Source organism: Corynebacterium sp. (assembly GCF_030532715.1).
Lineage (GTDB): Bacteria > Actinomycetota > Actinomycetes > Mycobacteriales > Mycobacteriaceae > Corynebacterium.
On sequence record NZ_JAUNKO010000006.1, the window covers coordinates 1 to 56,214 of the forward strand.

Annotated in this window: 56 protein-coding genes; 24 read left to right on the top strand and 32 right to left on the bottom strand. The window is 58.0% G+C overall.

The features are described from left to right. Positions 1-158: 158 nt before the first annotated feature. Positions 159-533, bottom strand: a complete 375-nt coding sequence (locus tag Q4D83_RS09790) for a GntR family transcriptional regulator (RefSeq protein WP_303175133.1) — start codon at positions 531-533, stop codon at positions 159-161. A gap of 352 nt (positions 534-885) precedes the next feature. Here Q4D83_RS09790 and Q4D83_RS09795 point away from each other — a divergent pair, with 352 nt between their 5' ends. Continuing rightward, on the top strand, positions 886-2,157 hold the full coding sequence (locus tag Q4D83_RS09795) for an NYN domain-containing protein (RefSeq protein WP_303175134.1): 1,272 nt from the start codon (positions 886-888) through the stop codon (positions 2,155-2,157). On the opposite strand, the gene Q4D83_RS09800 is transcribed toward Q4D83_RS09795, so the two are convergent. After that, positions 2,154-3,041 (bottom strand): PspA/IM30 family protein, encoded by an 888-nt coding sequence (locus Q4D83_RS09800; RefSeq protein WP_303175135.1) that lies wholly within the window; start codon positions 3,039-3,041, stop codon positions 2,154-2,156. The two genes, Q4D83_RS09795 and Q4D83_RS09800, sit on opposite strands and share 4 nt — an antisense overlap. A gap of 178 nt (positions 3,042-3,219) precedes the next feature. After that, positions 3,220-3,636 carry a thioredoxin gene (gene trxA / locus Q4D83_RS09805; protein WP_303175355.1) on the bottom strand — a complete coding sequence of 139 codons (417 nt, stop codon included), beginning with the start codon at positions 3,634-3,636 and terminating at the stop codon, positions 3,220-3,222. 118 nt (positions 3,637-3,754) lie between these two features. Here trxA and Q4D83_RS09810 point away from each other — a divergent pair, with 118 nt between their 5' ends. From Q4D83_RS09810 to Q4D83_RS09820, 3 genes are all read left to right on the top strand, one after another. Further along, positions 3,755-3,958 carry a heavy-metal-associated domain-containing protein gene (locus tag Q4D83_RS09810; RefSeq protein ID WP_303175136.1) on the top strand — a complete coding sequence of 68 codons (204 nt, stop codon included), beginning with the start codon at positions 3,755-3,757 and terminating at the stop codon, positions 3,956-3,958. A 92-nt stretch (positions 3,959-4,050) separates the two neighbouring features. Next, entirely contained in the window at positions 4,051-6,183 is a 2,133-nt protein-coding gene (locus Q4D83_RS09815) for a cation-translocating P-type ATPase (protein WP_303175356.1), read from the top strand. A 96-nt stretch (positions 6,184-6,279) separates the two neighbouring features. Further along, complete coding sequence (locus Q4D83_RS09820; protein WP_303175137.1) at positions 6,280-7,428, top strand: MFS transporter; 1,149 nt, start codon at positions 6,280-6,282, stop codon at positions 7,426-7,428. Positions 7,429-7,431: 3 nt separating this feature from the next. On the opposite strand, the gene dnaB is transcribed toward Q4D83_RS09820, so the two are convergent. Next, a complete protein-coding gene (gene dnaB, locus Q4D83_RS09825; protein WP_303175138.1) occupies positions 7,432-8,934 on the bottom strand; it encodes a replicative DNA helicase in 1,503 nt (500 codons plus the stop codon). A gap of 211 nt (positions 8,935-9,145) precedes the next feature. Between dnaB and Q4D83_RS09830 the strand changes: the two genes are divergently transcribed. Continuing rightward, on the top strand, positions 9,146-9,865 hold the full coding sequence (locus Q4D83_RS09830; RefSeq protein ID WP_303175139.1) for a DUF2202 domain-containing protein: 720 nt from the start codon (positions 9,146-9,148) through the stop codon (positions 9,863-9,865). On the opposite strand, the gene Q4D83_RS09835 is transcribed toward Q4D83_RS09830, so the two are convergent. The 9 genes from Q4D83_RS09835 to Q4D83_RS09875 all read right to left on the bottom strand — a co-directional run bounded on the left by Q4D83_RS09835 (position 9,862) and on the right by Q4D83_RS09875 (position 17,981). After that, positions 9,862-10,932 (bottom strand): cell wall metabolism sensor histidine kinase WalK, encoded by a 1,071-nt coding sequence (locus Q4D83_RS09835; protein ID WP_303175140.1) that lies wholly within the window; start codon positions 10,930-10,932, stop codon positions 9,862-9,864. The genes Q4D83_RS09830 and Q4D83_RS09835 overlap by 4 nt on opposite strands. Continuing rightward, positions 10,929-11,612, bottom strand: coding sequence for a response regulator transcription factor (locus Q4D83_RS09840; protein ID WP_303175141.1), 684 nt, complete (start codon positions 11,610-11,612; stop codon positions 10,929-10,931). Before Q4D83_RS09840 ends, Q4D83_RS09835 begins: the two co-directional genes overlap by 4 nt. A 425-nt stretch (positions 11,613-12,037) precedes the next feature. Next, on the bottom strand, positions 12,038-12,490 hold the full coding sequence (gene rplI, locus Q4D83_RS09845; RefSeq protein ID WP_303175142.1) for a 50S ribosomal protein L9: 453 nt from the start codon (positions 12,488-12,490) through the stop codon (positions 12,038-12,040). 98 nt (positions 12,491-12,588) lie between these two features. Further along, the gene (locus Q4D83_RS09850) at positions 12,589-13,164 is read right to left on the bottom strand and encodes a single-stranded DNA-binding protein (protein ID WP_303175143.1); all 576 of its coding nucleotides are present in this window, start codon (positions 13,162-13,164) and stop codon (positions 12,589-12,591) included. 109 nt (positions 13,165-13,273) lie between these two features. After that, positions 13,274-13,561, bottom strand: coding sequence for a 30S ribosomal protein S6 (rpsF, locus tag Q4D83_RS09855; protein ID WP_303175144.1), 288 nt, complete (start codon positions 13,559-13,561; stop codon positions 13,274-13,276). Between the two features lie 108 nt (positions 13,562-13,669). Continuing rightward, positions 13,670-13,864 (bottom strand): hypothetical protein, encoded by a 195-nt coding sequence (locus Q4D83_RS09860; RefSeq protein ID WP_303175145.1) that lies wholly within the window; start codon positions 13,862-13,864, stop codon positions 13,670-13,672. Next, the gene (locus Q4D83_RS09865; protein ID WP_303175146.1) at positions 13,864-15,333 is read right to left on the bottom strand and encodes a glycosyltransferase family 87 protein; all 1,470 of its coding nucleotides are present in this window, start codon (positions 15,331-15,333) and stop codon (positions 13,864-13,866) included. The genes Q4D83_RS09860 and Q4D83_RS09865 overlap by 1 nt, the downstream gene beginning before the upstream one ends. 71 nt (positions 15,334-15,404) lie before the next feature. After that, entirely contained in the window at positions 15,405-17,480 is a 2,076-nt protein-coding gene (locus Q4D83_RS09870; RefSeq protein ID WP_303175357.1) for a transglycosylase domain-containing protein, read from the bottom strand. A gap of 138 nt (positions 17,481-17,618) precedes the next feature. Beyond that, a complete protein-coding gene (locus Q4D83_RS09875; RefSeq protein ID WP_303175147.1) occupies positions 17,619-17,981 on the bottom strand; it encodes a DUF5318 family protein in 363 nt (120 codons plus the stop codon). A 290-nt stretch (positions 17,982-18,271) separates the two neighbouring features. On the opposite strand from Q4D83_RS09875, the gene Q4D83_RS09880 reads away from it, so the two are divergent. The 4 genes from Q4D83_RS09880 to Q4D83_RS09895 are packed head-to-tail and all read left to right on the top strand — an operon-like array spanning position 18,272 to position 20,909. Continuing rightward, positions 18,272-18,736, top strand: coding sequence for a MarR family winged helix-turn-helix transcriptional regulator (locus Q4D83_RS09880; protein WP_303175148.1), 465 nt, complete (start codon positions 18,272-18,274; stop codon positions 18,734-18,736). A gap of 26 nt (positions 18,737-18,762) precedes the next feature. After that, positions 18,763-19,722: a universal stress protein gene (locus Q4D83_RS09885; RefSeq protein WP_303175149.1), complete on the top strand. Its 960-nt coding sequence runs from the start codon at positions 18,763-18,765 to the stop codon at positions 19,720-19,722. A gap of 11 nt (positions 19,723-19,733) precedes the next feature. After that, positions 19,734-20,381: an SDR family oxidoreductase gene (locus Q4D83_RS09890; protein WP_303175150.1), complete on the top strand. Its 648-nt coding sequence runs from the start codon at positions 19,734-19,736 to the stop codon at positions 20,379-20,381. 9 nt (positions 20,382-20,390) lie between these two features. Continuing rightward, entirely contained in the window at positions 20,391-20,909 is a 519-nt protein-coding gene (locus Q4D83_RS09895) for a hypothetical protein (protein ID WP_303175151.1), read from the top strand. On the opposite strand, the gene Q4D83_RS09900 is transcribed toward Q4D83_RS09895, so the two are convergent. From Q4D83_RS09900 to Q4D83_RS09910, 3 genes are read right to left on the bottom strand one after another with little or no spacing between them, the layout of a single operon-like run. Further along, the gene (locus tag Q4D83_RS09900; protein ID WP_303175152.1) at positions 20,906-21,943 is read right to left on the bottom strand and encodes a sialidase family protein; all 1,038 of its coding nucleotides are present in this window, start codon (positions 21,941-21,943) and stop codon (positions 20,906-20,908) included. The two genes, Q4D83_RS09895 and Q4D83_RS09900, sit on opposite strands and share 4 nt — an antisense overlap. Then, positions 21,924-22,265: an antibiotic biosynthesis monooxygenase gene (locus Q4D83_RS09905; RefSeq protein ID WP_303175153.1), complete on the bottom strand. Its 342-nt coding sequence runs from the start codon at positions 22,263-22,265 to the stop codon at positions 21,924-21,926. Before Q4D83_RS09905 ends, Q4D83_RS09900 begins: the two co-directional genes overlap by 20 nt. 16 nt (positions 22,266-22,281) lie before the next feature. After that, on the bottom strand, positions 22,282-23,169 hold the full coding sequence (locus tag Q4D83_RS09910; RefSeq protein ID WP_303175154.1) for a rhodanese-related sulfurtransferase: 888 nt from the start codon (positions 23,167-23,169) through the stop codon (positions 22,282-22,284). Positions 23,170-23,292: 123 nt separating this feature from the next. Here Q4D83_RS09910 and Q4D83_RS09915 point away from each other — a divergent pair, with 123 nt between their 5' ends. Then, a complete protein-coding gene (locus tag Q4D83_RS09915; protein ID WP_303175155.1) occupies positions 23,293-24,045 on the top strand; it encodes a siderophore-interacting protein in 753 nt (250 codons plus the stop codon). A gap of 27 nt (positions 24,046-24,072) precedes the next feature. Here the strand turns inward: Q4D83_RS09915 and Q4D83_RS09920 are convergent, their stop codons facing one another. The 4 genes from Q4D83_RS09920 to Q4D83_RS09935 form a co-directional block, all read right to left on the bottom strand. Next, the gene (locus Q4D83_RS09920; protein ID WP_303175156.1) at positions 24,073-27,621 is read right to left on the bottom strand and encodes an ATP-binding protein; all 3,549 of its coding nucleotides are present in this window, start codon (positions 27,619-27,621) and stop codon (positions 24,073-24,075) included. Further along, positions 27,614-28,255 (bottom strand): DUF4194 domain-containing protein, encoded by a 642-nt coding sequence (locus tag Q4D83_RS09925; protein ID WP_303175157.1) that lies wholly within the window; start codon positions 28,253-28,255, stop codon positions 27,614-27,616. Before Q4D83_RS09925 ends, Q4D83_RS09920 begins: the two co-directional genes overlap by 8 nt. Further along, complete coding sequence (locus Q4D83_RS09930) at positions 28,252-29,784, bottom strand: DUF3375 domain-containing protein (protein ID WP_303175158.1); 1,533 nt, start codon at positions 29,782-29,784, stop codon at positions 28,252-28,254. The genes Q4D83_RS09925 and Q4D83_RS09930 overlap by 4 nt, the downstream gene beginning before the upstream one ends. A gap of 435 nt (positions 29,785-30,219) precedes the next feature. After that, positions 30,220-31,716 (bottom strand): DUF1846 domain-containing protein, encoded by a 1,497-nt coding sequence (locus Q4D83_RS09935; protein WP_303175159.1) that lies wholly within the window; start codon positions 31,714-31,716, stop codon positions 30,220-30,222. Positions 31,717-31,859: 143 nt separating this feature from the next. On the opposite strand from Q4D83_RS09935, the gene Q4D83_RS09940 reads away from it, so the two are divergent. Beyond that, positions 31,860-32,675 (top strand): Fpg/Nei family DNA glycosylase, encoded by an 816-nt coding sequence (locus tag Q4D83_RS09940; protein WP_303175358.1) that lies wholly within the window; start codon positions 31,860-31,862, stop codon positions 32,673-32,675. Positions 32,676-32,725: 50 nt separating this feature from the next. On the opposite strand, the gene Q4D83_RS09945 is transcribed toward Q4D83_RS09940, so the two are convergent. From Q4D83_RS09945 to Q4D83_RS09975, 7 genes are all read right to left on the bottom strand, one after another. After that, positions 32,726-33,316, bottom strand: a complete 591-nt coding sequence (locus Q4D83_RS09945; RefSeq protein WP_303175160.1) for a VanZ family protein — start codon at positions 33,314-33,316, stop codon at positions 32,726-32,728. Between the two features lie 40 nt (positions 33,317-33,356). Beyond that, positions 33,357-33,776 (bottom strand): DUF2752 domain-containing protein, encoded by a 420-nt coding sequence (locus Q4D83_RS09950; RefSeq protein ID WP_303175161.1) that lies wholly within the window; start codon positions 33,774-33,776, stop codon positions 33,357-33,359. 26 nt (positions 33,777-33,802) lie between these two features. Beyond that, positions 33,803-34,114 carry a CD225/dispanin family protein gene (locus Q4D83_RS09955; RefSeq protein WP_303175162.1) on the bottom strand — a complete coding sequence of 104 codons (312 nt, stop codon included), beginning with the start codon at positions 34,112-34,114 and terminating at the stop codon, positions 33,803-33,805. 268 nt (positions 34,115-34,382) lie between these two features. Further along, a complete protein-coding gene (locus tag Q4D83_RS09960) occupies positions 34,383-34,568 on the bottom strand; it encodes a hypothetical protein (RefSeq protein ID WP_303175163.1) in 186 nt (61 codons plus the stop codon). A 376-nt stretch (positions 34,569-34,944) separates the two neighbouring features. Further along, positions 34,945-35,301 (bottom strand): CD225/dispanin family protein, encoded by a 357-nt coding sequence (locus tag Q4D83_RS09965; RefSeq protein ID WP_303175164.1) that lies wholly within the window; start codon positions 35,299-35,301, stop codon positions 34,945-34,947. A gap of 225 nt (positions 35,302-35,526) precedes the next feature. After that, positions 35,527-38,382 (bottom strand): leucine--tRNA ligase, encoded by a 2,856-nt coding sequence (gene leuS, locus Q4D83_RS09970; protein ID WP_303175165.1) that lies wholly within the window; start codon positions 38,380-38,382, stop codon positions 35,527-35,529. 37 nt (positions 38,383-38,419) lie between these two features. After that, a complete protein-coding gene (locus Q4D83_RS09975; protein ID WP_303175166.1) occupies positions 38,420-39,670 on the bottom strand; it encodes a dicarboxylate/amino acid:cation symporter in 1,251 nt (416 codons plus the stop codon). Positions 39,671-39,834: 164 nt separating this feature from the next. Between Q4D83_RS09975 and Q4D83_RS09980 the strand changes: the two genes are divergently transcribed. Next, positions 39,835-40,371, top strand: a complete 537-nt coding sequence (locus Q4D83_RS09980) for an SdpI family protein (protein WP_303175167.1) — start codon at positions 39,835-39,837, stop codon at positions 40,369-40,371. 3 nt (positions 40,372-40,374) lie between these two features. Beyond that, positions 40,375-40,854 (top strand): NUDIX domain-containing protein, encoded by a 480-nt coding sequence (locus Q4D83_RS09985; RefSeq protein ID WP_303175168.1) that lies wholly within the window; start codon positions 40,375-40,377, stop codon positions 40,852-40,854. Positions 40,855-40,858: 4 nt separating this feature from the next. Here the strand turns inward: Q4D83_RS09985 and Q4D83_RS09990 are convergent, their stop codons facing one another. Continuing rightward, complete coding sequence (locus Q4D83_RS09990; RefSeq protein ID WP_303175169.1) at positions 40,859-41,452, bottom strand: abortive phage infection protein; 594 nt, start codon at positions 41,450-41,452, stop codon at positions 40,859-40,861. Between the two features lie 173 nt (positions 41,453-41,625). Between Q4D83_RS09990 and Q4D83_RS09995 the strand changes: the two genes are divergently transcribed. From Q4D83_RS09995 to Q4D83_RS10045, 11 genes are all read left to right on the top strand, one after another. Beyond that, positions 41,626-42,366, top strand: coding sequence for a hypothetical protein (locus tag Q4D83_RS09995; RefSeq protein WP_303175170.1), 741 nt, complete (start codon positions 41,626-41,628; stop codon positions 42,364-42,366). 919 nt (positions 42,367-43,285) lie between these two features. Next, complete coding sequence (trpB, locus tag Q4D83_RS10000) at positions 43,286-44,614, top strand: tryptophan synthase subunit beta (protein ID WP_303175171.1); 1,329 nt, start codon at positions 43,286-43,288, stop codon at positions 44,612-44,614. Next, the gene (locus tag Q4D83_RS10005) at positions 44,611-46,098 is read left to right on the top strand and encodes an anthranilate synthase component 1 (protein ID WP_303175172.1); all 1,488 of its coding nucleotides are present in this window, start codon (positions 44,611-44,613) and stop codon (positions 46,096-46,098) included. The genes trpB (Q4D83_RS10000) and Q4D83_RS10005 overlap by 4 nt, the downstream gene beginning before the upstream one ends. Then, the gene (locus tag Q4D83_RS10010) at positions 46,095-46,664 is read left to right on the top strand and encodes a gamma-glutamyl-gamma-aminobutyrate hydrolase family protein (RefSeq protein ID WP_303175173.1); all 570 of its coding nucleotides are present in this window, start codon (positions 46,095-46,097) and stop codon (positions 46,662-46,664) included. Before Q4D83_RS10005 ends, Q4D83_RS10010 begins: the two co-directional genes overlap by 4 nt. Then, on the top strand, positions 46,655-47,677 hold the full coding sequence (gene trpD / locus Q4D83_RS10015; protein ID WP_303175174.1) for an anthranilate phosphoribosyltransferase: 1,023 nt from the start codon (positions 46,655-46,657) through the stop codon (positions 47,675-47,677). The genes Q4D83_RS10010 and trpD overlap by 10 nt, the downstream gene beginning before the upstream one ends. Next, positions 47,670-49,052 (top strand): bifunctional indole-3-glycerol-phosphate synthase TrpC/phosphoribosylanthranilate isomerase TrpF, encoded by a 1,383-nt coding sequence (trpCF, locus tag Q4D83_RS10020; protein ID WP_303175175.1) that lies wholly within the window; start codon positions 47,670-47,672, stop codon positions 49,050-49,052. Before trpD ends, trpCF begins: the two co-directional genes overlap by 8 nt. Before the next feature lie 5 nt (positions 49,053-49,057). Then, the gene (gene trpB / locus Q4D83_RS10025; RefSeq protein WP_303175176.1) at positions 49,058-50,263 is read left to right on the top strand and encodes a tryptophan synthase subunit beta; all 1,206 of its coding nucleotides are present in this window, start codon (positions 49,058-49,060) and stop codon (positions 50,261-50,263) included. Between the two features lie 17 nt (positions 50,264-50,280). Beyond that, positions 50,281-51,060: a tryptophan synthase subunit alpha gene (trpA, locus tag Q4D83_RS10030; RefSeq protein WP_368502217.1), complete on the top strand. Its 780-nt coding sequence runs from the start codon at positions 50,281-50,283 to the stop codon at positions 51,058-51,060. A 355-nt stretch (positions 51,061-51,415) separates the two neighbouring features. After that, on the top strand, positions 51,416-51,781 hold the full coding sequence (locus Q4D83_RS10035; protein ID WP_368502213.1) for a Rieske (2Fe-2S) protein: 366 nt from the start codon (positions 51,416-51,418) through the stop codon (positions 51,779-51,781). A gap of 93 nt (positions 51,782-51,874) precedes the next feature. Then, positions 51,875-52,822, top strand: coding sequence for a bile acid:sodium symporter family protein (locus Q4D83_RS10040; protein ID WP_303175179.1), 948 nt, complete (start codon positions 51,875-51,877; stop codon positions 52,820-52,822). Positions 52,823-52,945: 123 nt separating this feature from the next. Continuing rightward, a complete protein-coding gene (locus Q4D83_RS10045) occupies positions 52,946-53,149 on the top strand; it encodes a hypothetical protein (RefSeq protein WP_303175180.1) in 204 nt (67 codons plus the stop codon). Here the strand turns inward: Q4D83_RS10045 and Q4D83_RS10050 are convergent. Genes Q4D83_RS10050 through Q4D83_RS10065 form a run of 4 tightly spaced genes read right to left on the bottom strand, consistent with a single transcriptional unit; the run spans position 53,146 to position 56,202 of the window. Continuing rightward, positions 53,146-53,460, bottom strand: coding sequence for a branched-chain amino acid transporter permease (locus Q4D83_RS10050; RefSeq protein WP_303175359.1), 315 nt, complete (start codon positions 53,458-53,460; stop codon positions 53,146-53,148). The genes Q4D83_RS10045 and Q4D83_RS10050 overlap by 4 nt on opposite strands. Then, positions 53,460-54,122: an AzlC family ABC transporter permease gene (locus Q4D83_RS10055; protein WP_303175360.1), complete on the bottom strand. Its 663-nt coding sequence runs from the start codon at positions 54,120-54,122 to the stop codon at positions 53,460-53,462. Before Q4D83_RS10055 ends, Q4D83_RS10050 begins: the two co-directional genes overlap by 1 nt. Positions 54,123-54,127: 5 nt before the next feature. Then, on the bottom strand, positions 54,128-54,733 hold the full coding sequence (locus Q4D83_RS10060) for a YqgE/AlgH family protein (protein ID WP_303175181.1): 606 nt from the start codon (positions 54,731-54,733) through the stop codon (positions 54,128-54,130). A 47-nt stretch (positions 54,734-54,780) separates the two neighbouring features. Next, on the bottom strand, positions 54,781-56,202 hold the full coding sequence (locus tag Q4D83_RS10065; RefSeq protein ID WP_303175182.1) for a CCA tRNA nucleotidyltransferase: 1,422 nt from the start codon (positions 56,200-56,202) through the stop codon (positions 54,781-54,783). Positions 56,203-56,214: the final 12 nt, after the last annotated feature.

The window sequence follows — 56,214 nt, forward strand, 5'->3', positions numbered from 1 at the left end:
CAACAACAAAACAAAAACGACACACTATCGAGTTCTCAAACAACACAGCCAAACCACAACAACAACCAGAACCAAACTCCAGCCCCTGCCACAGCGACCCGACTAAATCTACACACCCCACCACAAACCAACAAACCAGCTGGTCAGAGTGCATATTTCTAGTGGTACATTCCGCGGCTTTCCGCCACCCGTTCGACAAGAGAATGTAATTCAGCTCGACTCATGTCCAACTTGACGGCTTCGTCGATAAGCGGGGCGAGGTAGAGCGCGGCAAACTCTTCGCGTCGCCGAACCACAATGCGTTCTTTCGCCCCCTGCGCCACAAACATGCCCACCCCTCGCCGCTTTTCCAGCACGGCGGATGCAACGAGCAGCCCCAACCCTCGGCGCGCGGTGGCGGGGTTGATGTTATGAAAATTCGCTAACTCGTTTGTTGACGGCGCGCGTTCCCCCTCTCGGAGAGATTCCTCGGCGATTGCATCCTCAATCAGGGTGGCGATCTGCCGAAACAGCGGTGCAGTCGCTTCACTCACGGTCCACCTCCGGTGTTGCGTTTTCGATCGTGCCCATTGCGCGCCTCCGCAGCTAGGTTCGTCGGTTCATTACTTAGGTAGCTAACCGGATCATCGTGCCGCACGCAACCTAATACATCGTGCACAACTATGCGGTGTGCGAGCTTTTAGGCGACGAGCTCGGAGGGTAATACCAGCTGCGAAGCAAATTTTCTCAACCCCACTACACATTCCCCTTACCCCAGCACACAACCCATTTCCAAAATCGAGAATGCCCCACGATCAGTGACCTTACTTCGACGCGACCCCCCACGGTAGGGCAGACTGGTACCCAAACTGACTTAAATTCGCTAATGAACGGAAATTAGGAGCCATGCTTGAGCGCACAACTGTCTTTGTCGATACCTCTTACTTACTGGCCAGCTTTTATAACTCGTGGGAAACGGGAGCTCGCGCCCAATTAGAAATCGATCTTCCGGAAGTAGTCAACGTTCTGGGCTCCATGATCCAGGAACAATTAGGGCAGCCGATTCACCGGCAACTCTGGTACGACGGCATCCCCGAATCTGGGCCACACCGTTACCAACGGGCACTACGCACCTGCGACGGCGTGCAGCTGCGCGCGGGTCAACTCATCGAATGGGGTGAGCGCCGCACTCAAAAGGCTGTGGATACCCGCCTCGTTGCGGACATGGTTTTGACGGGCGTGCGCGCAACCTGCTCGGACATCGTACTCGTCTCGGGTGATGCGGACATGATCCCCGGCGTGCAAGAGGCTACGGCGGCGGGTATTCGCGTGCACTTGTATGGATTCGGCTGGGATTCCATGTCGTCCGCGCTGCGCCACGCCTGTGATTCCACCACAATCCTAGACCCGCGGGAGGATTTCGCAGACTGTATGCAATTGCAGGTGCTGGAGGGCCCACTCCCACCGACGATCCGGCCAAAACCTGTAGGTGATGCGGAACCGATCGAAGACGTCGGTCTCACGCAAGTACCACAGGTAGTGGTAGCGGAACGGCAGCGATTCGTGGTCAGCTCCACAACGACTACCAGTACTGACTACCAACCGATCCCGCATGAAGCAGTATCGGTGGAAACGGAAGAGGAAGACGAGCTTTCTGCAGTCGAGGCGGGTCTGCACGACGCGATACAGCGCACGCTGCCCGAGGAGGGTGAGGACGCGGCGTCGAGAAGTAATGAAGAGAGCGGGCAAACGCCCACGTCAAGGGAGTTTAACGAGGCACCCGTGGAGGCCGCGAAGCCCTCGCCGGCGTCCGTCCCGAAGACCACGTCGCGGCCGAATCCATCGATGATGGCGCCGCGGCGAAAGCTACGCTCCCGATACGTTCCGCTGCCGAACGAGGTATGGGCCTCCGCTGGAGTTCAAACTCCGTTCGACGTCGGCCAACAGTACGCGTCCTGGTGGTACGAAAACGCCGCGTCCAACGAACAACGCGACAATGCACACCTGCTTTCGGGCGGCGGCCTACCCCCAGAAATTGACCGTCCGCTGCTGCAATTCGCATGCGAAACCCTGCACGAATACACGCTTTCTGAGAGTCAGCGGGTCAGCCTCCGGGATGGGTTCCATTCCGGCATCCGCGGAGTGCTCATCAACCTCACTTCGCGGAAAAATCCCTAACGCGTCGGGGGCTCAGCGTCACCGTCTTGGCTGGTTCCCTCCACCCCAAGATCGCGCTTCACCTCGGTGTACACCGGCGTCGGGTTCGGCTGAGCGGCACCATCCGCAGGCGCGGCACCGTCAGGCTCACCTTCGTCAAGTTCTGCCTCGTCGATCTGGCGTTCGCCCTTGCCGGCGGTCAACTGGCCCGCGTTGTCGCTGGCGAGCTGGGCGCGAATTTCCTCCAACCGAGCGCTCGCACGCATGTCAGAATATCCGGATTCGATTTCTTCCATACGATCGGCCGAAGAAGACTCCGCGAGTTCCTGCGCACCCAACGCGGTGGCGTACCTGCGTTCGATTTTTTCGCGCACGGCGTCAAGCGTCGGCACGTTAGCGTCGGGATCGCGGCCCAACACTTCATCCATGCTACCCATTGCCTGCACACTGGCCTGCTGCATCGCAGCTTGGTCGGCCTGCGCACGCAGCTGGTCCAGCTGCGCCATTTGTTCGCGCAGCCGCAGCTCGGATTCCTTCGCCATTTGCTGCGCTTTTTCGGCGGCCGCAACGGCTTGTCCGTGCATGGCCTTTGCGTCCTCAAGCTGCTGCTCAACGGTTACCAGCTGCGCGGCGTAGGCCTCCGCAACCTGGTTGTCTCCCGCCGAAATGGCGCTCCGTGCTTGGCCCTCCAGCTTCTGCTGCTGTTCTTGCAGCCGGTGAAGTTTTAGTTCCCACTGTCTACGATCGCCAAGCAGGACGGCAGCGTGATCCATGATGGACTTGTGCTGCCGCTTCGCCTCGTCCGCCGCTTGTTGTAGCTGTACTTTCGGGTCGGCGTTTTCATCGATAGCGCGATCTAAAGACGCGGTGAGATATTTCCAACCCTTGCTCAACGGATTTGGCATGTGACCTAAACCACCTTTCGTGGGGGAATGCGTAGGGTGTTGAATCCGTCACCATCCTACGCAGGATCCGCCACGCAGCAACGGGTTCGCGATCACATTTGAATAGAAGGTTGCCAAAACGCAACAAACCCCACCTCAATACGTGGGGTTTGTGTTGCAGGTAACGATTCCGCCGACACTACTGTTGGTTCTGTTGCTGCTGCTGATGTTCGGCAAGCTGACGGCGCACATCTACCATGTCCAAGGCCGCTACCTGCGACACAAGGTCTTCAAGCGCGGGCGCCGGTAGGGCACCAGCCTCGCGGTACACCATGATCCCGTCGCGGAAGATCATCAGCGTGGGGATGGACTGGATTTGCAGCGCAGCGGCGATGCCTTGGTTTGCTTCCGTATCCAGCTTGGCAAACACCTTATCGGGGTGCGCCTCGGATACCTTTTCAAAGATCGGGCCGAACTGCCGGCACGGGCCGCACCAAGACGCCCAGCAATCCAGCAAGACAATGCCTTCCTGGGATACAACTTCTTCGAAAGTCTCTTCGGTAATGTCAATAGTGGCCATAACGGCTGTTCTCCTTTGCGTGTTACGCGAGCCGATGGTTCGCCACCAGCGTGATCTCGCCGTATAAAGAATACGGATGTTCCCGCAAGATTTCTTGCGGCTCATTGTTTTCCCATATTCCTCCCACTTGACTGTTATTGAAGGATTGATTCCCATGGCTGAACAGCACTACAAAGTTTCCGGCATGACCTGCGAACACTGCGCCAAGGCGGTAAACGACGAGATCAGCGAAATTCCCGGCGTGAGCAGTGTCACAGTCGACGTGGCGGCGGGTACGGTAACCATCACAGGTGAGGGCGTGAGCGAAAGTGCCGTGCGCGAGGCCGTCGAGGAAGCCGGCTACCAAGTTGTAAACTAAGCCTTAGCTGCCATTTTAGGCCCGTATGGAAGGAGGCAGGCGTGAACATTTCCGCCCCCGAAGTTCAGCATGTAGATATTGGGGTTACGGGAATGACCTGCACTTCCTGTTCCTCACGGGTGGAGCGAAAGCTCAATAAGCTCGCTGGAGTATCCGCCACGGTCAATTTCGCCACCGAGACCGCTTCCGTGACGTTTGACCCTGCGGCGGTCTCCACGGCGGACCTTATGTCCACGATTAAAAAAACGGGTTACGGCGCGTATATTGCCGCTGAACCCGCACGCGAGGACGCGCCACCGGAGCCCACGGCGTCGGAAAACACTCGGGATGCGGAACTTGCGGAGTTAAAGCATCGCGTAATCGTTTCCGCCTTGTTGGGTATTCCGGTGATGGTGTTGTCCATGGTTCCGGCATTGCAATTCGACTTTTGGCAGTGGGCGGCCCTGACCCTCAGTGCGCCGGTGTACGTGTGGGGAGGTTGGCCGTTTCACCGCGCGGCGTGGACAAACCTGCGGCACGGCGCGTTCACCATGGACACGTTGATTTCATTGGGAACGTCGGCGGCGTTTGCGTGGTCGTTGTTGGCGCTGTTTGTGGGCGGGGCAGGGGAGAAGGGCATGGTCATGCACTTCAGTTTGACTGCCCACGCAGGTGGCGGTTTGCACGAGATTTACTTGGATACCGCGACCATGGTGATCGTGTTTCTGCTACTTGGCCGCTGGTTTGAGGCCCGCGCGAAGGGGCAGTCTTCAGAAGCATTGCGCGCATTGCTCGACCTCGGCGCGAAAGACGTGTCCGTACTTATCGACGACCGCGAAACCCGGCGTCCGATTTCCGCCCTCGCTGTCGGTGACCTCTTTGTGGTGCGGCCCGGCGAGAAGATCGCCACAGATGGGGAAGTGGTTGCCGGGGTGTCCGCGGTGGATGAATCAATGCTTACCGGGGAGTCTGTCCCGGTGGAGGTGGGCGTGGGGTCCCACGTCACCGGGGCCACGCTCAATACTTCAGGTCGCCTCGTGGTGCGCGCGGATCGCGTCGGCGCGGATACCAAGCTCGCACAGATCACGAAATTGGTTACCAACGCGCAGGCCAGTAAGGCCCCTGTGCAGCGACTCGTCGACCGTATCGCCCAAGTATTCGTTCCTGTTGTCATCGCCACGGCGCTGCTCACGCTGGCAGGACACCTGCTGCTTGGCAGCCCCACCAGCGACGCTTTCGCCGCCGCTGTAGCGGTGCTCATCATCGCCTGCCCGTGCGCCTTGGGGTTAGCCACGCCAACCGCGTTGTTGGTTGGTTCTGGCCGTGGCGCCCAATTGGGCTTACTCATCAAGGGCCCCGAAATCCTGGAATCCACGCGCCGCGTGGACACGATCGTCCTTGATAAAACCGGTACGGTGACCACCGGCATCATGACCGTTACTGACGTGCGCCCTACCGCAGGATTCAGCGCCCAGGAGGTGCTTGATCTTGCGGCGAGCGTGGAGGCCGCCAGCGAGCACCCCATTGCGCGGGCAATCGCTGCCGCGGGTACGCCGCGCCCAGTGACGGAGTTCCGTAATGAGCCCGGAATCGGCGTACACGGGGTCGTCGATACGCACAATGTTTCGGTAGGGCGTTCGCCCGAACGTATCGACGCTGCCACCACCGTCGCAGTGAGCGTCGACGGCGAACTCGCGGGTCTTATCGCGGTGCGCGACACCGTGAAAGACACCTCTGCGGAAGCAATCGCGGAGTTTAAATCCTTAGGCCTGACGCCTGTCCTGCTGACCGGGGATAGTGAGCACGTCGCGCGCGCCATCGGCGATGAGGTGGGAATAGAACGAGTTGTCGCCGGCGTGCTGCCCGAAGGCAAGGTCGAGGAAGTCCGTAGCTTGCAGGCGCAGGGCAAGCGCGTAGCCATGGTTGGCGACGGAGTCAATGACGCCGCAGCTCTCGCCCAAGCTGACCTTGGCCTCGCCATGGGCGCTGGTGCAGACGTAGCAATCGAGGCCAGCGACATCACCCTCATGCGGGAGGACCTGCAAGCCGCGAGCAAAGCAATCCGTTTGTCCCGCGCCACACTGCGCACCATTCAAGGCAACCTGTTTTGGGCGTTCGCCTACAATGTGGTGCTCATCCCCGTGGCGGCGCTCGGGCTGCTCAACCCGATGCTTGCCGGCGCGGCGATGGCCGCCTCATCCGTGTTTGTGGTGACAAACTCGCTGCGCCTTCGTCGCTTTTCCTAACGAGCCCCTATCTAGGGGGCTGCGCCCCAACCGCGTTACGCTAGCCGTTATCCTTACCTCACTTCAATCCTTTTCATCCCACGGAGGTGTATGTTCGTGGCAACTTGGCTCCGCGTCGCGCTCGGCTTATTCGCAATCGCATTCGGAGCCAATGTTTTTGCTCCGCTGCTGCCTGTGTACCAACGTTTGGAGGGTTTCAACGCCACACAGGTCACCTTAATTTTCTCCATCTATGCTGCCGGGCTCGTGCCCGCGCTCCTCATCGGTGGCCCGCTTTCCGATCGTCTAGGTCGGCGGGCACTCATCCGCCCGGCGTTGGTGTGCTCGGCGCTGGGTTCGATTGTGCTTATTGGTGGGGGAGTAGGCCCGCAGTGGTTGCTCACCGTAGGGCGCTGTATCGCCGGCATCGCCGTAGGGCTGGTGATGGCTGCTGGCGCCGCGTGGTTAAAGCAAGTTTCTACAGATTCCCCACAGGCCGGCGCCCGCCGCGCCACCGTCGCCCTTTCCGCTGGTTTTGGCGGTGGCCCACTCGTCGGGGGCGCAATTGCGGAATGGGTTCCGCATCCGGATATTTGGCCGTTCTTGGTGCACCTGATTCTGTTAGCACTGGTCACACCGTTAACGTGGAACGCCGAGGCACCGTCGGTAGTGGTCACCCAACAGCGAAAACTGCTCCCCAGAACGGCGTTATCCGCACGTTTTATTTGGGCGGTTGCGGCTTGGGCACCGTGGGTGTTTGGCACCGCCACAATATCGTTTGCCACGTTAACGTCCCTCGTCGCCTCACACACACCCGCCCCCATTGCATACACCGGTTTCATTGGGGCGCTCACAATGCTCACCGGGGTTGCGGTGCAGCCATTTGCCGTCCGGCTCGGCAACGGCTACGTCCCGCCCGCCATCGCTGGCTTAAGTGCCGCCACCGCTGGGCTGCTCCTCGGGGCCGGCGTATCGACGTCCCACAGTCCCTGGCTGCTGCTCCCCACCGCAATGCTGCTCGGGGCGAGCTACGGGACCATGATGGTGTCGGGGCTGCGGGAAGTTGAGCAGATCGCCCCGCCGGAAGAACTGGGTGCACTAATCGCCATTTTCTATTCGCTGACCTACGTCGGTTTTTTCGCGCCATTGGTGATGTCAATCATCGGCCCGGCGTTCGGCTACGCCACCTGCCTGATCGCTGGAGCAGCGATCACAGCGCTTTCCATCGTTCCCGTCACGCGGGTGCTGCGCCGCACCGCACCCTAGCGGTTAGCCGCGGGCGATGTCGACAAAGCGAGAATAGTGCAACTGGTGGGCCACCGGAATGGTACCAATTGGCCCGCCACGGTGCTTCGCCACAATGATGTCGGCTTCGCCGAGGCGTTCGCTGTCTTGGTCTTGGGAGTCGGGCCGATAAAGCAACATCACGATATCGGCGTCCTGCTCGAGGGAGCCGGATTCGCGTAGGTCTGCAACCTGGGGTTTTTTATCAGTCCTAGATTCCGGGCCGCGGTTCAGCTGCGAGATCGCCACCAGCGGAACGTCAAGTTCTTTTGCTAGGAGCTTCAGTTGTCGCGAAAACTCGGAGACTTCCTGTTGGCGTGATTCCACCCGCTTGCCGGAACTCATCAGTTGCAGGTAGTCCACCACGATCATGGACAAATCGTGCTGCTGCTTCAACCGCCTAGCCTTCGAACGGATCTCCATCATGGTGAGATTAGGCGAATCGTCAATGTACAAGGGAGCGTCTTCGATCTCGCCGGCCTTGTTCGCGAGGATCGCCCAATCCTCGTCAGTCATCCGCCCGCCGCGCATATCCGAGAGTTTCACCGAGGATTCGGCAGAGAGCAGGCGGAACATAATCTCCACCTTTGACATTTCCAGCGAGAAAATCACCGAGGTCTTGCGTTGCTTAATCGAGCACGCGCGCATGAAATCCAAGGCAATGGTGGACTTACCCACGCCAGGGCGAGCAGCCACGATAATCATCTGCCCACCGTGGAAACCATTTGTCAAATGATCAAGATCCGCAAACCCTGTGGGGATACCCGTAGCCAGGCCACCGTCCGCCGCGATTTGATCCAGCTCATCCATGGTCGGCTGCAAAATGTCGGCGAGCACAGCATAATCTTCAGAAACATTCTTCTGGGCAATCGCAAATACTTCCTGCTGCGCCCGATCCACCACGACCTCAACCTCGGCCCCCTCGGTGCCCTCATATCCGAGCTGAACGATGCGTGTCCCGGCGTCGACAAGCCGCCGAAGCACGGCCTTTTCCGCGACGATTTCCGCGTAATAGCGTGCGTTGGCTGCCGTGGGCACAATATGCACCAACGTATGCAAATACGGCGCCCCGCCTACGCGCTCCAACTCGTTATAGCGATCCAGCCGCCCCGCCACCAACACCGGGTCAACTTCCTTATTATCGCTAAACAAATCCAGCATCGCCTTGTAAATCAGCTGATGCGCCGGGCGATAAAAATCCTCCGGGTTGAGCTCCTCGATGATGTCCGTAATCGCTGCGGAACTCATCAGCATGGCCCCAAGCACACCCTGCTCCGCCTCATTATCGTGCGGCGGCTGCCGACCAAAATCCCGGCTCTGCGAATCCGCCACGCCGCCCGCCTCATAAACCTGCGCCCGGGAGCCACTCACGTCACGTGCGAATGTGGGCACCGACAACGACAAGCTCGCCGACTCTTCGTACGGATAGCTCGCCGGCGGGGGAGCGAGGTAAGCGTCGTCGAAGCTGGAGTTCCGGGAATCGCTCATTGACCAGCTCCTTCGTAGGATCGTTGCGGCTCACTCCATGTGGTGAAACACCACCGATAACCATACGTTCTCTACGAAGCGTGATCAACGAGAGGATCTGCTCGGCCCGGGTTCAGGCAGCAAGAGCTTCACACAATCTTCACATTAGCCATCGTTGATGCTTCACATTCGGGGTGTTGAGTAGTAAGTACACCAAGAAGGGAGCTTCAAGTTGAAGAATTTACGTACTCGAGCAGCGTTGATTGCTGCAGGTGCTGTTGCTGTTGGCGCATTGTCATTCCCCGTGCTTGCGGCCGCTGTGAACACCTCGGAAACATCCACGACCACTTCCTCTCCGAGTAACGACGCCGCGGTCGACCATTGCCACGAAAAGCGCCGCGACCCGAAACTCGACTTGCTTTCCGATGAGAGCCTCGCCCCGTTGGATGAACAAATTCGTATGAGCCGGGATCTCTATCATGCGATCGAGGATCAGTACGAGGATGCACCGGGTTTCGAACACAAAGGTAAGGACGACCCTGACAGGGGTGAGGGCGGCCCTGACAAGGGCGAGGAAGGCCCCAACAAAGATGAACGTAGTGAAGGCGACCGTGAAGGCCGTTTGACACCGGGCATCTACGCGAACGAGGATGTCCAAAATCGCTACGATGAACTGCTGAAACGAGCGCAGTCTTCCCTGGATGAGGCGTACAAGGTTGCCATCGAGGTTGAGGAATACAACATTAAGGCCATCGATCAGGCCTTGGCGTCCACGCGTGTTGCAGAGGCAAAGGAGGCGCTGCAGCATATTCGTGACCACGCAGAAGGCCACCTCGACCGATTTACCCGGGCCGCTAACGGTGAGGCCGTTACAAATGAAGGCCCCCGCAATGGTCGCGGCGAGCGTGCCAAAGAATGTGAAGATGCCCCCACTGAACAACAGAGCAGCTAGGTATTCCGAACGGGGAGTTCCAGGGTGAAGGTCGCACCGTTGCCCGGGCCCTCCGATGTTGCACTGAGCTCGCCGTTCATGCCGCGCATGAGTTGACGGGCGATGGTGAGTCCCACTCCGGATCCTTCGGAGTGGGTTGTTCCGTTACTGCGATAAAAGCGTTCAAAGATACGGGGAAGTTCTTCGGACGCGATGCCAATTCCAGTGTCGTGGATGTGGATGCGCGCTACATTGCCCGCAAATTCGCCGGCAACCGTGATTGTGCCACCGGGCGGGGTGGCGCGGAGCGCGTTGCCAATGACGTTAGTGAGTACTTGAGTGACGCGATCGGGGTCGGCGACGACAGTGGGGAATGTTCCGCGTCGTTCCAGAGTGATACCGGCGTCTTCGGCTTGCACGGCGAAACGAGCGAGCAGGGTAGTGGTCAGGGGATCGAGGGGTACTGTTTCGAGGTTGATGTTGATGCGCCCCTCTTGGGCGCGGGATAGTGCGGTGAGGTCGTCGCTCAGTCTGCGAAGACGGCGCACTTCAGCGCTGATAAGGCTCAAGTGTTCTGGGTCGGCGGCCACCACACCGTCGATCATTCCCTCGACGTTGCCGTCGATAATAGTGAGGGGGGTGCGCAATTCGTGGGCTACTTCGCCGATCAGGCGCATGCGAGTGGCTTCCACTTCGGCGAGAGCCTCTCCAAGCGCATTGATGTCTTGGGCTAGGATTGCCAGCTCGGGCTCGTTCGGAACATCGACGCGGTAACCGTAATCCCCGGCTGCCATGGCGCCGGCCGCCGCGCTGACGGTTTGGAGGGGCCGGAGGAGTTGCCGGGCGAGGATAATGCCAAGGAAGGCCGCGAGGACCACACCGATTGCGGTGCCCATGAACAGCGTGTCCGTGACAGCTCCAATGAAGTGTTCCCGGACCGCGTGCACCTCGGGTTGTTCGGAGCGTCCAGGCGGAATCCGCCGGTCGAAGTCGGCGGGGGCAAAGGAGAAAACCACGCTAAAAGTGACTAACGCCCCAAATGCCACGACGACAAGGTGGGAGATAATGAGCCGCATTGAAAGTTTCATCGGGAATCGCCGCCGATGTATTTGTAGCCAACGCCACGTACGGTAGCGATGATGCGGGGGTTGGCCGCGTCGTCGCCAAGCATTTGGCGGATCGTGCGGATGTGCACATCGACTACGCGTTCGTCGCCGAAAAAGTCGAAGCCCCACACAGATTCCAGCAATTGTGCGCGGGAAAACACGCGACCGGGGGAGCCAACCAGGGCGGACAGCAGGTCGAAATCGAGGGCGCTGAGTTTGACCGGTTTGCCTTCGCAGAATACTTCGCGGCGGATCGTGTCCACGCGGACGAGTTCCGCATCGTCTCGCAGAGGAACTGGTGGTCGATTGCGACGCAGGACCGCCTTCACGCGGGCGATAACCTCGCGAGGACTGAAGGGCTTCGTAATATAGTCGTCCGCGCCGACCCCCAGCCCCACAAGCACGTCTGTCTCATCCGCGCGAGCTGTGACCAAAATTACGTAGGCTGACGACGCCGCGCGAATCCTCCGCAGCACTTCCAAGCCATCGACGTCCGGCAGGCCGATGTCAAGCAACACAAGCTCCGGTGAGAATTCCGTCACTTTTTCGAGCGCTTGTTCACCGGTGGCGGCTTGCTGTACTTGAAAGTTTTCTTGCTGTAGGTAGGCGATGAGCACGTCGCGGATGCCTGGCTCATCATCAACAACCAAAATGCGGTCCATACGAAACCATTAAACAGCACTCGTACGACGCGAGATTACATCAGATCCGCATCTGTCGGATAACACTTTGCGAACATTTTATCCACAGTGTTTCAGAGTTATCCACAGGCTTTGCACAAACATTCACATGCGCTGGCCAGCCTGTGGATAACTATGTGGATAGGGTGTGAAAAACAGTCTGAAACCGACCCCCAAAAACCCGCGCTGACCTGCTGTTTTCACACCTTTATCACTGTTATCCACAGTCACATGTGAAACATGTGTGAAAAACGTCCAGTTCACGCGATTTTCGTGCCCCCGGGACCCCGGAAATCACATGCGGCCCCAACCACAATCCCCATTGCTGTTCGGGGTGTGTGGACTGGGGCCGCACGTGTGCTGTTGTCGTTGGGCTAACCGTTGTTAGCCGCCGTCGTTACGCGTTGTTACGCGGCGACGACCTCAAAGTTCACCGTGGCTGCGATATTGTCATGCAGTTGAACGTTGACTTGGTACTTGCCGGTGCTCTTCACGTGAGCTTTTGGCAACTCAATGGAACGCTTGTCCAGGGCGGGACCGCCGGCCTTCTTCACGGCTGCTGCGACGTCGTCAGCTTTGACGGAGCCAAACAGCTTGCCGCTATCGGCAGAGCGCACCGCAATGGTGACGCCTTCCAGGGCCTCGAGTTGTGCCTTTACTTCACGAGCGTGGTCAAGGTCGCGGATTTCGCGGGCTTTTTGTGCGCGCGTGATCGCCTCGATCTGCTTTTCCGCGCCGCGGGTTGCCACAATGGCGAGGCCGCGGGGAAGCAGATAGTTACGTCCATAGCCGGCCTTGACCTCGACGATGTCGCCGGGGACACCGAGATTGTCAACGGCGGCGGTGAGGATCAGCTTCATGATCCCTGCCTTTCGTTGTACATACCGCGCTGCTTGGCATCCAAGTGCGCGGGGAAACTAACAGTTGATCTGGGGTGAGGAACGCGCCTCACACCGAATTAGAATGGGGGTTCGTCGTTCGCAGGACCGTATCCACCAGCTGCAGGTGCAGAGTTCCACGGATCATTGTCAGCAGGCGCAGCGTTGCCGCCACCACCAAAACCGCCGAAGCCGCCTTGGTGTTGCTGCGGTGCAGGCTGCTGCTGGGCAGCCGGGGCACCGCCTTGCTGGCCGCCTTGATTGCCGCCGTAGCCACCCTGGCTGCCGCGAGACACGCGGTTAACCTGGGCGGTGGCAAAGCTCAAGGAGGGACCAACCTCATCAACTTCGATCTCGAAGACGCTGCGGCGCTCACCCTCGCGGGTTTCAAATGAGCGCTGCCGCAACCTGCCGTAAACGATCACGCGCGTTCCCTTAGTCAGGGTTTCTGCGACGTTTTCGGCTGCTTGCCGCCACACATTGCAGGTCAGGTACATGGCCTCGCCGTCTTCCCACTGACTTGTTTGCCGGTTGAAACGGCGTGGGGTAGAAGCGATTCGGAAGTTCGCCACAGCCGCCCCGTTGGGGGTGAAGCGAAGTTCTGGGTCAGCAACGAGGTTGCCAACAACCGTGATTTGGGTGTCTCCCTGTGCCATGATGTGATGCTGCCTTTCTGTGCGACGTTGTTCAGCTCAAGCTTTGTGGATGCAGTGTTTTCACAAGGCAAAAGCGATACTAGTACTACTGTTGCCGCTGTGTCGCTGATTAGCGGTCGCTGCGCAGCACCTTGGTGCGAAGAACGTCGTCGCTCAGGTTGAGCAGACGGTCAAGTTCGAGCACGGTGGCGGACTCGCACTTGAGATCGACGACGGCGTAAATGCCTTCGTCTTTCTTCTGAATGGGATAGCTCAGCGTGCGCTTCCCCCAGATATCAACTTTTTCCACGGTGCCGTTCTCCTTGCGGACAACGTCGAGGAACTTGTCTAGGGACGGGGCTACAGTGCGTTCATCCTGAGCGGGGTCAAGGATGATCATAATTTCGTATTGACGCACGGACCTCATCACCTCCTATGGTCTCAAAATGTTGTGTTCGGCCACGCCCCGATGGCGTGGCAGGAGGGTCGTTGCGTCAGCAACCCCTCAAAGGTACCCCACAACCGCTTAAGACAAAAATATTGTTGCCCAAAACACCGCGATGGTCACGGGGATCACGGTGATCAACACAATCGCCGCCACGAACAGCCCCCAAATCTGCGCCGGGCGCTTTTTGTACATGAAGCTGGCAAAGGATCCCCCGAAACACAAAAATCCTAGAAAAACGCTCGCCATCGTGATGATCATGGCCGTGTTGGACATTAGTTGCTGCTCCTAGGTGTAAACGGTCCCGCGAGCGGGTCTTGGCCCCCATGGGCTTCCAGCACTGGGTCCGCGCTCCGGTGCCACAATTGTCGCAGCACCAGTACCGTCAACGTCAGGAGTAAACCGCCGCGGATGAGAATCACGGCGTCGAGAAGCTCGTGGTTAATGCCTTTATCTTCAAGGCCCAGCATATGCCACATCAGAATTGGCCACACAGCAGCCTCCGCGCACATCCAGCACCACACGAGACGCCACCGCGGTATCGCCAACACCACCAGCGGCACCAACCACAGGGAGTATTGGGGGCTCCACACCTTGTTGGTCATCAGGAACGCCACCACGATCAGCATGGCCAGCTCCGCAACGCGCGGCTGCTTCGGGCTTTTCAATCCCACATACAGCACAAGCACGCAGCAGAACACGAACAAGGCGAGACTCACGGCGTTGAGAATCGCAGAGCTGCCGGGGGCATCGAAACCCTGCCAGCCGGTGATGCGGGATACCACGGCGTACACCGTGGTGCCTTCCCAGCTGCGGCGTTGATTGAGGCGGAAAAACTCCGCCCAGCCTGCCGGCGCCAGCACTATGAGCGGCACATTCACCACCAGCCACGCAAGCGTTGCCGCGGCGAGCATCCGCAGCCATGCCCCCAGCCTGCGGTAGCGCAGTGCTAGCGCAAGGTAGGCGCCGAGCAGGAACACCGGCCAAAGTTTAAAGGCACACCCGAGGCCGATCCACACGCCGGCGCGCCACAGTTTGCCTCGTTTTACCGCCAGCATCGCTGCCACGGCGAGCGCAATGGAGGGGGTGTCAAAGTTCGTAAAAGCGTGCACGGACACCAGTGGGGACGCTGCCATGAGAACGGTGTCCCACACGCGGTTCCCGGTAAGTTCGCGCACCATCACTACCGCGGCGATCCAAAAGGTGGTGAGCGCCAACGCAGTGATGATGAAGTACAGGCCGGCTTCGGGCAGAGTATGCCCCGAGGCGATGCGGTCCAGCAGCGGGTAGCTATAGCGAGTAAGTGTCGCGTTGACCCATTGGAACAGGCCCGCCAAGACGGGGTATTCCATGAAGCGCACGATGCCGTCTTCCACCCAGGAGTAGAAATAGGGGATTGCGCCCTGGTCGAGGCCTTCCGCCCCGTACAGCGGCACAATGTCGTTATAACAAGCGGAAAGGTATTGTCGGCGCCCTGACCAGTCCAGCTGCACGCCCCACTCCACGCGCTGCCCCACCATGCAATTGGCTTTAGTGAAAAACCCGGTGCCTAGGAAAAGCAGCGCGGTAATGATCAGCGAGCGTTGCGGCGTGAGCACGCGGGCGCGGCCGACGGCAGCAAAGCGCCCCATCGGCCCGCCGAGGAATTCCACGAAACTTTGCGCAGCTGGTTCAGTGTGGCCGGGCTGCACGCGGTGGTCATCACGCTCCAAGATGGAGATCTGCGTGTTCTTGGAAGTTTTCATGGAACTCCGTTAACGGCGAACACCCGGGGCGAAGCAGAACCCCGGGTGGTTGGGTGCGGGAAGGGAGGGGGCTATTGCTGCGGCCCGAAGATGTTCGGCACGCGGATCCCCGGGGCGATTTCAACCGGCTCCGGCGCGTCTGGGGCTTGCGGAAGCTCCGGCAGCTCTGGCATGGGCACGAGTTGGTCGCTGGTTTCGGGAACCTGATTGGCACTGGTCGCCGGCGCATTGTTGCTGTTTTGACTTTGCGTCGGGGCTACGACCTGCGGGTTCGGACTGTAGCCGAGGTCGCCGGAGGGCGCATTGAAGCTCTCATAGTCCTTGCCGGACAACGCGGTGTCCATTGTGGATTTCCAGATTTGGGCGGGCAAACCGGAACCATAAATGGAAGCTCCCCAGGCGTTGGTGAGCGGTGAGTTGTCTTCGGTGCCGACCCAGACGGCCGTCGCCAATTGCGGGGTGGCGCCAATCATCCAGGCGTCCTTATTTTGGCCCGTGTCGCCCAGCTGCGTGGTACCCGTCTTCGCGGCAGACTGACGCCCGCCCGCAAGCACGTTACCGTTGGAGTACGCGGCGATCGGCAGCATGGCGGCCATCACGTTGTTGGCAACATTGGCAGACACGCGACGCTCCCCGTCAGAATCACTGTGCTCATAAAGCACCTCGCCACCGGCGGTTTCAACCTTCTGCACAAAGTGCTCCTTGTGCCACACGCCTTCATTAGCCAGGGTCGCCAAACCAGCCGCCATGTCTGTGGGGCGCGATTGGTACTGGCCGAGAATGATGCCCTCATACGGGGCGTCCCCACCCTCGGACAATGTTTCCGGAATGCCCGGCAGCGACTTAGCCACGCCCAGCGCGTGCGCCATGTCCGCCACATCCTGCGGGCCGTTTTCCAAATCCTGCTGCAGGCGGATAAAGCTGGTGTTGTGGCTACGCTTCAGCGCTTCCTGAATTGCACAGGTGCCACAGCCCACGCCCTCAACATTGGTCACAGTAATGTTGCCGGTTTGCACAGGTGCGGAACTATACAGCTTGGACAGCGGAATGCCCTGCTGGAGTGCCGCCGCCAAACCGAACACCTTAAATGTGGAGCCGGTCTGCAAGGCCGCGTTCGCGAAATCCCAACCGTTGGCGTCCTCGCCGCCATAATAGGCGCGCACCGCACCACTATTCGGTTCGATGGCCACGACCGCAGAGCGCAGCTTATCCGGCTCGCCCTGCAAGATGCTGTGCACCGCATCTACCGCGCCTTCCTGCGCGGTCGCATCGATGGTGGTGATCACCCGAAGGCCTCGGGTTTGCACGTCCGTCTCCGAGATTCCTAGAGATGCGAGTTCCGAGATCACCTGGTTTTTGATCAACCCGTTCGGGCCGGCCGCTTCGGTGTAAGCGCTGTTTTGTGCAGGGTCAACAACTTCGGGGAACACCTGTTCATTACGTTCCTGTTGCGTGATGGCGCCGGTTTGCACCATGCCGTCCAGAACGTAGTTCCAGCGCTCCTCGGCGTCCTCGCGGTTCATCCACGGATCCAATTGACTTGGCCGCTGAATTGCGCCCGCCAAGAAAGCGGCTTCCGAGACGGTAATTTCGCCGAGCGGCTTTCCGTAATAAGCTTGCGCCGCCGCAGAAACACCATATGAATTGCGCCCAAAGTAAATGGTGTTTAGATACGCCGCGAGGACCTCGTCTTTGGACCACTCATTGGCCATCTTGGACGAATAGACAAGCTCCTTAAACTTGCGCATCATCGTGCGGTCATTACCAACAACAGCGTTTTTCACATACTGCTGCGTAATGGTTGAACCGCCGCCAGCACTGTCATTACCGGTGAGCTGGCCGACCACGGCGCGGCCGAAACCAGAGATAGAAAAGCCGGCATTGCTATAGAATTCACGGTCCTCAGCGGCGAGCACCGCGTCTCGAAGATGCTTCGGAATGTCGTTAAACTCCACCTGCTGGCGGTTACCCTCTGGGGGTACCACACGAGCTAACTCGGTGCTCCCGTCCGAGGCGTAAATATACGAAATCTGCTTATTTACCAGCTCATCGGGCTTGGGCACTTTCGCCGTCACATAAGCGACCATAAACGCGACGACGGGGCCCAAGATGGCCACCAACGTCACTACCAGGAACGAAATACCAATATTTCGGCCGAGGCGGGACTTTTTCGCCTGCGTCCTGGTCCTTCTCTTTTGCTGTTTTTGTTCGTTCACCTAGGGTTCCACTCCATTGTTTGCTTCTGTTTGCCCGCATGTCCCTTCCAGTGGAACACACTCACGGTTTCATGCTGCCGAGGCCATTGTGGCTCGAACGAGATGATTCCATCTACATTCCGGACAGACTTCCACGGTATGCACTGTGATGTCGTGCCCAGCCTCTGTAAATGCAGCAATCTCCTCTTCGCTCCGGGCAGTACCTGATGCTTTCCCAAGGGTATCCGCAAATACCCACAGCACCACCCGCAGTTCGTCAGCAGCACAGACAGGACAAGCGTGGCCCGCTGGGCGACCGTGAAAGCGGGCTGCCGTAACCAATAGGAAACTCGCATCACATACAGCGTCCTTTGGTACCGCACCCGAACGCCATTGCTCCAGCAGGCGACGCCGCGCCCACTGATGACTTACTTCGTTACGATATACGACCACCCCGCCAGTCTAACGCCCAAAGCAAGCATCTCTACTGATTCTTTTGGTGTCTGCACACCCTTGTGTGCGGGAACGGACACCTTTGTGTTGGCGACACCCCAGAACACACTTCTCCGCACCAGCGACACGTTCGCTATTGTATTTGAAGCACATCGGCTGCAGCTGGAAAATTTTTTGGTCTCGCAAAATTGCAAGCTTGTAGCCATGACCTCGACTTTTTCTCAACACAAAGTTCGGAAAAGCATTGAGTTTAACGTAATTGTTGCGCGCTAAGGAGTACTATATAAGCCATGTCGAATGCTTCGCCTGAGGAAATTGCCGCTCTTATCCGCCCATCCCTGACACAGTTATATGTGACATACTTCCGCCGCGCCGATCAATCTGATCTCACCGGCCCACAGCTCACAATCATGACGCGCCTCGCCGAAAACGGCCCTTCCCGCATTAATGAGGTGGCGCGCCGCGAAGGTATCCGGATGCCTACGGCTTCCAACGCCCTCCATCAACTCGAACAGCGCGGAATGATCGAACGATTGCGCGATACGGCAGATCGCCGCGGAGTGAGAGTGAGACTCACGGCCCTAGGCCGCACCGAGTTAGAACGTGTTGGTGCGGAACGTACGCGCTATCTCGCCGAGATGCTCAGTACACTGGAGCCGGAACAACTGGAAACCATCAGCGCCTTGGCGCCGCTCATTCAGCAACTGGCAGTGAATTACGCTTCTGCAACGTTTAAGGACGAGCCCAAGGACTAACATCAGCTCGGAGGTTTGGCTGATCGATGCCCAAGAAGGACTCAACGACCACCCCTGACGATGCTGGCGCACCTGAGCCATTAAAGGTTCTCATTGCGTGGCGTGACGGGGATTCCGGCACCGAGGCCATTTCGTTTGCTGCTTGGTTGGCGCGCACCACGCCGATTCGGGTTCGCGCGGTCACAGTGTTTACGCGCCCGTGGCCGACCACATCGCTGAATAAGCTTGGCAAAAAGTACCGCAAGTGGTTGAAAAAGGAGTCCGCCCGCTACGCTGCGGCGATTAAGAAGGAGTTGGCGGCTGCGGGTTTGCCCAAGGAGTTTTGGGACGACGAGGTTTCCGTGTTTTTGGATGGTACTTCGGAGACCGCATTGCTCACTCAGGCTGCCACGGCATTTGACGCGCATTTGGTGGTGCTTGGTTCACAGGGGGGTGCGCCGAAGGGTCGTTTTCGCGCGGGTTCTACGGCGGACGCTATGTTGCATTCTTCACCGCGTCCGTTGGGGTTAATGCCGCGTTCGGTGAAGCTTTCCAAGCGCGGGGTGACGCGTATTACCTGCGCATTCGTGGATACTGACGACGCCTCGGACTTGATCAATAGCGCCGCGGACCTCGCGCACCTGTGGCACATTCCGCTTCGTGTGATCACGTTCGCCCCTGAGGAACTAACCGAGGACCTTGGCCCGAATTTTGATTTGGAAAGCGAGCTGACTCATGAGTGGCGGGAGCATTCCTTGGCGTTTCTCGACCGTGTGCACGACGCCGTCTTGGAGCGCCACCCGCAGCTTTCCGTAACCACGGAGATTGGCTCTGGCAAGGGGTGGTCTGAGGCGATGAACTCCCTGAAATGGAAAAAGGGCGACTTATTGTATGTGGGTTCGACCCCGCTGGGGCATTTTGAGCGGGTGTTTATCGGCTCCACCACTACGGAGATTTTGCACCATACACCAGTTCCCATGCTGATTAAACCGGCGGCATCACGGTAACCTCGGCAGGCATGAGATATGCGTTTGTTTCTGGGGCCAGCGGCGGCGTCGGCCTAGAGGTTGCCCGCCAGTTGCGTGACGCCGGTTGGCAGGTGACCGCCCATTACCGCACCCAGCCCGGCGAGCTTGATGGGGTGACCTGGTGGCAGGCGGATTTGTGCGCTGATTACACCACTCCGGCGTGCACACATCTCGACGCCCTCGTGCACTGCGCAGGGGTGGCTACCCTTGGCCGAGTCGCAGATGCCCCACCGGAGGATTGGTTGACGGCGATGGCGGTCAATCTGCATGCCCCAGTTGCACTCACAAATCGACTGTTGCCGGCGTTGCGCTCCGCGGCTGGGCATGTGGTGTATTTGAATTCCGGCGCCGGTCTCCGCGCCAACCCCAATTGGGGGGCCTATGCCGCAAGTAAATTCGCCGCACGCGCTTGGTGTGACGCGTTGCGTGCGGAAGAACCGTCAATCCGCGTCACCAGCATTCACCCAGGCCGCATTGATACCCCGATGCAACATCGCGTGGTTGAGCAGGAACAAGGCGAATACGATGCGTCTGCATACTTGCGGCCGAGCACAGTTGCGGCGGCGGTGGTGCACGCCCTGACTACCCCCGATGACTGTGAGCCTACCGAGGTGATTCTTCGCCCGCGAACCCATTAAAGTCAAAGTATGCACGACCCCCAAGAGCATTTCCCCAACCATCCAGAAAACGATCTTCCGGGTGCCTTCGAGATTTCGGAGGAACTCCGTCGTGCCATCGAAGATCCCACGGGGAGAGAGCCGGGGGAGGAGCCACCGCCCAATTCAGCAGACCCAGACGACCCGTTGGTGCGGTTGGAACGCAATGTTGATTCCACCCGCCAGGCAATCAGCTTCGCGGTTGCTGTGCCGGCGTTGACGTTTCTCACTGCGTTTATCATTGCGATTATTTCCCGCACCACCGGCGGCCCGCTATGCGACGCTGGCATTTCCGATTGGATCTGCAGCCGCCAATATGAAATCCTATTCCCGCTGGTCCCAGGGGCTATCGCACTGCTTGGAACCATCCTTGCCGCCTGGATTACCTACGCAAAGTGGCGTTCCTACCAGCGTTGGCGGCCATGGCTAGCAATCATTTGGTTCCTCATGCCGTTCACGCTGGGTTGGATGACTGGCTTTGGCACCATGTTGATCATTGGCCAGCGTTAGCTGGGCACGCTGAACAGCGCATAGCGCAGGCTACCTGCGGATTCGTACACGATGTGCAGGTGTTCGCCGTGCCACAACGCGTCCGCATACCCGAATGGCTCATCCGGCCCGAGTTCCGCAAACTCCTGCCAGCCGCCTCGCCGGTGGACAGCTATGCGCCCGCCGATGCGCCCCTGCGCCGCATAAACCAGCAGCAATCCGCAGGGTGCGTGCACGAGCGTGGCGTTGCAAGCTGCCGCCGCGGGTATCGACGCCCACCGCACCGGCTCCCAGCTTCGCCCAAGGTCACGCGAGGTACTCCACCAGCGCCCGAGGCGACCACTGCGGTACGCGGTCGTTGAACGCGCCGACATAACCAATGATTCACCAACTGTTTCGATCGCAGATTCGTCGCAATCGCTTCCGCATGGTTGGCCAGGACACCAGCTGCGCCCACGGTCGGTGCTGCGCCAGGTTACGTGCCGCGTGGAACCGTCTGCACAGCGCGCCACCGCAGGTTGCAACCACACGTCGTCGACGACAATCCCATGGCCACTGGTGGCAAACACCCCCGCATACTCAACCGCCACGTCCCCGGTAATGGTGGAAAACTCCCAGGTTGCGCCGAAGTCATCGGAAACGCCAAGCTCAACATGGAGGGTGTCACGGGCAGCATCGTCGCGCCACGGCACTGACCCAAAGAAACCAACGTCGGCACTCCGAGCATGGAACAGCACCACGCGCTCGCCGTCGGAAACGAAGGAGGGGTCGGAGAAACCGGTTTGGGGTTCGAGCACCCCGCGCCGCAACACTTCCGGTTCTCCGTCGCGGAGCAGGAGCAGCGAATTCGGGTTCGGCAGGTCCGCGGCCATTGCGCCGCCGATGCGCTCCCAATCGGTATGTACGGGTGTAGTGCGCGCATCGCACGCTACGAGGATCCGCCCACCCACCTGCGTAATCGCTGGGGCGCGCACCTCCACAACGCCCGGCACGAGCGTATCGACGTCGCGGGGGTCAAGCAACAGGCGATCCGCCTCAAGGCGCAACGTCAGCATCCTGCGGTGCGGATCCGAGGACCACCTCAAACTCCAGCAATTCGGCCTTTTGTGCCACCGGCTTCTTTTCGCCCCCATGTGCGGGGGAGTTTTCCTTGGAAGCCTTGCGTGCATCCCCATCGCGCCACGCAACATAGGACGCTTCGTCTGCCCATTGGGTCACCACAAAGTAGCGGCTCTCGCCAGCGATTGGGCGCAGTAATTGGAAGCCTTCGAAACCGGGAGCGTCGTCCACCACGTGTTTACGGGCGGCGAATCGTTGTTCAAGTTCCTCTCCGTGGCCTTCGGGAACGGTCAGGGCGTTGATTTTCACAATACTCATGCGACTTAGCCTACCCTTAAGCCTTCTGTGTGTCGGCGTTGTCGCCGCAGTGGGAATACTCGGGGCTTGCCGCACATGCCTCACACAACAACACTTGCTCCCTGCACGCTCCATTGTCGCAGTTGACAAACGTGTTGGTGGGGGCGTTGCAATGCACGCAGTGTCCTAATTGCGCGGCGTCGTCACCGAATTCCACATGCATACGGCGATCAAACACGTACAAGGAGCCCTCCCACAGCCCGTCGTTGCCGAATTGTTCACCGTAGCGCACAATGCCACCGTCGATTTGGTACACCTCGGTGAAGCCGCGGTTTACCATAAGCGCGGATAGCACCTCGCAGCGAATACCTCCGGTGCAATAGGTGACCACCGGTTTATCTTTCAGGTGATCATATTTCCCGGAATCCAGCTCGGGGATGAAGTCGTGGGTGGTGCGCACATCGGGCACGATCGCGCCTTTGAACTTGCCAATCTGCGCCTCCATGGCATTACGGCCGTCAAAAAACACCACCTCATCACCGCGTTCCGCCACGAGCTCGTTGACCTCAGCGGGGGAGAGGTGTGTGCCACCGCCAATCACCCCGTCCACGTCAACTTTCAGTTCGCCGGGTGCGCCGAAGGACACGACCTCATCACGCACCTTTACCGAAAGTTTCGGAAAGTCCTCGGCGCCGCCTTCCGACCATTTGAATTCAATGCCTTTGAAATATTCCTTGGTTTTCCGTACGTAGCGTTTGCACGCGCGGATTTCCCCGCCCACGGTGCCGTTGATGCCGTGTTCGGAAACGAGGATCCGGCCCCGCAGCCCGAGGGATTCACACAGGTCCCGCTGCCACAGCATCACCGCCTTCGGGTCCGCGATGGGCTGGAACTTGTAGTACAGGAGGATCTTGCTCTGGGCCATGCATTGAGTGTAAATCCCAGCACACACCCGTCGGATAAATTAGGGTACCCTTTCTTTATGGCGTTGAGAAACTCATTATATAAAGCCAGTGTCAAAGGATTGGCCCGCGCGGCATCACGAACCATGGATTTACCTCACCGCGAACCCCGCAAGGAGCTGTGCCGAGCGCGCGTGGTCCGCGTAGTTGACCTCGCCCCTCAGCTGCGCCGGATTACCTTACGCGACGCTCTTTTTCACGATATTGAGCTAACAGGCGCCGATGAATATGTGGGGTTGATTATGCCAAAGCCGGGGCAGGCGTTAACGATGCCTGACCCGAGCATATTGAACATTCGCGCCGCGGTGAAACACCTACCCGTGAGCTTGCGCTGGTACACCATCCGCGAATTGCGTAACGACGCCGCGGAAATCGACCTAGACATTGTCACCCACGGAACCTCGGGGCCAGGCTCCACGTGGGCCATTCTTGCGCAGGAAGGCAACGAGGTGGGCGTGCGCTTTATGAGCTCGTGCCATTACCAGCACACCGGCCAGCAGTTCTACCTGGCAGATCCGACCGCAGCACCTGCCTTGCGCAGTATTGTGGCAACACTGCCCGAGGAGGAAAAAGCCCGAACCCACGTGTTACTCAACGGCGCGGCGGACGAATTGGAGCCGCATTTCCCAACCGCCGGGCTAGCTTCCGTAACGCGGAATCGAGACGTCACGGACTTCGTCCAAGATTTGCCATTCGATCCCTCCGAATTGAACTATGCGTGGCTGTGTGGGGAATCGTCCCTAGTAACGAGCATGCGCCGCGCTCTAGTATCCCAACAGGTTCCAAAAAAGCGGATCCTGTTTTCTGGATACTGGAAGCGCGGCGCAGCCCGTACCTAGCTCGACCTAGAACCTTGTCCTAGTACCTTATGTTTCCTCTTCCGAGTCTGTAGCAGTTATGTTGTCCTCTACATCTTGTTCAGAGTCTACACGGTGATTGCTGGAATGTCTTGCCTCATCTGCTGGCGCATCCTCAGCCGCGGCGGGTTCAGCAGCATTTGAAGCCGTTTCCTTCTCGGTCACGTTCTCGGCTTCCTTGTCAACCACCTTGTCGGCCTTCTCGTCGATTTCCTTGGGCACGCTCGCTGGCGCATCTTGGATGAGGAATTGACTGGTCATCGACTTTTTACGGTCCGCGCAAGTCACCACAGTGACGCCGCCGATGTAATCCTGCACCGTTTGCAGCATCTTCTCTGGGGTGGCCAACACCATATGGAAGCCGAATTTGGTGAACACGTCCATCGCCCGGCGGGTAAAGCGGGCGTCGGCGCGGTCAAACGCCTCATCGAGGATCACGGTGCCATAGCGGGAGCAATCCCCAACTACGCATGTGCGGGCCCGGGCTTCGCTCAATCCCGCACCAGTGAGCTGGTAGCGCAACGCCGCCGCGAGACAGAAGAACACCAGTTTCTGCGCCTGCCCACCGGAAAGCCCCTCCGCAGAATCGTATACCGCGCCGCGGGAACCATCCAGGTTGAGCTCTACCCCGAGGAAGGTGACGTGCTTGCGGGTATCTAGACGCAGGCGGTAGATGCGTTCCGGAGATTCATCGGAAATCTTGAGCAGCTCGATGACTTCCTTGAGTTTGAGGAATCGTTCCTCGCTGTCAAGGGCGTCTTCGTCATTGAGCACACCATCAACCACTTCGCGCAGCTTGGCCACGAAGTCACGAGCCTCGGCGGGCAAAGCCTCCCGCGCCTCAATCTGCAAGTGCGCACCGGGTTCAAACTCGGTGGTGGAAAGCGACTCATTGATCAATTCCATAGCGTCGCGAATTTCCCGCGGGGCGCTCTGGATTTGGTACAGCAACTTGTTGAGGTTCTGTTTCGTCTGCTCACGCAGCATTTCGCGGAACCGAGCCTCAAAGTTAGGCAGGTCGTCTTCCTCAAGGCGAGCAAGTAGTGCCGCGAAGTCACCGCGATAGGCCTGTTCGGCCACAAGGTCCCCGGAGCGCTCGGGCCAGCGGCTAAGGAACCCCAGCATGGCTTCCATGGCGAGGCGTTCCTGCCGCTGAATTTCCCGGTTGCATTTGGTGATCTGCTGGTTGAGTTCCTTGCTCACGCGGTCCTTCACCTGCAGGATATTGTCCGAGCGGATAGAGCGCGTGTAATTGAGGAAGCGGCCGTTAAGACGCTCTTTTACCTCGTCGGTAAGCTCGCCGAAATCATCAGCCTTGTCTTTAAGCTCACGGCACAGGTTTTCGGATTGCCTGAGTTCTTGGAGGAAACCGCCGCGTTGGCTGGTCAGTTCCTCTGCCAAGCGCATGGCCTCCCGCAATTGGTCCTCCACCCCGGTGAAGCGCTGCTTAAGCTCCTTAAGTTCCACCTCGGCGTCGACAAGTTCATCAATGCGGTCCTGGCAGCGGCTCACTTCGCGCTTGCAGGCCTCAATATCGATGGCGGAGAAATCGGTGACGCCGATGATTTCTCGGCCGGCGCGCAAGGATTCGTAATCCCGGTTCGTATTTTCCTCGAACACAGCGGCGTCTTCATCCGCCTTGGCTAGGCGCTGCTGGGCAGCGGCAATCGCAGAGGTCAGCGCGTCAATCTTGTCATCGTTGCTGCTGCTAAGAACCCAATGCGTGCGATCCGTAAGCAGTTGTCGGTCGTCTTTTTCGTGCTGGCGGGCGCTGTGCTTGACCTGTCCACTGCGGGTCACGGCGCGGCGCTGGCGGCGGAAATCCTCCAGCGAATCCACACAGGTGTAATCAAACTTCAGTGCGAGCTGTTGTTGGATCCAGGTGTGGAACCTCCCCGGCTCCACCTGAATCTTCGTAGCCAGCGTGCCCGCGCGGAAGACCGCTTGGTTGCGGGGGTCATCCGCACCCGTCGACCGCACGTAGCTGAGCTTGGCGCCGAGGTTCGTCTTCTCCACTGCCTCCGTAAAGTCCGCGTAATGTTCTTCCGGGACAAGCATGGTGCGGGCAAAGTCGTACATGACGCGTTCCGCAACCGCCTGCCACCGGTGCTCGTCTGGGTCCACCTGGATCAATTCGCCAATAAACGGCAGATCATTGTGCTGCAAGTCAAGCGCCGTACACAGCTCTTCCCGGGCGGTGAGTAGGGAACTGTCCATGGCAGAGTGGTACGTGCGCACCGCGGACAGCTCCCCGCGGAGCATTTCCAACCTGTCCTGGATCACGCGGTGCGCGCCATACAATTCTTGACGCCGCGCGCTGTACTTCTGGGCCGCCTGCTCCAACTCCTCGCACAACTCCTGCACCTGCAGGCGCATATCGATAAACCCTTCGCGGGTTTCCGGGACGGTGGCGTCCAGCACCTCCGCGTTAGCCTCAAACTCGTCGCGCTCCTTCTGGGTGGCTACCAGCCGAATTCGGGCGCGCTCATGGTCGTGGCGGGCATTGACAAGGCCCAAACCCTCGCGCCCCTGGATCAGGTCTCGCACCTGGTCGCGCTCGTGCTGGTAGTGCTCCACCTGCTGCTTCGCCGCGGTGAGCTCCTCTTCCACACTGGTCACGCAGGCGCGCACCTCAAGGGTCTTCTTTTCCGCCTCGGTGAGCCGGTGGCCCGTAATAAAGCGTTCCAGATGGTCCCGGTCCGCAGTAGCCAGCTCTAGTTCTTTACGAGTGTTGGTAATGCCCTCATTGGCCTTGCGGATAGGCGTCAGCGCCTGGATTTGCAGCCTCGCGTTCTGCACCGCCTGGTAGGCGGCGTTAAGCTCCGTAAACCCATCAACAGCGGCGGCAGCGGTTTGCAGGGTCGGAGGTTCCGGCAGCATGAAATCCCGCATCAGCGCGTTCAGGTCGCCCAACGATTTCGCGGACTGCGTGCGGTGAAGCAGCGTCAACGCACCCTGGTCGGCGATGCCCAACTCCTTGCGCAGAGCATTCATAAACGGCGCGTGGTTGCGCTGTACCACGAGCAGCTCGGGCCACGTGTGTTTCGCCTGGCGCAAGTTCAGCTCATCGCGCGCAAGATCCTCGCACTCCGCGAGGTCGGCCGCGCGAGGGAACAGCAAAAACAGGTTCACAATGTCGCTGGGGTGATGGCACTGCGCACTCAAAAACATCAAGCGCATCGCGGTGACCACGTTGCCCTTGTCGTCATCGTAGGTCAGCGCCACACCCGACCACTGCGGACCGGTACGCAAATACGACTGGGTAAGCTCGTCAAACTCGCTGGAATGCTCTCGACGCCACGCGCCACGGCAATACGTAATCAGGTTACGGCCCGAGCGGGTTCCGGAATCCTGGGCAGCCGCATTAAAGCGCACGGTGACAGGCGGGACAAGGACAACGGACACGGCGTCGATAAGCGTGGACTTACCGGAACCCGAGGCACCAGTAATCAGGTGCCCAGCACGAGCAATGTCAACGGTGTGCAGGCCGTGGAAGGTCCCCCAGTTATAGAGCTGGATTTGGGATAGTCGGAATTGTCCGTTGACATCACTATTCATCGTCGTCCTCAGAGGTTTCTTTCAGGGTCGCGCGGTGTTCGCCGATTAACCGCTCATAACTAGCCGAAAGTGCCGAAATTTCTTCGCCTTTGAAAATCAACCGCAACACCGGCGAAATTTCAAAGCGCCCCGCAGTCGAAGCCGGGCGAATAATTGCGTTCTCCGCAAGCTTCGTCCACGCCGCATCGAACTTCTCCCGCAGCGCGCTCTCCTCGGTGCCAGAAACCTCCTGGTACGGAAGCATTGCCTCAAAAACTTCCTCCTCGCCGACCACGGCACGCTCGCTGGGGCTCGTCATCACCAACGCATACCGCAAATGCAGCAGGATCGCACTTTCCAACAAGGTCAACGGGGTGCGCCGCATCAACGTGGTCTTGCCGGCGACGTCAACATCCCACGTTTTCGCATACGCCACACCTGCGGAATCATCCACATGCAGGGACAGGAACAGGTTATCTAATTGTTGGGCGAGCAACTCGCGGTTTGCGGAAATAATCCGAAACAGCTCCGGTGTTTGCTCCGCCGACACATACGGGCCCTGCAGCAACGCCGCAAACGCTTGCCGCTGCATGGCACTCAGCGTGCCGGTATCGCCTTCACGCAGGGTCGTTGCTCGTTCTTTACGTTCCGTCATGGATGCTCCTTTGTGACGGTGCGGCCGTTCCATGGCACCAATCGATCCAAACTCAAACTAGAGTTACCAAAATCAGGCGACGTGGTGAACTCGTAGCGCGGCAACCGGGCAACCTTTCGGTTCCCGAACGACGTTGTCCACACAACCTCTTCTGTACCCTCTCCGCGTTCAGCATATTGCAGCGCCAGCTTCAACATTCCCACTACGCTGGCAAGCCCCTGTGTGGGTGGGCGCAGCTCAAAAATCTCCGCGATACTGGCGCGCGGGCAATCCAACAACACCAGCTTCAACGAAGCCTCCAGATCACCCCAGTCAATTTCCGACTCACGAACGCGTTGGAACAGCTCCAACAAATCCGTTTCGCGCTGCTCGGCGACCTCCATGCGACCCTCAATGCGGTAGTCCGTGGGATCATCAAGCACCCAAACGCCGACGGAGGAAAACTCGCGCGTGGTCAACTCAATATCCACATCCACCGGCAGCTCCCAATCCAAGCCGCGACTCAGCTTGCGCACCTTGGCTTGTGCGCTGGCAATCGCCGTAGCCAACGCCTGCTGTGACTCCGCGTCACGGGATTGGACGAAACGACGCAGCGAACGCGACAAACCGTTGATGGCTACATACACGTCACCGGACTCGTCTTCTAGATTGCGGATTAGCCAGCGCAGCTGGGAACGCTGGTCAGCGGAGAGGCCAGCGACGAATGGGCGCTCCAAAATAACGTCCATAGTCGTTTCCAACAGGGCGGCAGTCTCCCTATCGAACAAAAGCTCATAAAACCCGCGGAAGGAGCGCCCCGCCTCCGAATTTTGAATGAGGTCCACACCGCGGAAAATATTCTCCAGTACAGCACCCGCAGAGATCTCTTTCAGCAAGATCTGCTCGCGCAACTGTTGATCTAACTGTTCGGTTTCACTTAGTACTCGAGCGAAGTCTCCGGGGATCTCGGCCGCCAATTGCAAAATGTTCTCTGCGCGCTCGCGGGCCTGCTCCTCCGAGATAACGTCCACGCCACGCTCACGGATAATCTCTTTGCGGCGCTCCAAAGCTTCTATTTGGTCGTCTATACCTGCCAAAACGCGCGCCTCGTCGGCGTCGGTGTCGGACGCGAGGCTTTCCAATTGCTCAATGACTGTACTGAGCCGAGAACGAGTGGCAAAGCGCGAGGGTTCTTTGACTTGGGAAAGGTAATTCATTGCCCGATGCGCATCCGAAGAGAGTTGATACAACTCATCTACAGAATCACGGGGGCTGTGTCGATTCAGGTATCCCGCGCGAACCCACTCATTGACGTATTCCGCGGTGGTTCGAGGTAATGAAAAACCCGCCTCCCGCATTTCCACCAAAAGTGGATCCAGTTCATCTATCAGTTCGATACCAGTAATGCTGCGGCGGTCCCCAGCGTAAACCGCCCCGAGAACAGCTGCAATAACCGGCGCCAAGGGCGAACGCAGGAATGACCACGAAGCTTTTTCCGTGGCAGCAGCCTGCAATGCAAGCGCTTCAGCTACCGGATCGCGCACGACCATGACACCCTCCTTTCGACGTCATTTCTCCCGCTACTCTGACAGTTTTTTCAGTGCTCACACAGAAGAACCCCTTTCAAGGTAACAACGACCACAAATAGTGGGGGTAGCGCGTTTCAAACTTGGCAGGCCAGGGCACAAAATATGATGTACCCCCAGGGGCAAATGGCCACCCATGAAGTATCAGACCTGTACATGGCGCGGAAACAACCATAGTCAATGAAGTTACAAAACTAATTCCGCACAATCGATAGCAAGTATCTTCGATAAGAAAAATAGCAGAGGGAAGCAAATGCCCTCGTGCAGCGCATTTTTGCTGCTCCTAGACCCCCGAATCCCCTTCAGGAGCAGCCAAACTATAAAAAATTCTTTGTTTCTTTTTCAAAGAAACCTAAGAATATCTCAGTAATTTAGCTGCCCCTTTTGACAATGCCTGGATTAACGCTTGCGGTACAACGATTTCCGCTGGTACACCGGCTCCGAGGTGACCAACACACCAAGGTTGCGGAAGATCCCCTCATCCACAGGCCCCAGGATCGTCGTGGTGTGGGCATCGCACCCCCGCAGGCTCTGCAACTCCGCCAATGCCTTGCGCGCGTTTGTATCGGTGGCGGCGGATACCGACAACGCAATCAACACTTCGTCGGTGTGCAAACGGGGATTCCGAGAACCCAAATGTTGGGTTTTCAGCGTTTGAATCGGCTCGATCGCTTCCGGAGAAAGCAACTCTACGGAACGGTCGATACCCGCAAGATGCTTCAACGCGTTGAGCACCACGGCAGCCGAGCACCCCAGCAGGGGAGACGTTTTACCGGTGATAATCGCGCCGTCGGCAAGCTGCATCGCGGCGGCAGGGGCGCTCGTTTCCTCCGCCAACGCCAAAGCTTGCGCTACGACGCTACGATCCTGGGTATCAATCCCCGCCTTACTCATCACCATGGCAACACGATCCGATTGCGTAGTGTCTTCCGCATCGGAGCGGCGCTGGTCCACCAACGCCTTGTAGTAGCGGCGAATAATCTCCTGCTGCGCAGCCTGGCGGCAGACGGCGTCATCAGAAATGCAATAACCAGCCATATTCACGCCCATATCCGTGGGCGACTCGTACGGCGACTCCCCGGAAATCTCAATTAACAGCGCCTTGAGCAGGGGAAACACCTCGACGTCGCGGTTATAGCTGGTGACCTGCTTGCCGTAGGTAGTCAGGTGGAACGGGTCAATGAGATTGATATCATCCAAGTCCACCGTCGCCGCCTCATACGCCAGGTTTACTGGGTGCTCGATGGGCAGATTCCAAATGGGGAAGGTTTCAAACTTCGCGTAACCAGCAGCTACACCCCGCTGATGCTCGTGGTACACCTGCGACAAACAGGTGGCCAGCTTTCCGGAACCTGGGCCGGGCGCCGTCACCACCACGAGATCACGCGTGGTTTCCACGTAGTCGTTTTTGCCGAACCCCTCCTCAGACACGATGCGCCGAATGTCCGTGGGGTACCCGGCGATCACGCGGTGGCAGGCAACCTTCAACCCGAGGCGCTGCAGGCGATCCTTAAACTCGTGGGCGGGTTGGTTGTCTTTCTCCAGCTGGGTGATTACCACGTGTTCCACAAGAAACCCGCCTTCACGGAACGCGTCCACCAACCGCAGCACGTCTTCCTCGTACGTAATCCCCAAATCCGCCCGGACCTTTTTCCGCTGGAGGTCTTTGGCGTTCATGCAGACAATGATTTCCAGATCGTCCTTAATGCGTTCCAGCATGGCGATCTTGTTATCTGGCGTGAACCCGGGGAGCACCCGCGAGGCGTGCATGTCGTCGAAGAGCTTGCCGCCCATTTCCAAATAGAGTTTCCCACCGATGGCTCTGCGCCGCTCGTTGATGTGTTGGGATTGCATCTCGATATAGCGTTCGCGATCGAACCCGATTGCTTGCGGCATGTGTGTGGCCTTCCGTATATATGGCGGTTCCTTAACCGTGGATATCTTAGCCCTAGTCGTGCGCAACTTAATGGACGCGCTGGTCACGCCGACATGTAATTCATTTTTCCCAGCCTCTTCCGCAGCGTTAGTATGTGAGTACTATGCCCGAAGGCCACGTCATACACCGACTCGCCGCGGATATCGAATCCGCTTTCGCGGGTAAGAAAGTCCAGGTAAGCTCCCCGCAGGGACGGTTTGCGCACGCCGCCGCCAAACTCAACGGTTCCCAAGTGACAAGCGCCGAGGCTTGGGGCAAACACCTGTTTGTACATTTCGACGCCCCGCACACCGAACATATCGTGCACATCCATTTAGGGTTAATTGGAACCCTTCGTTTCACCCCGACCGCCGCGCCTACGGGCCAAGTTCGACTCCGCATCTGCACCGATTCCGTCGCAGCTGACCTGCGCGGACCCCAATGGTGCAGGCTCCTCACTCCAGCAGAGGTAGACGCCGCAATTGCCAAGCTTGGCGCTGATCCACTGCGTATCGACGCCGATCCTTCCGCAACCTGGCACACCGTGCAACGTTCCACGCGTTCCATTGCATCACTGCTGATGGACCAAAAACTCTTCGCCGGGGTGGGCAATATCTACCGTGCCGAAACACTGTTCCGATTAGGCATCAACCCGTTTGTTCCAGGGCGAGCATTGGATCGCGCCGAGTTTGACGCCGTGTGGGAAGACCTTGTGGAGCTCATGGCAGACGGGGTGCGCACGGGGCGCATCGATACGGTGCGACCAGAGCACACGCCAGAACGGATGGGACGTCCGCCGCGAAAAGACGATCACGGGGGAGAAGTGTATGTGTACCGCAGGGAAGGCCAGCCCTGTTGGCAGTGCGGAACCGAAATAGCGCACAAAGTACTGGAGGGACGGAATTTATTCTGGTGCCCGACGTGCCAAATGGAAGCATGACACCCGCATTTACATAACGAGCAACTAATTGAGGGCGTTTTGCGCCCTTGCTATTGCCAGAACGTACCCGAAGTAGCAGCTATAGATTTTCGGCCGGTATCGGCCGAATTAGGCAGCACTTGAAGCAATATTGGGACAACATCAAGCTTGATGAACAACAACGCGGTCAGCGCCATGCAGCCATAGATTGCCACTTGCTGTAAGTATCGGGACGCCCGGCGCACCAAAATCACCGCGAGTTGCGCGCCCATTGCGGCGCCAGCGGTATTGGCGATGAGGTCTCCGGTATCCGAATACCCGATCTGAAACAGGTATTGCAGTGCCTCCACCGACAGGCTAAACCCGAAGCCCATGAGCGCAACGTCCCTGACGATATGCTGCCGGAAGTACATCAACGCCAAAAGTAATCCGAACGGGAAAAATAAACTTAAGTTGCCAACGAGGTTTACCGTGGGGGCAAACCACGTGGTAGCGGTGACAAAATCCGCAAACGGAATGAGATGAAGCGAACGATTCTCGTGAGCCCCCGTGCGCCACAAACCGCCAATAGTGAACCAAGTCTTCCCCAAAGTGAGAAATAAAATGGCGATCACATACAAGGTCAACGCGGTGCGCAATAACCTTAAATTTCTTCGGGGCATATCGGCAATGCTAATCCGCCGAGGAAAGGAAGCCCAAAATCTAAACTTGAAGTGAGGCGAATGGCTCCCACGGCAACAGTCGCAACACGAACCACACGACGATCACTATCCCCACCGTGATCGACGAATAACGCCAATCGTTCCATTTAGGAATTCTTTTTCCCAAGGAAGCTGCAAACCACGCAATCCAACTCCATGCGAGAAGCACGACCGCCACCACGCCTACGGCGTTGTAATGCAATGCCGCCGGAATGTTGAGATGACACAGCGAATAGATCATGCGGGCCGCACCGCAACCAGGGCAATTGATCCCAAACAGCGCCTTAGTAGGGCACAAGGGCGTCGGGCCGCCAGGCGTAGTGGGATCCGCCAAGGTAAGCAAAAAGCACCCGCACATCGCGCCCGCCGCAACCGCTAGCGGAGCCGCCGGCGATGCATGGGTACAAGTGTGAGTGCTCATATTGCTTAGCTTATCGCTTGCCTTAATTACTCGGCGCCCATCGAGTCAACAGCGCCGGAACCTGCAAACACGAAGATGCTCAGGATCCAGTACAGCACCATAAATACGATGCCGGCAACAGCAGAAATGATGGCGAATTTCTTCGCATTCTCAGAGGACTGAGCAGCCTCAGAATACTGGCCAGCTTCCCACAACTTATCCACCTGAAGTGCCAAGTAGATGCTGTAAGCACCGATCGGAAGACAACACAGTACTGTCGAGAGAATGGCCGGGATTAGATAATTGTTCGGCTTTTGACCGGCGCCTTGGCCAGCGTCCGAAGCAAACGGGTTCGTCATATGAACTCCCTGATCGTATCGAATGTTTTACACAAAAACGATTCGACCATATCAACCCTGCTTCAAACTATTCAAGTGAAGCGACACCCAAACCGTCATCTTATCCCCCCTCATTAGGGGAGAAGTAGCAATCCTGACGCTCGCAATTCAGTTTCAATGCTGCAACAAGAGTGTGATTCTTATAAATTGCTAAGCCGTCGGAAGGGTCTCACCATCGACATCCCTCAACCAGCCACAAGCCGAATCTGATAACCACGACCACCAAAACTCAATCATCGGAACGCCCAGCCCCAAAAACCCACCGCTCCATATCGCGCCACGCATTCCGTTTCCGCATGGCAAACCAGGAAAGCGCAAGCGCCGCCGCCACCTGACCCCACTGGGCTACGCAGAGACGCACAGACGGCTCCGCCGCCATGACCGCGTCACCCCAGCGGGAAAACCGGTTCAGCAACGTGCACCTTGCACCGCAATTTTAGACAGAACTTTAACAGCTAAACCTGCAGGCCAGCGCGATGACCCGGATTCCAAGTATTGGACACAATCGGATGTGTGTGCGGAAACTCCGTCAACAACGCGAGGGCGCACACCGTGCATCCAAGGCAACGGAAAACAATCCTTAAGGGCTCTAAAGAATTTAATCTGATTGTTACAAACGCGCAATCACTACGTTTTGTCAAATGTGACCCATTGCATAATGGGGGTATTTTTACCCCCGCTAGCAAGTGTCGAAGCACATTCATGCCCCCACCCACCGATAGCGAACAACGGTAAACGGACCACACAGTTTCACCCGCATGGCCCGTCTTGACGTCGCTCGAAAGCGAAAACTAGTAGCTCGACATGGAACTCTGCTCAGACAAAGCAATCGCGAAAATTACGACGAAGTACAAAATCATCCCGACGACCGTGACGACTGCGCTGGCAATAGCAAACTTCTTTGCCTTCCCGGCCGCATCCTGAGCTTCAGCCACTGCACCCATTTGCCAGTGCTTATCCACCTGGAGCGAGTAATAAATACCAACTGCACCCAATGGCAAGCAGCAAAGAAGGGTCGAGAGAATGGTCCACAACAACTGGTTATCGGGCTTCATCATTCCACCCGCTCCCGGCATACCTGCTCCATAGCCTTGGTTAAATGACGGTTGCTGTGGGTTTTGCCCATAGGGGTTATACGGATCGGTCATACTTAAAAGCGTACTGCTTTTCGCTGTATTTTCTAACCCGGTTTTATGGGGGCGGTTCGATTACGCTAAAAATTTGCCGTCTTCGAGGGGTTTCACAACGTTAGCTTGCAGTCAATCCAATCGCGGACAGCATACGATACGTGGTGCGCTCGCACCGGGCACCTACCCCTAGGGCCTACCGTGCGGCTTTCCCCTGCGCACGGGGCGCACGGTAGGTCTCTGGAACTATTTCACTACGAGGTTGACCATCCGGCCAGGCACTACGATGTGCTTCACCACATTATTCCCGGCAACGTAGCTTGCTACATTTTCGTCCGCGAGCGCAGCCGCAACGATGTCTTCCTTGGGGGCATCCACCGCGACATTGATGCGGCCACGGACTTTACCGTTGACCTGTACGGGAAGCTCGATGGTGTCATCAACCAGCCAACGATCTTCGTATTCTGGGAACGGCTCGTACGCCAAGGAGGTGACGCCTCCGAGGCGAGACCAGAGTTCCTCGGCGATATGGGGGGCCACGGGTGCGACCATAAGTACGAGCGGCGTTACGGCTTGGCGGGGCGCGCCCTTCGGATACGTTTTGGTCAGATAGTTCACATATTCGATAAGTTTCGCCACGACGGTATTCATCCGCAGGTGCTCGTAGTCTTCACGAGCGCCAGCGATAGTACGGTGCAGGGCTTTGTTGTCGGCGTCGGACAGTTGGGCGTCGACAACCGCGAGTTCGCCGGTGTTTTCGTCGACAACCAAGCGCCACAGGCGCTGAAGGAAACGCTGCGCACCCACCACGTCTTTGGTTGCCCAGGGGCGCGAGGTATCCAGCGGCCCCATGGACATTTCGTACACGCGCAGGGTATCGGCGCCGTAATTGTCGCAAATCTCGTCGGGGGAGACGGAGTTTTTCAGCGACTTGCCCATCTTCCCATATTCTTGCGTGACTTCCTCGCCGTTGTAGAAAAATGTTCCGTCACGCTCTTCAACCTCGGCCGCGGGGACATAAACGCCGCGCGCATCGCGGTAGGCGAAGGCCTGAATGTAGCCCTGGTTAAACAGCCGACGATACGGTTCGAACGAGCTAACGTACCCAAGGTCGTAAAGGACTTTGTGCCAGAACCGGGAGTACAGCAGGTGCAGGACCGCGTGTTCGACGCCGCCGACATACAGGTCCACGCCGCCACAATCGCCGTCGAATTGAGGGCCGGTCCAATAACGCTCGTTTTCGATGTCGCAGAACTTGTCCTGGTTCGTCGGATCGATGTACCGCAGCTGATACCAAGAAGAGCCCGCCCACTGCGGCATCACGTTGGTGTCGCGACGATACTTGCGCACGCCGTCACCAAGATCAAGTTCCACCTCCACCCATTCTTGGGCTTTGGCCAGCGGGGGTTGCGGCTCAGAGTCTGCGTCTTCTGGGTCGAAGGAGACCGGTTTGTAGTCCTCCACCTCAGGTAGCTCAATGGGAAGCATCGATGCAGGTAGCGCGTGCGCGATACCGTCTTTGTCATAGACGATGGGGAAAGGTTCGCCCCAGTAGCGCTGCCGGGCAAAGAGCCAGTCACGAAGTTTGTATTGGATTTTTTCGCGGCCAACGTCATGCTGCGCCAGCCACGCGATGGTGGTGGCAATAGCGTCTTCTTTGTTCATGCCATTGATGTCAAGGCCAAAATCGTTTACGGAATTCACGCTGACGCCGGGATCAACATACGGGGCTTCTTCGATGTTGCCGCCAGCGACGACCTCCACAATCGGGAGCCCGAACACGGTTGCGAATTCGTAGTCGCGTTCGTCGTGGCCGGGCACAGCCATAATGGCACCGGTGCCGTAACCGGTGAGTACATAGTCCGCAATAAACACCGGAATTTGAGCGCCGTTGACGGGGTTGACGGCATACGCGCCGAGGAACACACCCGTCTTGTCCTTGTTTTCCTGCCGCTCAAGATCCGACTTTGCGGCGATGCTGGCGCGATAAAACGCCACCGCTTCCGCTGGGGTTTGCGCTCCGAAGGTCCATCGTTTGTCCACACCGTCGTATGCGCCGGTACCGCCAGCCACGAGGACGTCGACAAGCTCATGCTCGGGGGCGAGCACCATGTAGGTAGCGCCGAACAAGGTGTCGGGTCGAGTGGTGAAAACAGTGATCGGATGGCCCTGGCAGCGGAACTCCACTTCGGCACCGCGCGAACGCCCAATCCAGTTGCGTTGCATGGAGCGAACCTTGTCGGGCCAATCCAGAAACTCAAGGTCATCAATTAACCGGTCGGCGTAGGCGGTGATGCGCATCATCCACTGCGATAGCTTCTTGCGGAACACCGGGTAATCGCCGCGCTCGGACCTACCGTCGGCGGTAACTTCCTCGTTGGCCAGCACCGTTCCCAACCCAGGGCACCAGTTCACAGTTGAGTTTGAGCGATACACCAAACGGTACGCGTCGATCACGTGTGCGCGCTGCACCTTGTCAAGCGCGTTGAAATTTGCCGTTCCGTATGCTTGCGCTAGGTCCTCAGGCACTGCGCGCTCGCCGGACTCCAGCAATGGAATGAGCTCAGCAATCGGGCGGGCTTTGGCGAGCTCCGAATCAAACCAGGAATTGAAAATCTGCAGGAAAATCCACTGCGTCCACCGGTAGTATTCGGTGTCAGTGGTAGCGATGGCGCGGCGCTTGTCGTGCCCCAGCCCCAAACGGTTGAGCTGGCGTTCCATATTGTCAATGGATTCCTGCGTTTTGATGCGCGGATGCGTGCCAGTCTGAATAGCATACTGCTCGGCGGGCAAACCAAACGCATCGTAGCCCAGAGTGTGCAGGACGTTTTTGCCCAGCATGCGGTGAAAGCGGGCGAATGTATCTGTGGCTATGTACCCCAGCGGATGGCCCACATGGAGCCCCGCCCCCGATGGAAACGGAAACATGTCCTGAACGAAAAGCTTGTCCTGCGGGAGCGATTGCTCCGTTGCCAGCGCACCGACGGGGTTCGGGGCATTGAAGGTGCCGTTGTCCCGCCAGTACTGCTGCCAGCGCTGTTCCAGAGCGCCGGCAAGCTGAGGCGAATATCGATGCGCAGGTGACTCACTCGCTTTGTTCATGCAAAACAGTGTAATCCGTCAGCGTCACGCCTTTTGATTAGGCACCTTCGGACACACGAACGTCTTGCTCAATGATCTCCAGGCCGTCGGTGTTGTCTTCGAGTGCGGCGCGATCAATGTGGCCTTTTGCCAGCTTATTAATCACCAACGAGATGGCGCCGTCGCCGGTAACGTTGCAGGCGGTGCCGAAGGAATCGATGGCAATGTAGGCGGCGATCATCAACGCCACCTGATTTTCATCAAAGCCAAGCATGGAGGTAAGTAAGCCTACTGCCGCCATGATTGCGCCGCCGGGCACACCGGGTGCTGCGATCATTGTGACGCCCAACATGAGGATGAATCCAATGGCCTGCGGCGCGGTAACTTCGATGCCCGCCATGTACACCACGGCGAAAGCAAACAAACCGATTTTCAGCATCGAACCGGCAAGGTGGATGGTGGCGCACAACGGCACCGCAAAACCTGCGACGCCGGGTGCTACGCCGTTCTTTTTCACACATTCATAGGTGACGGGGATGGTCGCCGCGGAGGAGGAGGTGCCCAGGGCTGTAGCGTAGGCGGGCAACATCCGCAGGAAACAAAGAATAGGGTTGCGTCCAGCAACAGTCCCTGCGATGAGAAACTGCACGAGCAGCAACAGCACCGTAAGCACGACGGCGAGCAACAACACCTTGAGGAATTGCTCGAGGACGATCATCAGGTTGCCGTTCATGCCCATGGACAGGAACACACCGAAGATAAACACGGGCAGCAGCGGGATAACAAACTTGGCGATCACCCGCATGATCACACGCTCAAGGTCACGGAGCGCGCTGTACAGGGTGTCGCTTTTCACTGCGGTCATGCCCACGCCGATGCAGAATGCTAAGAGCAGCGCGGTGAGCACGCCCATCGGCGGCGGCATTTCGATGCTGAAGTAGGCGGACAGTGCGCCTTCATCGATGTCCACCTTTTCCATGACCCGTTCACCCTCGAGCATGCTGGGGTAGAAGGCAACGGATGCGCCGTAGGCGATCAGGCCGGCGAAAATTGTGGAGGCGTAGGCGATAGCCGTAGTGATGGCCAACCATTTCCCTGCGCCCTTGCCGATACCCGCGATCGCGGGCGTGATCAGGGAGAAGATCAGCACGGGGATAAAGAACTTCAGGAAGTTGCCAAACAGCCCGTTGAAGGTAACAAACACCCGCGCAAGCTGCTCGGGGAAGAACCAACTGCACACGATGCCGAGCACGATGGCAACGACGATGCGGAATAGCAGAGACCGCACAATAGTATTTAGGGTTTCCATGAATTCTCCATAGCCTCACTGTTTCTTACGGCGAACAAGGTTCTGTTACCGGATGACGATACTTCATCCGTGTTTGACACAAATTGATTGAGGTGGATTTCACGCCAGCAGCACCGCCGCAGCGGATGTCCGGTTCCGCCACGCAACGAACTACACTGACTGACATGATCGTGTTCGCTGTATTGCTGCTGGTGCTTGCCGTTTTTACTACCTTGGTTGGGGTGTTAGCGTGGCGAATGAAGCTGCCGGGCAACGGTGTTGTTGGCATTCGCGTGCCCGAGGTGCGGAAATCGCAGGAATTGTGGGATACCGCGCACCGCATTGCGGGCCCGTTGTGGACCCTCGCTGGCGGCAGCTTAGCGCTGGGCGGCATAGTAGCGTTCACAGCCGCCGGCTGGATGTGGCTCGTAGTGGGACTTGCCATTGTGGGCTGGTTGGCGTTTTTGGGTATCGGCGCGGGCATGGCGGCGCATACGGTGGCGCTGTTAGATGCTCGGGCTTCCAAACAGGCGGAGCAGGGGTGTTGTTCTTCCCAATCCTCGCCGAAAACGGACACAGTTGCTGATCCCGCCGCGGATTGTGGCGTGAGCGGAGGGTGTGGTGCGTGTTCGCTGAACGGGGCGTGCGAGGGTGGCGCGGCGGCGTTATCGAAAGTAGATGTGGAGGCGGCACGCCGAGCAGCGGCGGCGTCCGATTCGTAGCACATGCCTACACCAGAGTTTATTGTGCGGCTGCGCGAACATATCGGCCACGCGGAGTTGTGGTTGCCAGGTGTGTCCGGCGTGGTGATCCGCGGGGAGCACGTGTTATTGGTGCAGCGCCGCGATAACCTCGAGTGGACCCCGATTACGGGGATTTGCGAACCCGGCGAACAGCCGGATACCGCCATCCGCCGCGAGTGTCGCGAGGAAACCGGGGTGACGGTGCGCGTGACTCGCCTGCTGTGGGTACGCGCCGTCGGCCCAATCACGCACGCGAATGGCGACCGTGCGTCCTACATGGACACCGCATTTCTATGCGAACCCATAAGTGGCACAGCTCACGTCGCTGACGATGAAAGCGCGGACGTCCGCTGGTTTCCGCTCGACGACCTACCCACCATGCAGCACCGCTTCCGCGAGCTGATAAACCACGCGCGTATCGACGCCCCGGCGGGCTGGGGTGTCCACACAACCCACAACTAGCGCCCTACAGCAACGCCTCGAGATAGGGTTTCAGCACACGCCAAACGCGTAATTCTTCCGCGTAGCGCACCAATTGATTGAGGTCTTTATCGGGGCGCTGCACGTATACTTCCAGTGATTCGATGAGGCTGTGATACTCCAAATGCCCGCGGCTACGCACGACGTCGCAAATTGAACGCTCCACATCGTATGCCGGAACGAGATTGCCTTCGGGGGTACGTACAGTGATGCGCCCTAGTTCAAACGCCGTTTTCTTTACGGAAAATACCTCAATGCCGTCGCCCCGTAAATTCGTGGCATTATAACCGGTGGGTACGGTGACATTGATGCGTTCCGGTTCGCGTTCCCGAATCCCATGAAGATAGAGGGCAGTGCGGTGCGAGAATACTAGGCGTTCCACCCGACGATGCAACACCCATAGGTCGTCGATCCAAATTCCGGGTTCGGCATAGACACCGTGCGCCACCCGTTCCAAACCTTGATTGCGAACAAAACTAAGGAACGTTGGTGCGGAAACTCCGGTGGCCAGGGCGTCTCGCGTGCAGATTATTCCAGCGTTTGACTTCATTAGTTTGGACAGAATTTCTGCCGAAGACATACACCATACCTCATGACTGTCGATTTTGCGCCCAAATTATCAAAGACTACAACACAAGTTTCCACAAATTACATACCCCTCCTTGCCCCCAGCGCCTTACAATAACTCTATAAACTGTGTACGGTGTCCCTATAACACTCATAGTTTTTAGCAAAGGGAGTTGCGTCGTGCAGGTGACACAACCACAATACGACTCCGAACCAGTAATCAGTGCCGCACTCGATGACCTCGACCATTATTCGACTCAGTTTCTCATCGAAAAGATAAAGAATCGATCAAGTACTTCACCGCTCACGGGAAATGAAGTAGAAATCCTCACGCATATTGGGGCGCTCGCACAAGCAGGTGAGGAACTCCATCCTACACTGGCCGGATTACTTACACTAGGCATGAATCCGCAACGATTTTATCCCCAATTATCTGCGACAATCGTAGTATTACCCACAAAAAAGTTCGGGGATCGCGGCCCGGACGGCAAGCGCTTTCTGGCCAGCCGCCGCCTCAACGGCACCATCCAGCACATCACCGAGGCGGCACCCCGAGAACTCGACCAGTTTTTACCCGCCTCCGAGCACCACAAAAATTATGAGGGCAAACGCCGCACCATGCTTCTCGACGTCGCTCGCTCGCTCATCTTCAACGCCCTCACGGAACGCGATTACGCGCCTCATTCCCTTGGCGGTTCGCTCCAAGTGGAACTGTATCCCGATCGCTTGGTGTTGCATTACCCCGGAAAATTTAGCTACAAAGCCGAGAAGCCGAACCCGACCATTGAAGCCCTGATGGCTGCCATGGATCTCACCAACTACAAACGAAACCTAGGCGAACTCATCCATCAATTACGTACCGTGGGCATCCCGGCCCCGACAATCGAGCAGGAGCGCCAACGGGTAAGAATCACCCTCATTCGCTAACTCACTGCCCCCGCAAAACCCTAACCACAATGCGAACAGTTTTGTTGAAATATTGTTTGGGAGAATGTACGCGCTTGGCGATTGACTACATTTGCAGCTTGCTTAATCGAACCGTTCGCATTTGTTGAATATTTGAAATACAGAGACCGTTTCACTACCTATTATATCGCCGGGCTTCACACGTTCAGCCCCGCAACTTGCTTCCCTACATATCGAATCCGTTCCTTAAGTTCCCGCTACACGGCCGTTTGCCGCCAGCGAAAGAACCCGGCTTGACGTGCAGCTCATCACACGGCCATTGACCGCGCAGCGGTGGGGTAGGGGATTTCATTGACGCCGGGGAACTGTTTGTATTTTGTTCGCGATGCGCATAATTTCAAGTAAGCAAGCAATTTTGCTCTATCGCTTTTCGCCGACGATGAGTTCATTGAAATAATGTGTTGGGCGCCAATCAATTTTCCACCTTCGATTTTCGGTGAAGTGACGGAATTGTGCATCGTCGCGGTTGGGCTAAAGTCTTGCATATGCGCTCGCTCTTCGCTAAGTGAGTTGAACGCCGAGGAGAGACGCTGCTGGCAATGTTTCACGTGAAACATTGGCCTACGGCACGCTCTGCAAGAGCTGTGAAACGCTGCATGGTTTCACGTGAAACATAGAGTTTTTGTTGGCGGGAGCGTGCACGAAGTTCTGGGCAACGGTTAAGTTGCTAACCACGAGGGAGGCGGCTAGGATATTCGGCATGTCGAATTCATATAACCTTCACCAGGCATCGTGGTGGTGGCGCGCTAACTAGCGGGCCACCGGTTTATCGACACATGTAAGGCTCGCAAGCTTCACTTCGAAGCGCGGGCCTTTTGTTTTACGCTCAGGGGCTGCTGCCGAGAAGTGAAGAAGATTCACTGTGAAAGGCATTCATGCAATGAACACTCCTGAAATCCAATTTCGAGACACCCTCCTCAACGCCTACTTTGGCGAGTTCGGCGGCCAGTACGTCCCCGAAATGCTCTATCCGGTCCTCGACGAACTGGAGCGGGCATATGTGGACGCCCTCGAAGACCCCACCTTCGCTGAGGAACTACGCTCCCTGTATGTCAATTACTTAGGCCGCCCCACTCCGATCACTGAGTGCAGCAACCTGCCGCTCGCCGGACGCGGCAAAGGGAAAGCAAGGATCTTTTTAAAGCGGGAAGACCTTGTGCACGGAGGTGCACACAAGGGCAATCAAGTAATCGCCCAAGCGCTGCTGGCAAAGCGGCTTGGCAAAAACCGGCTTATCGCTGAGACAGGCGCTGGCCAACACGGCACAGCAACAGCGATGGTGGCGGCATTGTTTGGCATGCGATGCACCATCTATATGGGCGCTCGGGACATTGCCCGCCAGCAACCGAACGTGTACCGCATGCGGCTCATGGGTGCGGAGGTTGTCTCAGTGGAAGAGGGAGCTGGCAACGGCCTCGAAAACGCCATTGACGTCGCACTCATGGACTGGGTGAAGTCATACAAAGACACGCACTATCTGTTAGGTACCGCCGCGGGCCCGCACCCGTTCCCCACACTGGTTAAAGAATTCCAGGCGATCATTTCACGTGAATCCAGAGAGCAAATGCTCGAGCGCACCGGCGCTCTACCGGATGTGGTGGTTGCGGCCGTTGGCGGCGGCTCTAACGCAATCGGCGCATTCGCCGACTACTTGACAGATAAGGAGGGTAACGAGCAGGTTCGATTGATTGGTGTGGAGCCCGCCGGGGAGGGTTTGGATTCCGGTAAGCATGGCGCCCCGCTGTGCCGCGGCCGCGTCGGCGTGCTCCATGGTTCCCGCTCCTACGTCATGCTGGGGGAGGACGATAGCGTACTGCATTCGCATTCAGTCTCAGCAGGCTTGGATTACCCTGGCGTGGGTCCTGAGCATGCGCATTTGCTGGAGTCTGGCCGCGCGGAATACGTGGGCATTACCGATGCTGAGGCGCTCCAGGCGTTCCGCATGCTCTCCCGCTACGAGGGGATTATTCCCGCCTTGGAATCCAGTCACGCGTTGGCGTACGCGTTGAAACTGGCGGAGCACGCGGAGGAAACCGGCGAAGAGATCAACATCCTGGTGAACCTTTCTGGCCGTGGCGACAAGGACGTCAACTATGTCCGGGAGTTGCTTGGTGATCTCGCCGGCGAAGACCCCACGGAAAAGCCCGTCGTTGAGCTGCACGCGGCCGAGGTTATCGCGGCGTTGTCCGCGGAAGTGGAGAGCGAATGATACCTACACTTCTTTCCCGTTCGGTGCGCTACCATGAGGACGCATCGGTGCTGTTCCAGCACCTGGACGAAGGTGGCGACGCGGTACTTCTGGAAAGTGCGGATATCGCCTCCAAACAGGGGTTGATGTCCATCGCCGTATTACAAGCGAGTGCGCGTGTCACGTGCAACGGCCATCAGGTAACTATCGCGCCGCTGACCCCATCCGGGGAGCGGATTGCGGAACGCATTCACGAGCAACTTGGCGCCGAATTGAATTTTCCGCCGTCGCAGGAAGTTGACGAACGTAAGCGCCTCACCGCCTTGAGCAGCATTGAGGTGTTGCGACGCCTTCAAATGGACCCCGGCTATGAGCTGGAGGGGTGGCCGTTTCTGGCTGGGGGTTTCGCGTTTGACTACCTCGACACGTTTGAGGAGCTGCCGTCGGTTGCGGATTCAGTGAACACCTACCCGGACTACGAGTTTTTGGTTGCTCAGGTGCTGCTCTCGATTGATCATCAAGCGCAGACAGCACAACTCCAGGCGTTATCCCTCGACGAAGAGGAGGATTTGTCCGAGCTACTGGACACCCTCGCCGCGCGTATCGACGCCGCGCCCGCCGCGACGTCGATAAGTAAACGCGGGACGGGGAAACTGGTAGCAACGGCGGACGTTCCGGACGCAGAGTTCCGCGACCACGTGCGCACGCTTCAGGAGCACATCTACCAAGGGGACGTGTACCAGGTGGTGCCGGCGCGAACCTTTACCATCGCCTGCCCGGATGCCTTCGCCGCATACCGCGTGCTACGTGAAACCAACCCCAGCCCCTACATGTTTTACGTGCGCACCGGAAACTACGAACTGTTCGGCGCTTCACCTGAATCATCGCTGAAATTCACGGCAAGCTCCAGGCAGGTAGAGGTGTATCCCATCGCCGGTACGCAGCCACGCGGCGCAACCCACGAGCTTGATATCCGCAACGAATTGGAACTCCGTACCGATGCTAAGGAGATCTCGGAACACACCATGCTGGTGGATCTGGCGCGTAACGATCTCGCCCGCGTCGCTGTCCCCGGCACGCGGGAGGTGGCGGCGCTGATGCAGGTGGATCGTTATTCGCGGGTCATGCACCTCGTGAGTCGCGTCACCGCAACGTTGGATCCAGAATTGGATGCGTTGGATGCGTACCGGGCGTGCATGAACATGGGCACGCTGACGGGGGCGCCGAAGCTGCGTGCCACAGAGTTGTTGCGCGGCATCGAGAAGCACCGGCGGGGTTCTTACGGCGGGGCTGTAGGGTACTTGCGGGGCGGGGGAGACATGGACACCTGCATTATTATCCGCTCTGCATTCGTTACCAATGGTTTTGCCGCAGTGCAGGCTGGGGCAGGCGTTGTACAGAATTCAGATCCACAAGGTGAAGCTGATGAAAGTCTGCACAAGGCGTACGCGGTGCTCCATGCAATCGCCGCAGCCGCAGGAGCGGACGTGGAGGTTAAGCGATGAAGATCGTTCTCATTGATAACCGGGATTCTTTCGTATACAACCTCGTGGACGCCTTCGCCGGGCACGATTGCACCGTAGTGCGCAACACCGTGTCGGTGGCGGAAGTGGAGGCAATGGAACCGGACGTGATTTGTTTGTCGCCTGGGCCGGGACATCCACGGGAGGCGGGAAACCTGATGGCGATAGTGGAGGCGGCGTATGGCCGAATTCCGTTATTGGGGATTTGTTTGGGGTTCCAGGCTATCCTCGAGCATCTGGGGGAGCACGTGGTACCGTGCGGGCCAATGCATGGTGTAGCAGATTCCCTAAAATTGACACCGGAAGGCTATGAGTTCTTCGGCGGGGAAACGAAAGTGGCGCGCTATCATTCACTTGGTTCCGTCACAGTGACAAAAAAACTGCAGCTATTGGGTACTTGTTCGTCGGATATCGGAGACGTGATTATGGCCGCATATTCGCCTGAAGATCGGGTGATGGGTTTTCAATTCCACCCAGAATCTATTCTCAGCCCGACTGGGCCGCACATTTTGGAAGACGCGCTTCGGCGCCTAGGAGCATGCTCATGAATCAACCGTTAGACCTCTTACGCACCTACATGGATAACCCCGCCCCGACTATCGAACAGGCGCGGGAAGTCTTTACGCCGCTGACGATCGGGGCTTACGACGACGTCCATATCGCCGCCCTGCTGGCAACGATCCGCACCCGCGGGGAAACCGTAGCCGATATCGCTGGTGCCGCACAGGCATTCTTGAAGGCGGCGCGACCCTTCCCCATCACTGGGGAAGGGGTACTAGATACCGCCGGTACGGGCGGCGACAACGCCAACACCATCAATATCTCCACAGGTGCTTCGCTGGTGACATCCGCGAGCGGCAGCATGGTAATCAAGCACGGCAACCGTTCCGTAAGCTCCAAGTCTGGGTCCGCGGACGTGCTCGAGGCTTTGAATATTCCGCTGGATTTGGACGTGACTCGTGCCGAAAAGCAGGCGCGCGCCTCCAATTTCACCTTCCTTTTCGCACCGGCGTACCACCCTGCGGTGGCACTGGTGATGCCGGTACGTAAGGCGTTACGCGTGCCCACCCTGTTCAATATCCTTGGACCACTGCTCAGCCCTGCGCGGCCAAAGCTACAGATTATGGGTGTGAATCGACCGTCACTGGGGCAACCTGTCATTGAGGTGATGCGGGAGTTAGGCCGTGACCGCGCGTTGGTGGTGCATGGTTCGGGCACCGATGAGCTCGCCGTCCATGGCCCGACGCAGGTGTGGGAACTGCGCGACGGCGAGATCATCACCTACACGGTCACCCCAGCCGAACTTGGCGTACAGGAGCACACGCTCGCGGATCTGCACGGCGGGGACGGCGCGGAAAACGCTAAGCATTTGCGCGCGGTGTTTGATGGTACCGGCCCGAAGGCGCATATCGACGCAGTAGCTGTAAACGCTGGCGGCATGTTGTACCTCCACGGGCGGGTAGACACGCTCAAAGAGGGCACGGAGTTAGCAAAAGCAACCATCATGGATGGCACCGTGCACCGTTGGTTGCGCAAGCACGAGGAGGCGAATTATGGCTGATATTCCCACCGTGTTGCAAAAGATCACCGAAAATCGGCGCTCACACGTCCCTGGGATCGCTGAACGCATCCAAGGCATGCCTGAACCGGTTGTGTCCACTAGAAGCCTTTACAGGGCCTTACAGGGCCGAAATCGCTTTATCATGGAGTGTAAGTCCGCCTCACCTTCTTTGGGCATGATCCGCGCTGAGTATCACCCCGGCGAAATCGCCCGGGTATATTCGCGTTACGCATCCGCGATATCGGTGCTCTGCGAGCCGGATTACTTCGGCGGGGATTACGATCATCTCGCTACAGTCGCGGCCAGCACGCATCTTCCAGTGCTGTGCAAAGACTTTATTATCGCGCCGGAGCAAGTACGGGCGGCACGGCTCTTTGGGGCAGACGCAATCCTGCTCATGCTGTCACTGTTGAGCGATGAGGAGTATCAACACCTCGCAGCAGTAGCGGGGGAGTACCACATGGACATCCTCACCGAAGTGCTCGACGAGGAGGAAATGGCGCGGGCCAAGCAACTTGGGGCGAAGATCATTGGTATCAATCACCGCAACTTGCACGACTTGAGTATTGATCTTTCACGCTCGGCGTCGTTGGCGCCCTTAGCACCTTCCGACGCCGTGATTATCGCCGAGTCCGGCATCCGCGATCACGCGACCGTGAACGCTATTTCGCCACACGTCAACGGCTTTCTGGTTGGTTCGCAGCTCACCGGGCAGCCGGACATTGACCTCGCTTGCCGCAGACTGGTGTTCGGTGAGAACAAGGTTTGCGGGCTCACCTCGCCGCGCGCCGCGCAGCTTGCCCGCGCCAACGGTGCGGTGTTTGGCGGTTTGGTCTTCGAGCCGTCCTCACCGCGCAATGTTTCACGTGAAACATCCGAGTCCATCATGAACGCCGAGCCGGACCTCACGTATGTCGCCGTGACTCGCCGTACGGACAACTTTGAGGACCTCGCAATCCCCGGCATTGCCATCGTGCAAATCCATGCACCCCTCCAAGAATCCATCGAAGCCGAACTGAAGCTTATCGACGCCGCAACTGCCGCACTCCCTGGCCGCACGCTCTGGCGCGCAATCTCCATGACGGATCCCCGCGGACCGGAGTTCGCTATTGCGCTCGCGGATCACGTGGAACGCTTGGTGCTTGATGCCGGCGATGGTGGCACGGGAACAAGCTTCGATTGGTCGACCATTCCGGAGTCTGTGCTAAGCAAAAGCTTGCTGGCCGGAGGCATCAATCCGGATAACGCGGCGGATGCCCTGTCGGTCGGGTGCCTCGGCCTCGATGTGAACTCTGGAGTGGAATACCCCAATTCAGTGGATAAGGATGCTGTGAAACTGGCCGCAATTTTCCAAACGATCCGTACAGGTAGGTAACCGACGTGACACTTCTACCCGCATATTTTGGAGAGTTCGGAGGTCAGTACGTCCCCGAACTTCTCATCCCAGCGCTCGATCAACTAGAGCACGCATTCGTTGACGCGATGAACGACGAGTCGTTCCACGCTGAACTTGCGAACTATCTCCGTGACTATCTTGGTCGCCCCACGCCTCTCACCGAATGCTCAAACCTTCCGTTGAAAGGTAACACGCGCATCTTCCTCAAGCGCGAGGACTTGGTGCACGGCGGAGCCCACAAGACCAATCAGGTGATTGGCCAGGCGCTGCTTGCAAAGCGTATGGGCAAGACCCGGGTTATCGCAGAAACCGGCGCCGGGCAACATGGTACCGCGACCGCGCTGGCCTGCGCTCTACTTGGCCTTGAGTGCGTGATCTACATGGGGGAGGAAGACGTCCGCCGCCAGCAGCCCAACGTTTACCGCATGAAGCTCATGGGCGCCAACGTCGTTCCTGTGACCGCTGGTGCGGGCACGCTTAAAGACGCCGTGAACGAGGCATTGCGCGATTGGGCCGCCACCTTCCATGAGTCCCATTACCTACTTGGCACTGCTGCCGGCCCGCATCCGTTCCCCACCATCGTCCGCGAATTCCACCGCGTGATTTCGGCGGAAGCCAAACAGCAAATTGTGGAGCGTATTGGGAGGCTACCGGACGTGGTCACCGCATGCGTCGGCGGCGGTTCGAACGCGATCGGCATGTTTGCGGAGTTCCTCGATGATGACGTGGAACTCGTCGGCGTGGAGCCCGCAGGCGAGGGCCTAGAGTGTGGGCGCCACGGGGCACCAATCTACGCTGGACAGATCGGGATCTTGCACGGGGCGCGCAGCTACCTTATGCGCACCAGCGACGGTCAGGTGGAGGAATCCTATTCCATTTCGGCCGGACTTGACTATCCGGGTGTTGGCCCGCAGCACGCCCACCTCCATTCCATTGGCCGGGCACAGTACGTTGGAATCACTGACGAACAGGCGTTGCGCGCCTTCCAACTGTTGTGCAAGTACGAAGGAATTATCCCCGCATTGGAATCCAGCCACGCGATGGCTTACGCCCTGCAACGCGCGGAGGCCGCGCCAGACGAGGAACTCGTCATTATTGTTTCCCTCTCGGGACGTGGAGATAAGGACGTTGATCACGTGCGTGCCACCTTGGAGGCACACCCCGAGTATCTGTTGGAGGACCAGCCATGACCAATCGTTACGCTGCGATGTTTGAACGCCTGGGGGAGGAGGGCGCGTTCGTCCCGTTTTTCATGCTCGGCGACCCCGACCCGGAAACCAGTTTCGAAATCATTCAAGCTGCGATCGAGGGCGGTGCGGACGCCCTCGAGCTCGGCATTCCGTTTTCGGATCCCGTAGCTGACGGCCCTACCATTCAGCTCGCCCACATTCGCGCATTGCGGGCCGGCGTGGACGTGAATGTAGCACTTGATATCGTGCGCAAGATTCGTAATTCTTGGCCCGAGCTTCCAATCGGCTTGCTCATCTACGGCAACGTCGCGTTCGCTCGAGGAATGGAACAGTTCTACGCCGACGTAGCCGCGTCCGGCGCCGATTCCGTACTACTCCCAGACGTTCCCGTCCGGGAAGGGCGCCCCTTCGCTCAAGCGGCGATCGCCGCTGGCATCGACCCCATCTTTATCGCACCACCGCACGCAACTCCGGATACTCTTGTGGGCGTTGCAGAGAATTCCAGGGGCTACACCTATGCGGTGTCGCGCGTGGGCGTCACTGGCTCGGAATGGGAATCCTCCACGGACGGGCTTGCGAATCTGGTCAAACACTTGAAGAGTTTCGGTGGCCCGCCCGCACTTCTCGGCTTCGGAATCTCCACCCCAGAACACGTCGCTAACGCCGTAAAGTCCGGGGCTGCGGGCGCGATTTGCGGGTCAGCCCTGTCAAAGATCATTGAAACCCACGACGGGACCGAGCGCATCGATGCCGTGCGAACCTTTGTTGCGGAGATGAAGGCGGCAACGAAAGTGTAGGCCCATAAATTAGAAAGCTCAAAAATGGTGATGTTTCACGTGAAACATCACCATCTTTTTTACGTAATTCCCCTGAGTGTTTCACGTGAAACATACACGCCTTTCGTCGAAGCAGTGTCGGCCGACTGGCCAAGGAAGAGGGGGGACTTGGCATCGCAAAGCGTATCGCGTGATCTTTTATCCACAAGTTGACGCCGCCACACTACAACAAACAGCAACACTTAATGTTTCACGTGAAACCACGATGCCCGAATAGAGCGGTCTATATGAAAAATCTTACCCTTTTAAAGCGGCCACCTATCACCGGGAGCGATACGTCACTGTGACGAAAATGGAACTGTGGGATACTGAAAGCATGACTTGCTCACGCCGCCTCTTTTTAGTTGCTTCAGCCACAACATTTGCCGGCGCTGTACTCGCCGCATGCGGGAGTGCCGGAGCCAAAGTATCCGCATCGGATGTGCCTCTCGGAAAAGCGATAATCGTGGATAAATTCATCATCGCGCAACCGACGAAGGGTACCTACAAGGCATACTCGGTAAGCTGCCCTCACCAGGGGACCGCAATCGACATTATTCATGACGACGGCACGGTGGAGTGTTCGAACCACAACTCCAAATTCTCCATTGAAGACGGAGCCGTGCTCAGCGGACCCTCCCGCTCCGGATTAATGCCCGCGAAACTCTCCGCGGACGGCCAAGAACTCACCGCAGAACTCTGACAAAGAACCCCAAGCCCGCGAAAACGGCATGGCGCGGGCTTCACGCTACTGTGTGCGACGTCGATACGCGGGAATGCTAGTAACGTTGCGTTTATGCAGTTGAAGAAGCCCGATCCGTTAATCGTCCTTATTGTCTGTGCTGTCGCCGTGGCCATCGTCGCCCCGATCAGTGGGGAAGCCGCAGCATGGTTTCACACGGCGACAAAGCTGGCGATTGTGTTGCTGTTTTTCTTGTACGGAGCGCGGCTTTCCACATCCGAAGCGATCGCCGGGCTGAAACACTGGCGGTTGCACGCAACGATCCTTGCGTTTACCTACGTCGCGTTTCCGCTCATTGGGTTGGCGTTGGCACCGACCGCGTCTTGGCTGGGTCCAGAACTTTATCTCGGCATCCTATATTTGACGCTCGTGCCGTCGACAGTGCAATCTTCGGTGGCGTTTACTTCCATCGCCAACGGTAATGTGGCTGGCGCCATTGTGAGCGCCTCAGCTTCCAACCTGCTTGGGGTTGTGCTTACGCCGCTACTCGTGATGATCCTTATGGGGCGAGGGGGCGTAACTATCGACGGCGGCGTGTTCCTCGACATCTCGCTACAGTTACTATTTCCGTTCATCATCGGCCAATTGTGTCGGCCATGGGTACAGGAAATTGCCAAAAGTAAAGCGACAAAATCCGTGGACCGAGGCTCCATCACCATGGTGGTGTACGCCGCGTTTTCCGCGGGCATGGTTGAGGGTATCTGGACGCGAGTGGGAGTAGGGAAGCTCGCGGCGTTAGTAGTGTTCTCAGTAGTGCTCGTTGCCTTCATGCTATGGCTCACGCGGTTTGTAGCTACCAAGCTTGGGTTTGAACGAGCGGACAGGATCGCGATCGAATTCTGCGGGACTAAAAAGTCATTAGCTACTGGTTTGCCAATGGCCGCAATCATCTTCGGCAACTCGAGTTTGGGCTTGCTCATCCTACCGTTGATGATTTTCCACCAGATTCAGCTCATGATGTGCGCGAGTTTGGCATCCCGCTACGCCTTGCATTCCCGCTAAGAAAGAAGCACACTGTTTCACGTGAAACATCTCTATGTGAAAACGACCTTCGCCGTACCAGGGGCGGGAAATGCGGTGCACATCGCGGAATTACGGCCGATCGAGGGGACTAATATGTGCTCCATGAGCCGCCTCATCGAGATGATGGACGGCCACAATATTAGCGGCGTGTGGAGCAGCAATGGAACAAATTCCGGGATGGTGAATCAACCAATCAAGCACGTTCCCCATCCCGATTCGTTTCACAATTTTCCAGACATCGAGGTGTCGATGCTCACCGCGCTGCAGTTTGAGGGACTTTGGTTGCAGGGTATCAACCAGCTTTAAAATCGCAGCAAAACCAAGTAGAGTGCAGTGCCTGCCAGGATGGAAAGAGCGGCGGAGCGACGCCACAAGTGCAACGCTACGGTGAACACAATTCCCACCGCAACCTGCCAAGTGAAACCAGGCGCGGTAAACACGACGAGGATACACATGACGCCCACGGGCATCGCGCGGCTGAGCATGGCAAGAAAGTCACTGCTCCTAAGCACGCGCAGAAGACGAAACGGGAGGGCACGCAACACATAGGTCACGGCACCAATACCGGCAAGCACAGCAGCTGTGTAGTTCAAATCTACGCCGACAGGAAGGCCCATCACGGGAGCCTCCAGGTAAGCAGCTCGTCAAGGCGCTGAAAACGGAACCGAAGGACGAGGACAGCGAAGTACAGGCATAGCGCGACGGCCATGTTGCCCACAAAACTGACGCCAAGGGCAATGGCAATGAGCGAAAGATCTCGGCTCGCGCGGAACGCGTCCAACGCAAGCACCACGAACAACGCCGTGAGAGCAAACTCCACGTCTGGCAGCGGTGGCACAAACGCGCCAGACAGCGCGCCAATGGTCCCTGAAAGCACCCACGCTGCTTGACAGAAGATTTGCACGCTGAGCAGGTATTGGGGAGAAGGATCGGTCTTGCCAGCGGTGACCGCATACACCTCGTCGGTGAGAGCGTATGTGGAGTACACACGGCCCAGGCGCGACTTGATCACATCGCGCGGGAACGTCAAGCCATAAAAGATGTGGCGAAAGTTCACGAGAAGCCCGGTGAGGGCTGCGGAAAACACGCTCACGCCACTTGTAATAAGGCTAACCGCCAAGAACTCCATGCTTCCCGCGTAGATCGCGATGGAGAAAATCGTGGCCCACCACCACGAAAATCCGGCTTGCGTGATGACGAGACCGAATGCTACCCCGAGTGGAAAATAGCCGATTGCTACTGGCCAGGAATCTCGAAGAGCATGTTTCACGTGAAACATCATGGTTAATTGTCCATGAGGTCAACAGGGAACGTGGAAAACAGGGGGAGCGGGAAGTGCTGTCGCTTCATCACATCGCCCCACACATCAGCAGGGCCAGGGGCGATCACGTCGGACGGCAACGCGGGCGCCACAAACCAATCCCCGCGGGAGATTTCTTGCTCCAGTTGACCCGGTGCCCACTCCGCGAAACCAGCGAACAATCGCATCCCCTCGATATGTTCCACAACCTCGTTTGGGTCGGCTCGCAAGTCCACATGCACGAGCCGGTTTGCAAGTCGCTTAAACACCGCGTGTTGCGTCTCATCCACGCCCAGGCGCGTCACGCCCACCCCGACCGCCGTCTCGGGATGCAAGGGGCCGCCGCTATACAACGCCTGGGGCTTAGCCACGCAACCAAGCCAATCCGGCAACGCCACCGCCACGGGCACATCCAAACGAGTAGTCAGATTCACGCCGAAAGTGGTGTATTGGCTGTGCTCCAAGATCAGCACTACGCTGCGCGCGAAGTCCTCTGAGTACATTCCCGGTGCGGCAACGAGCAACATACCGGGTGCCGGATCATTTCGCTCCAACGCTAAAAACAACCGATCAGCAAAGTAGTTGTCCACGGCGATTCCTTATCCTCTATCTCTGAGACGACACCCATACTGCCACATCATTGCTGCTCAGCCCACCACTGGCGCAGCGCTGAAACCGCTTCCTCGCGGGGGAGCGGACCGCATTCCAAACGCAACTCCTTGAGGAATTTCCACGCACGGCCTACCTCAGGGCCTGGCTGTAAACCCAGCAACTCCATAATTTCGTTACCATCAAGATCAGGGCGCACCTTCGCGAGGTCTTCCTGCGCCGCCAAATCCTCAATGCGAGCCTCAAGATGGTCACATGTACGCTGCAGCCGTTGCGCCTTGCGTTGGTTTCGTGTGGTGCAATCCGCACGCACAAGTTTCAGCAGGCGCGGTAACAGCGGGCCAGCATCAGTGACATAGCGCCGCACTGCGGAATCGGTCCATTGGCCGTCGCCGAAACCATGGAACCGCATATGCAGGTACACCAGCTGACTTACGTCTTGCACCATTTGTTTGGAGTATTTCAACGTACGCATACGCTTGCGCACAAGTTTCGCTCCGACGACCTCATGGTGGTAAAACGTCACCCCACCCTGCGGCTTGAACGCTCGCGTCGCGGGTTTGCCGCAATCGTGCAAAAAGGCCGCCCAGCGCAACACAAGGTCGGCCCCATCTTCTTCCTGGGCCATCGCCTGCCGCAACACTTGCATCGAATGGGCGTACACATCTTTGTGCTGCATGTGCTCGTCTTGCGTGAGCTTCATGCCGGGAATTTCAGGGAAGATATGATCCGCGATCCCGGTATTGACCATAAGATTGAACCCCGCCCACGGCGCCGCACCGAGCATGAGTTTATCTAGCTCAGCGCGTACACGTTCCACCGTAATGCGAGAGATTTGGTCGGCCATTTCCGTCATGGCTTCCTGCACGCGATCCACCACCCCGAATCCCAATTGGGAGACAAAGCGGGCAGCACGCAGCATGCGCAACGGGTCGTCATGAAACGAGCGCTGCGGGATGTCCGGGGTATCCAGGCGTTTCGCTTGAAGGTCCGAAAAACCTCCGGTGGGATCGTGGAACACAAACTCGCCATTGGGGGCAATTTCCACCGCCATCGCGTTCACTTTGAAGTCACGCCGGACAAGGTCTCCTTCTAAGGTATCTCCAAACGTGACCACAGGATTGCGTGATTCGCCGTCGTATATATCGGAGCGAAACGTGGTGATCTCCACCTGATGCCCCGCATATTCTGCGGACACCGTCCCAAATTCAATGCCGGTATCCCAGACAGTATCGGCGTACGCGTCGAGGATTTCGCGGATCACCTCTGGGCGGGCGGGCGTCGTAAAATCAAGATCGTGGCCGAGCTCACCGAGGAACGCGTCGCGCACTGAACCCCCCACCAGATATATAGGGTAGCCTCGCTCGGCGAACAGTTTGGCGAGGGGCTTCAGTACATTGCTAACAGCTTCAAGCTCGTTGAGCTGGAGTTCCAGTTTTGTCACGGACATGAGTCTACTCGG

What these genes read in the sequence shown, in the direction of transcription:
- Q4D83_RS09980 (WP_303175167.1), top strand. Translation starts at nt 39,835, where the DNA reads ATGATCGTGTTCGCTGTATTGCTGCTGGTGCTTGCCGTTTTTACTACC.
- Q4D83_RS09800 (WP_303175135.1), bottom strand. Translation starts at nt 3,041, where the DNA reads ATGCCAAATCCGTTGAGCAAGGGTTGGAAATATCTCACCGCGTCTTTA.
- Q4D83_RS10050 (WP_303175359.1), bottom strand. Translation starts at nt 53,460, where the DNA reads ATGGGCCTTCCTGTCGGCGTAGATTTGAACTACACAGCTGCTGTGCTT.
- Q4D83_RS09865 (WP_303175146.1), bottom strand. Translation starts at nt 15,333, where the DNA reads ATGAAAACTTCCAAGAACACGCAGATCTCCATCTTGGAGCGTGATGAC.
- Q4D83_RS09850 (WP_303175143.1), bottom strand. Translation starts at nt 13,164, where the DNA reads ATGGCACAGGGAGACACCCAAATCACGGTTGTTGGCAACCTCGTTGCT.
- Q4D83_RS09955 (WP_303175162.1), bottom strand. Translation starts at nt 34,114, where the DNA reads ATGACGAACCCGTTTGCTTCGGACGCTGGCCAAGGCGCCGGTCAAAAG.
- Q4D83_RS09940 (WP_303175358.1), top strand. Translation starts at nt 31,860, where the DNA reads ATGCCCGAAGGCCACGTCATACACCGACTCGCCGCGGATATCGAATCC.
- Q4D83_RS10040 (WP_303175179.1), top strand. Translation starts at nt 51,875, where the DNA reads ATGCAGTTGAAGAAGCCCGATCCGTTAATCGTCCTTATTGTCTGTGCT.
- Q4D83_RS09860 (WP_303175145.1), bottom strand. Translation starts at nt 13,864, where the DNA reads ATGTCCAACACGGCCATGATCATCACGATGGCGAGCGTTTTTCTAGGA.
- Q4D83_RS09920 (WP_303175156.1), bottom strand. Translation starts at nt 27,621, where the DNA reads ATGAATAGTGATGTCAACGGACAATTCCGACTATCCCAAATCCAGCTC.
- trpB (WP_303175171.1), top strand. Translation starts at nt 43,286, where the DNA reads ATGAACACTCCTGAAATCCAATTTCGAGACACCCTCCTCAACGCCTAC.
- Q4D83_RS09950 (WP_303175161.1), bottom strand. Translation starts at nt 33,776, where the DNA reads ATGAGCACTCACACTTGTACCCATGCATCGCCGGCGGCTCCGCTAGCG.
- Q4D83_RS09885 (WP_303175149.1), top strand. Translation starts at nt 18,763, where the DNA reads ATGCCCAAGAAGGACTCAACGACCACCCCTGACGATGCTGGCGCACCT.
- Q4D83_RS10035 (WP_368502213.1), top strand. Translation starts at nt 51,416, where the DNA reads ATGACTTGCTCACGCCGCCTCTTTTTAGTTGCTTCAGCCACAACATTT.
- Q4D83_RS09895 (WP_303175151.1), top strand. Translation starts at nt 20,391, where the DNA reads ATGCACGACCCCCAAGAGCATTTCCCCAACCATCCAGAAAACGATCTT.
- Q4D83_RS09795 (WP_303175134.1), top strand. Translation starts at nt 886, where the DNA reads ATGCTTGAGCGCACAACTGTCTTTGTCGATACCTCTTACTTACTGGCC.
- Q4D83_RS09915 (WP_303175155.1), top strand. Translation starts at nt 23,293, where the DNA reads ATGGATTTACCTCACCGCGAACCCCGCAAGGAGCTGTGCCGAGCGCGC.
- Q4D83_RS09810 (WP_303175136.1), top strand. Translation starts at nt 3,755, where the DNA reads ATGGCTGAACAGCACTACAAAGTTTCCGGCATGACCTGCGAACACTGC.
- Q4D83_RS09890 (WP_303175150.1), top strand. Translation starts at nt 19,734, where the DNA reads ATGAGATATGCGTTTGTTTCTGGGGCCAGCGGCGGCGTCGGCCTAGAG.
- leuS (WP_303175165.1), bottom strand. Translation starts at nt 38,382, where the DNA reads ATGAACAAAGCGAGTGAGTCACCTGCGCATCGATATTCGCCTCAGCTT.
- Q4D83_RS09945 (WP_303175160.1), bottom strand. Translation starts at nt 33,316, where the DNA reads ATGCCCCGAAGAAATTTAAGGTTATTGCGCACCGCGTTGACCTTGTAT.
- Q4D83_RS09985 (WP_303175168.1), top strand. Translation starts at nt 40,375, where the DNA reads ATGCCTACACCAGAGTTTATTGTGCGGCTGCGCGAACATATCGGCCAC.
- Q4D83_RS09835 (WP_303175140.1), bottom strand. Translation starts at nt 10,932, where the DNA reads ATGAAACTTTCAATGCGGCTCATTATCTCCCACCTTGTCGTCGTGGCA.
- trpA (WP_368502217.1), top strand. Translation starts at nt 50,281, where the DNA reads ATGTTTGAACGCCTGGGGGAGGAGGGCGCGTTCGTCCCGTTTTTCATG.
- Q4D83_RS09930 (WP_303175158.1), bottom strand. Translation starts at nt 29,784, where the DNA reads ATGGTCGTGCGCGATCCGGTAGCTGAAGCGCTTGCATTGCAGGCTGCT.
- trpCF (WP_303175175.1), top strand. Translation starts at nt 47,670, where the DNA reads ATGGCTGATATTCCCACCGTGTTGCAAAAGATCACCGAAAATCGGCGC.
- Q4D83_RS09935 (WP_303175159.1), bottom strand. Translation starts at nt 31,716, where the DNA reads ATGCCGCAAGCAATCGGGTTCGATCGCGAACGCTATATCGAGATGCAA.
- Q4D83_RS09975 (WP_303175166.1), bottom strand. Translation starts at nt 39,670, where the DNA reads ATGGAAACCCTAAATACTATTGTGCGGTCTCTGCTATTCCGCATCGTC.
- Q4D83_RS09905 (WP_303175153.1), bottom strand. Translation starts at nt 22,265, where the DNA reads ATGAGTATTGTGAAAATCAACGCCCTGACCGTTCCCGAAGGCCACGGA.
- Q4D83_RS09880 (WP_303175148.1), top strand. Translation starts at nt 18,272, where the DNA reads ATGTCGAATGCTTCGCCTGAGGAAATTGCCGCTCTTATCCGCCCATCC.
- Q4D83_RS09990 (WP_303175169.1), bottom strand. Translation starts at nt 41,452, where the DNA reads ATGTCTTCGGCAGAAATTCTGTCCAAACTAATGAAGTCAAACGCTGGA.
- Q4D83_RS09815 (WP_303175356.1), top strand. Translation starts at nt 4,051, where the DNA reads ATGACCTGCACTTCCTGTTCCTCACGGGTGGAGCGAAAGCTCAATAAG.
- rplI (WP_303175142.1), bottom strand. Translation starts at nt 12,490, where the DNA reads ATGAAGCTGATCCTCACCGCCGCCGTTGACAATCTCGGTGTCCCCGGC.
- Q4D83_RS09925 (WP_303175157.1), bottom strand. Translation starts at nt 28,255, where the DNA reads ATGACGGAACGTAAAGAACGAGCAACGACCCTGCGTGAAGGCGATACC.
- Q4D83_RS10005 (WP_303175172.1), top strand. Translation starts at nt 44,611, where the DNA reads ATGATACCTACACTTCTTTCCCGTTCGGTGCGCTACCATGAGGACGCA.
- Q4D83_RS10055 (WP_303175360.1), bottom strand. Translation starts at nt 54,122, where the DNA reads ATGTTTCACGTGAAACATGCTCTTCGAGATTCCTGGCCAGTAGCAATC.
- Q4D83_RS09910 (WP_303175154.1), bottom strand. Translation starts at nt 23,169, where the DNA reads ATGGCCCAGAGCAAGATCCTCCTGTACTACAAGTTCCAGCCCATCGCG.
- trpD (WP_303175174.1), top strand. Translation starts at nt 46,655, where the DNA reads ATGCTCATGAATCAACCGTTAGACCTCTTACGCACCTACATGGATAAC.
- Q4D83_RS10065 (WP_303175182.1), bottom strand. Translation starts at nt 56,202, where the DNA reads ATGTCCGTGACAAAACTGGAACTCCAGCTCAACGAGCTTGAAGCTGTT.
- Q4D83_RS09840 (WP_303175141.1), bottom strand. Translation starts at nt 11,612, where the DNA reads ATGGACCGCATTTTGGTTGTTGATGATGAGCCAGGCATCCGCGACGTG.
- Q4D83_RS09965 (WP_303175164.1), bottom strand. Translation starts at nt 35,301, where the DNA reads ATGACCGATCCGTATAACCCCTATGGGCAAAACCCACAGCAACCGTCA.
- Q4D83_RS10010 (WP_303175173.1), top strand. Translation starts at nt 46,095, where the DNA reads ATGAAGATCGTTCTCATTGATAACCGGGATTCTTTCGTATACAACCTC.
- dnaB (WP_303175138.1), bottom strand. Translation starts at nt 8,934, where the DNA reads ATGAGCGATTCCCGGAACTCCAGCTTCGACGACGCTTACCTCGCTCCC.
- Q4D83_RS10045 (WP_303175180.1), top strand. Translation starts at nt 52,946, where the DNA reads ATGAGCCGCCTCATCGAGATGATGGACGGCCACAATATTAGCGGCGTG.
- Q4D83_RS09900 (WP_303175152.1), bottom strand. Translation starts at nt 21,943, where the DNA reads ATGCTGACGTTGCGCCTTGAGGCGGATCGCCTGTTGCTTGACCCCCGC.